The sequence below is a fragment of the Paenibacillus tabacirhizosphaerae genome (assembly GCF_040812395.1).
In the GTDB taxonomy this organism is placed as follows: Bacteria; Bacillota; Bacilli; order Paenibacillales; family NBRC-103111; genus Paenibacillus_E.
Genome location: NZ_JBFNXH010000003.1, coordinates 519044 through 561837, shown reverse-complemented (window position 1 = coordinate 561837; position 42794 = coordinate 519044). Strand labels below are relative to the sequence as shown.

General features: G+C 48.0%; 38 protein-coding genes (1 of these 38 cut by a window edge). 21 read left to right on the top strand and 17 right to left on the bottom strand.

What is annotated here, in order from left to right:
• Positions 1 to 112: 112 nt before the first annotated feature.
• Complete coding sequence (locus ABRS97_RS08495; protein ID WP_367812844.1) at positions 113 to 307, bottom strand: hypothetical protein; 195 nt, start codon at positions 305 to 307, stop codon at positions 113 to 115.
• 230 nt (positions 308 to 537) lie between these two features.
• On the opposite strand from ABRS97_RS08495, the gene ABRS97_RS08490 reads away from it, so the two are divergent.
• Genes ABRS97_RS08490 through ABRS97_RS08470 form a run of 5 tightly spaced genes read left to right on the top strand, consistent with a single transcriptional unit; the run spans position 538 to position 5671 of the window.
• Positions 538 to 2103 carry an ABC transporter substrate-binding protein gene (locus tag ABRS97_RS08490; RefSeq protein ID WP_367812843.1) on the top strand — a complete coding sequence of 522 codons (1566 nt, stop codon included), beginning with the start codon at positions 538 to 540 and terminating at the stop codon, positions 2101 to 2103.
• A gap of 1 nt (position 2104) precedes the next feature.
• Positions 2105 to 3049 carry an ABC transporter permease gene (locus tag ABRS97_RS08485; RefSeq protein WP_367812842.1) on the top strand — a complete coding sequence of 315 codons (945 nt, stop codon included), beginning with the start codon at positions 2105 to 2107 and terminating at the stop codon, positions 3047 to 3049.
• The gene (locus ABRS97_RS08480) at positions 3046 to 3903 is read left to right on the top strand and encodes an ABC transporter permease (protein WP_367812841.1); all 858 of its coding nucleotides are present in this window, start codon (positions 3046 to 3048) and stop codon (positions 3901 to 3903) included. The genes ABRS97_RS08485 and ABRS97_RS08480 overlap by 4 nt, the downstream gene beginning before the upstream one ends.
• Entirely contained in the window at positions 3878 to 4714 is an 837-nt protein-coding gene (locus ABRS97_RS08475) for an ABC transporter ATP-binding protein (protein ID WP_367812840.1), read from the top strand. Before ABRS97_RS08480 ends, ABRS97_RS08475 begins: the two co-directional genes overlap by 26 nt.
• A complete protein-coding gene (locus ABRS97_RS08470; protein WP_367812839.1) occupies positions 4715 to 5671 on the top strand; it encodes an oligopeptide/dipeptide ABC transporter ATP-binding protein in 957 nt (318 codons plus the stop codon).
• A 59-nt stretch (positions 5672 to 5730) separates the two neighbouring features.
• On the opposite strand, the gene ABRS97_RS08465 is transcribed toward ABRS97_RS08470, so the two are convergent.
• A complete protein-coding gene (locus ABRS97_RS08465; protein ID WP_367812838.1) occupies positions 5731 to 6708 on the bottom strand; it encodes a D-2-hydroxyacid dehydrogenase in 978 nt (325 codons plus the stop codon).
• A gap of 19 nt (positions 6709 to 6727) precedes the next feature.
• Positions 6728 to 7933 (bottom strand): aspartate aminotransferase family protein, encoded by a 1206-nt coding sequence (locus tag ABRS97_RS08460; protein WP_367812837.1) that lies wholly within the window; start codon positions 7931 to 7933, stop codon positions 6728 to 6730.
• Positions 7934 to 8093: 160 nt separating this feature from the next.
• Between ABRS97_RS08460 and ABRS97_RS08455 the strand changes: the two genes are divergently transcribed.
• From ABRS97_RS08455 to metX, 7 genes are read left to right on the top strand one after another with little or no spacing between them, the layout of a single operon-like run.
• Positions 8094 to 9128, top strand: coding sequence for a hypothetical protein (locus tag ABRS97_RS08455; protein WP_367812836.1), 1035 nt, complete (start codon positions 8094 to 8096; stop codon positions 9126 to 9128).
• Positions 9125 to 10357 (top strand): trans-sulfuration enzyme family protein, encoded by a 1233-nt coding sequence (locus ABRS97_RS08450; protein ID WP_367812835.1) that lies wholly within the window; start codon positions 9125 to 9127, stop codon positions 10355 to 10357. Before ABRS97_RS08455 ends, ABRS97_RS08450 begins: the two co-directional genes overlap by 4 nt.
• A 30-nt stretch (positions 10358 to 10387) precedes the next feature.
• Positions 10388 to 10843: a DUF6917 domain-containing protein gene (locus ABRS97_RS08445; RefSeq protein ID WP_367812834.1), complete on the top strand. Its 456-nt coding sequence runs from the start codon at positions 10388 to 10390 to the stop codon at positions 10841 to 10843.
• On the top strand, positions 10830 to 11081 hold the full coding sequence (locus tag ABRS97_RS08440; protein ID WP_367812833.1) for a hypothetical protein: 252 nt from the start codon (positions 10830 to 10832) through the stop codon (positions 11079 to 11081). The genes ABRS97_RS08445 and ABRS97_RS08440 overlap by 14 nt, the downstream gene beginning before the upstream one ends.
• Positions 11078 to 12916 (top strand): cobalamin B12-binding domain-containing protein, encoded by a 1839-nt coding sequence (locus tag ABRS97_RS08435; protein WP_367812832.1) that lies wholly within the window; start codon positions 11078 to 11080, stop codon positions 12914 to 12916. Before ABRS97_RS08440 ends, ABRS97_RS08435 begins: the two co-directional genes overlap by 4 nt.
• A complete protein-coding gene (locus ABRS97_RS08430; protein ID WP_367812831.1) occupies positions 12913 to 14112 on the top strand; it encodes an MFS transporter in 1200 nt (399 codons plus the stop codon). The genes ABRS97_RS08435 and ABRS97_RS08430 overlap by 4 nt, the downstream gene beginning before the upstream one ends.
• A gap of 4 nt (positions 14113 to 14116) precedes the next feature.
• Positions 14117 to 15217 (top strand): homoserine O-acetyltransferase MetX, encoded by a 1101-nt coding sequence (gene metX, locus ABRS97_RS08425; protein ID WP_367812830.1) that lies wholly within the window; start codon positions 14117 to 14119, stop codon positions 15215 to 15217.
• 747 nt (positions 15218 to 15964) lie between these two features.
• Here metX and ABRS97_RS08420 read toward each other — a convergent pair.
• A complete protein-coding gene (locus tag ABRS97_RS08420; RefSeq protein WP_367812829.1) occupies positions 15965 to 17389 on the bottom strand; it encodes an MBOAT family O-acyltransferase in 1425 nt (474 codons plus the stop codon).
• A 56-nt stretch (positions 17390 to 17445) separates the two neighbouring features.
• Positions 17446 to 18537, bottom strand: a complete 1092-nt coding sequence (locus tag ABRS97_RS08415; RefSeq protein WP_367812828.1) for an SGNH/GDSL hydrolase family protein — start codon at positions 18535 to 18537, stop codon at positions 17446 to 17448.
• Between the two features lie 193 nt (positions 18538 to 18730).
• Between ABRS97_RS08415 and ABRS97_RS08410 the strand changes: the two genes are divergently transcribed.
• Positions 18731 to 20920, top strand: coding sequence for an alpha-galactosidase (locus tag ABRS97_RS08410; protein WP_367812826.1), 2190 nt, complete (start codon positions 18731 to 18733; stop codon positions 20918 to 20920).
• Positions 20921 to 21008: 88 nt separating this feature from the next.
• The gene (locus tag ABRS97_RS08405) at positions 21009 to 21521 is read left to right on the top strand and encodes a DinB family protein (RefSeq protein ID WP_367812824.1); all 513 of its coding nucleotides are present in this window, start codon (positions 21009 to 21011) and stop codon (positions 21519 to 21521) included.
• Between the two features lie 54 nt (positions 21522 to 21575).
• Here the strand turns inward: ABRS97_RS08405 and ABRS97_RS08400 are convergent, their stop codons facing one another.
• From ABRS97_RS08400 to ABRS97_RS08385, 4 genes are all read right to left on the bottom strand, one after another.
• Positions 21576 to 21803, bottom strand: a complete 228-nt coding sequence (locus ABRS97_RS08400) for a 3-dehydroquinate dehydratase (RefSeq protein ID WP_367812823.1) — start codon at positions 21801 to 21803, stop codon at positions 21576 to 21578.
• Positions 21804 to 21994: 191 nt separating this feature from the next.
• On the bottom strand, positions 21995 to 23059 hold the full coding sequence (locus ABRS97_RS08395) for a Ger(x)C family spore germination protein (protein ID WP_367812822.1): 1065 nt from the start codon (positions 23057 to 23059) through the stop codon (positions 21995 to 21997).
• Positions 23056 to 24150, bottom strand: coding sequence for a GerAB/ArcD/ProY family transporter (locus tag ABRS97_RS08390; protein WP_367812820.1), 1095 nt, complete (start codon positions 24148 to 24150; stop codon positions 23056 to 23058). Before ABRS97_RS08390 ends, ABRS97_RS08395 begins: the two co-directional genes overlap by 4 nt.
• The gene (locus ABRS97_RS08385) at positions 24150 to 25658 is read right to left on the bottom strand and encodes a spore germination protein (RefSeq protein WP_367812818.1); all 1509 of its coding nucleotides are present in this window, start codon (positions 25656 to 25658) and stop codon (positions 24150 to 24152) included. The genes ABRS97_RS08390 and ABRS97_RS08385 overlap by 1 nt, the downstream gene beginning before the upstream one ends.
• A gap of 147 nt (positions 25659 to 25805) precedes the next feature.
• On the opposite strand from ABRS97_RS08385, the gene ABRS97_RS08380 reads away from it, so the two are divergent.
• Positions 25806 to 26195: a tautomerase family protein gene (locus tag ABRS97_RS08380; RefSeq protein WP_367812816.1), complete on the top strand. Its 390-nt coding sequence runs from the start codon at positions 25806 to 25808 to the stop codon at positions 26193 to 26195.
• 66 nt (positions 26196 to 26261) lie between these two features.
• Here ABRS97_RS08380 and ABRS97_RS08375 read toward each other — a convergent pair whose 3' ends face one another.
• Entirely contained in the window at positions 26262 to 27062 is an 801-nt protein-coding gene (locus tag ABRS97_RS08375; protein WP_367812814.1) for a helix-turn-helix domain-containing protein, read from the bottom strand.
• A gap of 125 nt (positions 27063 to 27187) precedes the next feature.
• Between ABRS97_RS08375 and ABRS97_RS08370 the strand changes: the two genes are divergently transcribed.
• The 3 genes from ABRS97_RS08370 to ABRS97_RS08360 all read left to right on the top strand — a co-directional run bounded on the left by ABRS97_RS08370 (position 27188) and on the right by ABRS97_RS08360 (position 31256).
• Positions 27188 to 27964 (top strand): sugar phosphate isomerase/epimerase family protein, encoded by a 777-nt coding sequence (locus tag ABRS97_RS08370; RefSeq protein WP_367812812.1) that lies wholly within the window; start codon positions 27188 to 27190, stop codon positions 27962 to 27964.
• A 19-nt stretch (positions 27965 to 27983) separates the two neighbouring features.
• Positions 27984 to 29003 (top strand): Gfo/Idh/MocA family protein, encoded by a 1020-nt coding sequence (locus tag ABRS97_RS08365; RefSeq protein ID WP_367812811.1) that lies wholly within the window; start codon positions 27984 to 27986, stop codon positions 29001 to 29003.
• A gap of 879 nt (positions 29004 to 29882) precedes the next feature.
• Positions 29883 to 31256 (top strand): MFS transporter, encoded by a 1374-nt coding sequence (locus ABRS97_RS08360; RefSeq protein ID WP_367812809.1) that lies wholly within the window; start codon positions 29883 to 29885, stop codon positions 31254 to 31256.
• Between the two features lie 57 nt (positions 31257 to 31313).
• Here the strand turns inward: ABRS97_RS08360 and ABRS97_RS08355 are convergent, their stop codons facing one another.
• On the bottom strand, positions 31314 to 33416 hold the full coding sequence (locus tag ABRS97_RS08355; protein WP_367812807.1) for an LTA synthase family protein: 2103 nt from the start codon (positions 33414 to 33416) through the stop codon (positions 31314 to 31316).
• Between the two features lie 256 nt (positions 33417 to 33672).
• Here ABRS97_RS08355 and ABRS97_RS08350 point away from each other — a divergent pair, with 256 nt between their 5' ends.
• Positions 33673 to 34518, top strand: a complete 846-nt coding sequence (locus tag ABRS97_RS08350; RefSeq protein ID WP_367812892.1) for a YitT family protein — start codon at positions 33673 to 33675, stop codon at positions 34516 to 34518.
• On the opposite strand, the gene ABRS97_RS08345 is transcribed toward ABRS97_RS08350, so the two are convergent.
• Together ABRS97_RS08345 and ABRS97_RS08340 are read right to left on the bottom strand one after the other, a co-directional pair.
• Complete coding sequence (locus tag ABRS97_RS08345) at positions 34515 to 35213, bottom strand: response regulator transcription factor (protein ID WP_367812805.1); 699 nt, start codon at positions 35211 to 35213, stop codon at positions 34515 to 34517. The two genes, ABRS97_RS08350 and ABRS97_RS08345, sit on opposite strands and share 4 nt — an antisense overlap.
• A 12-nt stretch (positions 35214 to 35225) precedes the next feature.
• Positions 35226 to 36584, bottom strand: a complete 1359-nt coding sequence (locus ABRS97_RS08340) for an ATP-binding protein (protein WP_367812803.1) — start codon at positions 36582 to 36584, stop codon at positions 35226 to 35228.
• A 144-nt stretch (positions 36585 to 36728) separates the two neighbouring features.
• Between ABRS97_RS08340 and ABRS97_RS08335 the strand changes: the two genes are divergently transcribed.
• Together ABRS97_RS08335 and ABRS97_RS08330 are read left to right on the top strand one after the other, a co-directional pair.
• Positions 36729 to 37634 (top strand): CPBP family intramembrane glutamic endopeptidase, encoded by a 906-nt coding sequence (locus ABRS97_RS08335; protein ID WP_367812801.1) that lies wholly within the window; start codon positions 36729 to 36731, stop codon positions 37632 to 37634.
• A 25-nt stretch (positions 37635 to 37659) separates the two neighbouring features.
• Positions 37660 to 38640 (top strand): aldose 1-epimerase, encoded by a 981-nt coding sequence (locus ABRS97_RS08330; protein WP_367812800.1) that lies wholly within the window; start codon positions 37660 to 37662, stop codon positions 38638 to 38640.
• An 810-nt stretch (positions 38641 to 39450) separates the two neighbouring features.
• Here ABRS97_RS08330 and ABRS97_RS08325 read toward each other — a convergent pair.
• The 4 genes in view from ABRS97_RS08325 to ABRS97_RS08310 are tightly spaced (at most 10 nt apart) and all read right to left on the bottom strand, a layout consistent with a single transcriptional unit that may run on beyond the window.
• Complete coding sequence (locus ABRS97_RS08325) at positions 39451 to 39672, bottom strand: hypothetical protein (protein ID WP_367812799.1); 222 nt, start codon at positions 39670 to 39672, stop codon at positions 39451 to 39453.
• The gene (locus ABRS97_RS08320; protein WP_367812798.1) at positions 39669 to 40871 is read right to left on the bottom strand and encodes a Ger(x)C family spore germination protein; all 1203 of its coding nucleotides are present in this window, start codon (positions 40869 to 40871) and stop codon (positions 39669 to 39671) included. Before ABRS97_RS08320 ends, ABRS97_RS08325 begins: the two co-directional genes overlap by 4 nt.
• Entirely contained in the window at positions 40868 to 41971 is a 1104-nt protein-coding gene (locus tag ABRS97_RS08315; RefSeq protein WP_367812796.1) for a GerAB/ArcD/ProY family transporter, read from the bottom strand. The genes ABRS97_RS08320 and ABRS97_RS08315 overlap by 4 nt, the downstream gene beginning before the upstream one ends.
• A 10-nt stretch (positions 41972 to 41981) precedes the next feature.
• A protein-coding gene (locus tag ABRS97_RS08310) for a GerAB/ArcD/ProY family transporter (RefSeq protein WP_367812795.1) crosses the window boundary here: on the bottom strand, positions 41982 to 42794 show its 3' portion. Its footprint extends 306 nt past the window's final position; 813 of the gene's 1119 nt are visible here — the last part of the coding sequence; the start codon falls outside the window, past its right edge; its stop codon occupies positions 41982 to 41984.

The following is a 42794-nucleotide window of genomic DNA, read 5'->3' as shown; positions in this document are numbered from 1 at the left end:
GTACAGCCTCCTCCATTTTCTTGAAGGACTGTACCTTTTTCGTATGAAAGGACTTTTTCAGTGGCCTCCTAAAAAGGCTGCTGCTCCTTTTCTATGTGCCAAGTAAACGTGATTAAGCGTGATAGCTGCCCATCGGTTCATTGAGCACCCATTCGAGCATGTCGATCATATCCGTTAGACGTTCATTTTGAACGTTGAGTGCTTCACGTTCTGCGGGAGCCCCCGCAAGCGCTATCCGCGTTTCCAGAGCTTGTTGTTGCTGACGCAGCTCATTTTGTTTCCGTTTAATTTGGCTTTCGGTTCTCACTGTAAGGCACCTCGACGTGTTTTTAATCTATCATACTCGTAATGCGAGCGGAATTTCAAATACGAAAGCGAGGGCACCACTCATTGAAAATTATTCTCAATAGCATTGACAGTCCAGTATTTACAGGGTATATTTGGAAATATAACAATAATGATAATCATTATCATAAGATGTGAAAGGTTGCTTTCTTCAGGAGAGCGACAAAAAGAATCGGGAGGTCAAATGTTCTTATGAATGGTAGAAGCAATAGAAGCAAGAAACAGATTTGGTTTTCAGCTTGGCTTGTTTTCATTTTTTTACTAACGGCATGTTCGAGTCAACCTGCCGCACAAACGACGGAAAAGCCGAAAGATGGGGTAGAAAGCAAAGCGAAAGATAAAGAATCGCTTGTTATTGCGCAATCTTCGGAAACACGTGATTTAACCATTATCGATCCGTTGCAAAAAGATATCTCTTTGCCTAGAAGCATGGTATTTGACACATTGATCGAGCGCAAGGCTGACGGCAAGCTGGTGCCCGCTTTAGCAGACTCGTTCGAGACCAAAGACAATATCCTTCACCTGAAAATCAGGAAAAATGTTGCGTTTCATAATGGAGATCCGCTGACAGCCGAATCCGTGAAGGCAACACTCGATAAAATCTTAAGCAAAGATGTCACAACTTCCTATAAATCGGGGTTTGCAGGCGTCGAAGAAATTAAAGTTATTGATGAGTTCGCTGTGGATATTATTAGCAAGCAGCCCAATTATGTGCTGCCGAATTTCTTGGCGGAAGTGCCCGTTCTTTCCGCAAAACAACTAAGTTCGGGAGATGCCTATAAAACGCAGTTGAACGGAACGGGTCCCTACCTGCTGGACGAATGGAAACGCGGGGAACAGGTAACGTTAAAGCTCAATACTAAATATTGGAGAGAGAAGCCGGCCTTTGGGCAGGTTGTCATTAAAAATGTAGCGGATGAGTCAACTCGCATCGCGGAGCTGCTCAGCGGGAAAGCGGATATTGCTTCTGATATCCCGGCGGCATCCGTTGAACGGATTAAAGGCCAAAAGGATTATCACGCAGTGTCTGAGCCTGGAGTTCGGGTAACATGGCTTAGCTATAATTTTAAAGCGCCTTTCGATAATCAGAAAGTGCGTCAGGCGATTTACTATGCCATTGACCGGAAGGGATTGGCGAAAAATTTATATGGAGATTTCGCATCTCCTGCGACAGCACCCGTGATTAAAGGCGGCGCAGGGTATGTGGAGGCGTATCCGCTATCCGATTTCAATGTGGATAAAGCGAAAAAACTGATCGCAGAATCTGGTGTTCAGACGCCGCTTGCGATTGATCTCGATGCACGTAAAGTGGATCTGGATATTGCCCAAATTACACAGGCGCAACTCAAGCAAATCGGCATTGAGGCGAAGATTAATACGATTGATGCGGGCACATTCTTTGATCCAGCTCGTTTTGAGCAAAGAAAAACCGGCTCCATCCTGCTCTCCACCAGCTTCGATAATCCGGAGAAAGAGTCATACCGATTGTTCGGCACCGCTTATTCCGGGGAATCCTTCTTCAAAAGATACGGTTATAAACCTCTGCCCGCTGCGGATGCGCTGATCAAAGCTTATATAGCGGAACCGAAAGCGGAAGCCCGAGTGGAAGATGCCAAGCAAGTATTGGCGCTATCCAAAGAGGACGCTTCTGTGCTATGGCTTATGCATCCGTCCAATATTTATGGCTTGTCAAACGCCATCAATTGGACACCCGATGGCACAGGAAGAATCGATATCCATCAAATTAAGGTGAAATAAGATGATACATGGGTTACAAAAGGCCGTCCAACGTTTCGTTGGCGGTCTCTCCGTCATTATAGCGGTCTCGATTTTGCTTTTCTTTGCCAATGAAACGCTGGGAGATCCGATATATGCCCTTCTTCCTATGGACGCCACGGATCAGCAGCGGGATGCGCTGAGAGACTCGTTAGGGCTAACCGATACTTTGCGTTCACGGTTGGCAACCTACCTTTCACTTACGCTGAGAGGCGAGTTCGGGATTTCTTATAAGCTGCAGGAACCGGTGTTAACGGTGCTTCTTCCCTATTTGTGGGGGACGGTTAAGCTGATTGGATTAACTTTGCCACTTGGGATTGTCGGCGGCATATTCCTTGGTTTTCTTAGCCTGCTGCTTTCTTCGAGACTGGATCGTTACCTCAATAAGTTTCTTCTCATCTTGCATGCATTGCCCGGATTTGTTCCTGCTATTTTGGCGATTGAGCTGTTTGCCGTCCAGTTGAAGTGGTTCCCGCCTTCCGGCAGCCAAGGGTTGGCTTCGCTTGTCCTCCCTGTGCTATTGCTTGCTGGGGCGGAAGCGCTCAAAATCGGCATATTGCTTCGTACCAAGTTCGCAGAGATTCTGAATGAGAAGTTCATTCTCACCGCCAGGGCGAAAGGTATTGGAAACATCCGCTTTCATATCCACTATTTGTTGCGTCCTGCATTATCCTTGATTTTTTCCTTCGCAACGATCCAGATCGGCGTCCTCTTGAGCAGCGTTGTCGTAGTGGAAAGCGTATTTTCTTATCCGGGAATCGGCAGTCTGGCGATTCAGGCTTTAACGAACAGGGATTTCCCGCTCTTGCAAGCATGCATTGTGATGACCACCTTGTTTTTTATAGGGTCCAGATTTTTGCTGGATTTGTTTCATCCATGGCTCGATCCGCGCTTACAGCAATCCGCTGCTTGGGAGAGATCGTTATGAGAACATTCAATTTGAAAAAGATCGCATATATCCTTGTAATTCTTGCATGTATGATCGTGTTAGCTGTTGCTTTTAAAGGACATTTGTACGATCCGACAGCCCCTTTTGTCGGTGCCAAATTGACGAAGCCGTCTGTATCATTCGTGATGGGGACGGATCATCTGGGACGTGATGTGTTTAGCCGATTGCTTTATGCTTCGGGAATCACGATCGGCTTGTCTTGTATAGCGGTTTTGCTCGCTATGCTCATTGGGACCATCATGGGGATGCTGGCTGGCTTCCATGTTTTTCCCGTTCTCACACCGATTATTTTATTTATCGGACAAATATCTGTCGTGTTTCCGATTCGGTGGCTCCCCATGATTGTGGTCGCTTTGTTTGGCAACGGAAGCACGGGGATGGTGCTCTCCATGTTTTTTGCTCTTTGGGGCCAGTTTTTATGGATCGTTTATGATGAAGCCAGAGGAATTCGGGGACGCGGTTTCATCAAAGCCGCATACGTCTTGGGCGGAACCAAACGGGCCATACTCCGCATGCATGTGCTGCCTCATATGATACCGGTTGCGCTCATTCTGAGCACCTTCTCCTTTCGCACGGCGATTGGCATTCTGTCTACGTTAAGCTTCTTGGGCATTGGCTTACAGCCGCCAATTCCGACTTGGGGCTTGATGATCGCTGAGGGTCACCCGTATTTTCTGCAAGCATGGTGGACGGTGTTCTTCCCAACACTCACTTTGGCTTGCTCGGTGCTGGCCGTGAATGCATGTGGCAACTGGTTGGAGCGAAGATGGAAACGCCCGGATTCTAACGAAAGGCAGGAGATATTCCATGAACAAACGCAGGCCGTTCTTTGAGATTAATGAACTGCGAACCTCTTATGCTGCTAGTCATACGGACCTATTTCCAGTAAATGGAATTAGTTTCCAATTGGAGAAGGGAGAAACATTAGCGATCGTAGGGGAAAGCGGCTGTGGGAAAAGTACGCTGGCCCATGCTATTCTCCGTCTGATTCAAAAACCGGGAAACATTCATAGCGGTGAAATTTGGCTGGAGGACCGAGACCTCCTGAAGCTATCGGAGCGGGAGATGAGAACCTTGCGCGGGCGCGACACCGCCATGGTATTCCAGGATCCGATGAGCGCATTCCATCCGCTGATGCGGCTCGGCGATCAATTAACGGAATCCATCAAGGAAGGCTCTGCCCATTCGAAAAAGCAAATGGCGATAGAAATGCTGGAGTGGGTCGGGCTCCCGGACCCGGTAAGACAAATGAAAAGTTACTCTTATGAACTCAGCGGAGGCATGCTGCAGCGCGTAATGATTGCGATGGCGCTTCTGAACCGTCCCAAATTGCTTATTGCGGATGAACCGACTACCGCCTTGGATGTTACCGTTCAGGCCCATGTTCTGAATCTGTTCCGGAAGATGAAAGCCTCATTCGGCATGGGGATGCTATTTATTTCTCACGACTTAGCCGTTGTGGCGGAAGTGGCTGATCGTGTAGCGGTCATGCATCAAGGAAAGATTGTGGAATGTGGAAAAGTACAGCAGTTGTTCCGGAATCCGCAGCATGCTTATACGCGCCATTTGTTAGAAATGGCTCCTGTTCTGCAGGATGCGCGGGAAGAGAAGCAGGAGAAAAAGAGACAGAAAGTGGCGTTGTAAATGCTGGCTTGTCAACATATACATAAAAACTTCATCAAGCATAAAGGGCTTTGGTCAAATACCGCTGTCCATGCCGTAAGCGGCGTTTCTCTGGAGATCAAGCGTGGAGAGACGCTAGGGTTAGTGGGAGAGAGCGGCAGCGGAAAAAGTACGCTGGGCAGGTGCTTGGCTTTTCTTGAACCATTGACGGAAGGAAAGATATTTTGGGGCGAACAAGAGATTCATAAGCTTTCTCGTGAGCAAAAAAGAGAGCTTAGGAAAAAAGTTCAGGTTATTTTTCAAGATCCCCTTGATTCCTTAAACCCTCATCTTACAATTGAACGCATCGTGATGGAACCTCTTATCTATTTTGGCATCGGCAGCCTGCCAGAGAGACAAGAAAAGGTTCGAAGAATGGTCGAGAAGGTCGGCTTGCTGCCAGAACTGCTTGCTCGCTACCCGGGGCAACTGAGCCGAGGCCAATGCCAGCGGGTAAATATTGCCCGAGCGCTCATTCTGGAACCGGAGATCGTCATTTGCGATGAGATTATTTCTGCGCTGGACGTTTCGGTCGGAGGGCAGATCGTCAATTTGCTCGCTCAATTGCAGAAGGAACAAGGGTATGGTTACTTGTTTATTTCGCATGATTTGGCCAGAGTCGCACAGATCTCTCACAGGATTGCCGTCATGTACATGGGGAAAATTGTGGAGGTTGTGAAGGGGCCCCAGTTTCATCTGGAAGCATGCCATCCTTATTCTCAAACCTTGCTGGCTGCCATGCCGAGGTTATGGTCGGATGGTCAGATGAACAGGCCGATGCCCGAGGTCGCCCAGCACCTCGCTGACCCCGTTCAGCCTCCTTCCGGATGCCGTTATCATCCGAGATGCCCTTATGCGACAGAGCTTTGCCTTGCCAAAGAGCCGGAATTAGCCATTCGCAACGACAATCATCTGGTTGCCTGTCATTATCTGTTATAAGACGAAAAAGCCGACTACTCATTGGAAAGCGGAATGAATGAGTAGTCGGCTTTTGTATGCTAATAGCCAATGTGCTTGTTTACGACGTTCTGTAAAGGAAGCCCGTAGGAGAGTCGATCCAGATTATCTGCAAAAATGCGCATGGCTCGCTCCATCGTCTGGCGGGAAGAAGCAGAAATGTAGGGAGTTATCAGGACATTCGGCATATCCCATAGCGGACTGGTATCCGGCAACGGATGCACGCTAAATACATCTAATCCAGCTCCTGCAATCCAGTTTTTCTGCAAAGCCTTTATTAACGCCCCTTCCTCAATGACCTGCCCCCGGGAAATATTCAAAACGTAGGCGGTGGGTTTCATCATCATGAATTGTTCTTCCCCGATTATTCCTTTCGTTTCTTCCGTTAATGGAAGGCAAATAACGACAAAATCAGACTTCTCTAATACATATTGGAGCTGTTCCATAGGGTACAGACGTATATGTTCTGCTAAAGCATCTGGCAATACGCCCGATGAGGCACGTCGCAAAGCCATAATATTCATTCCCAAATGGTGCGCTTTGATCGCGAGTTCCTGCCCAATGGCTCCAAGTCCGACTATGCCCAGCGTGAGCCCTTCGATTTCGAATCCGCTGCGCAGGCTCTCGCGCTGCCAGTTCTTTTGAACCTGGGCTCGTACAGATCGATGAATATTCCGCGAAAGACCCAGCAGGAGCGCCAACGCATGCTCAGCAACTGGTTTCGCATTGGCTCCTTTGGAATTGGTCACGATGACATTGCTGGCCAGAATATCCGGACCGAGCAGCGGCTCCATGCCGACGCTTATGGCATGCAGAAGTTCCAACTGGGGACAGGCGGCGAAGATGTTTTTCGGGAAAAACATGCCCGTACAGCAAAGCACTTGGCTATCTGACACTGCTTGAATAGCCTCATCTTCATTGGTGCATGGCAGCACGTGAATATGAGCAGGGAGAGGAGGCAGCTTCTCGTAATATTCCCTTGCGTTATCTGCGTATAATACGGCCTTGATGTGGCGCATTAGGTAAGTTCCTCCTCCATCATACACCTACAGTTGTTTTAGCAAGTGCCTGGTCAAGGATCGAAACGGCTTCATCAACATCACTTTTCGAAATAATGAAAGGAGGAAGAAGACGGAGTGTCTGGTTTACACCCGCTCCAAGCAGCAGACCCCGATCGCTTGCTAATTGCGCAACCTGTTTGTTGTTTGCAGAGAGCTCGACTGCTATGAGCATGCCGCGTCCGCGGATATCGACGATTGACGAATGGATAGACTTCAAGCTCTGCAACTGGCCCATGAGATAGCTTCCGATCTGCCGGACATGCTCGAGCAAGTTTTCGCGCAAAATGGTTTCGATTGTGGCTACGCCGGCTGCGCAAACAACAGGATTGGCTCCAAATGTAGCCCCATGGTCACCGGGACGGAAGGCGGAAGCCACCTGGGAGGAAGCTGCGAATGCCGCATTCGGCAAGCCGCCGGACATCCCTTTGGCCATCGTGAGGATATCAGGCGTTACACTTTCGTGCTGATACGCGAAAAAGGCGCCTGTCCGTCCGAGACCAGTTTGAATCTCGTCCCAAATCAGCAGTGCTCCATATCGATCGCAGAGCGCTCTAGCCCCTTTTAGAAAAGAAGCCGTACCGACATGCGCTCCGGCCTCCCCCTGTACCGGTTCGAGAATAACAGCGCAAACCGTTTCATCCATCGCTTGTTCCAAAGCATTCAAATCGTTGAACGGGATATAGCTGAATCCGTCCAGAAGGGGGCCGAACCCTTCCTGCATCTCAGGTTTACCGCTTGCCGTCAGCGCGCCAAAGGTGCGTCCGTGGTAGGAACGAAGCGCGGTAATAAATCGCGTTTTGTGAGAATTCCCTTGCCGATAGGCATATTTCCGGGCAAGCTTCATCGCGCCTTCCACGGCTTCCGAGCCGCTGGGGCAAAAAAATAATTGATCGCCAGCACCTTGTTCAACCAGCAGTTTTGCCAGACGCACGGCAGGTTCGTTGTAAAACAAGTTGGACGAATGGATGAGATGATTCATTTGCTCGGATGCTGCTTTTACGACATTTGGATGACAGTGCCCAAGCGTATTCACCGCAAAGCCGCCGAGAAAATCGAGATATGGCTTTCCTTCCATATCCCAAACGCGTGCCCCTTCACCGTGAGACAGAATGAGGGGACTGCGGTTGAATGTTGGCATGAGATAACGTTCACCTTGTTGGTGAAGTTCATGCGAGGCAGACATAAGATCAGCTCCTTAATCGAGTAGGCATTTGGAACTTAATGTAAAAAAATGAATTGACAAATGATATTGATAATCGTTATCATTTATTATGATAATCGTTATCACTATCAAAATCAATCCTAATTTTTACAATTTTTGTAGATCGTGAGGAGGTGAAAGGTTGGAGGAAGATACCGTCCTTTATCTGACGATGGAAGATGTTCGAGCCTGCAATGGAGAGGATGCCAGTGCAGCACGCGCAGATGTTTCCAAGGCGCTTGCTATTCATGCAGGCGGAGAAACGGCGCTTCCGCCCAAAATAACGTTGTCTCCCCCTTTCGGAGAGCAAGAGCATTCCTCCCATTACGTGGTGATGCCGGCCTACGTTGGCGGAGACGTCCAAATGGCGGGCGTCAAGTGGGTCAGCGTCGGACAGGAATGCGATTCCTCATCCATTCCGGCAATTCCTTCGCTTATTCTACTGGTCAACCATGGTAACGGTCGGCCCATCGCCATTATGGATGGAACGCTGCTTACCGGAATCCGCACTGCCGCTGTCACTGCCGTTGCTGCCAAAGCTCTGGCTAATCCGCAAGCAGAAGTGCTTGGCCTGATTGGGGCGGGATTTCAAAGCAGGATGCATCTGCAGTCGCTCATGGAGGTTCTGCCCTGCTTGAAGGAGATTCGCATCTATAACCGGACGCATCTTAAAGCGCAAGAGCTGGCTGCTTGTTACAGCACGCAGTTCCATGGCAGTATCCGTGCTGTCAGACAAGCGGAAGCGGCTGTGCAGGGTGCAGATGTGGTCGTCTCCGCGACCTCATCTTTAACGCCGATCATTCAACAAGCATGGCTCAAGGAAGGTGTTTTTTATGCCCAAGTAGGGACGCATGAATGTACGTTCGAAGCTGTTCATGATTTTAACAAAATCTATGTAGACGATTGGGAACAAATATTGCGAAGAGGCGTTCAGACGTTAGCCATGATGGCCAGTCATGGGCAATGGGACGGGAGCCGTCTGCACGGAACCCTAGGAGACTATTTGAATGGGCAAATTTCAGGCAGAGAGTCGGCAAGTGAAAAGATCATGTTCTCCGGAATCGGACTCGGTGTGACTGACATTTGCATGGCAGAACGAATATATCGAACAGCCGTTGCGAAAGGGATTGGAAATAAACTGCCCTTATGGGGCAAAGGAGAGATCATCCGTACATGACGAGACAAATTCAAGAAAAAGGCGCCGTGAGGAAACCGTTAACGGAAATCGTGCACGCCGGGGAAGAGATTCGGAATCCTTACGGCAGCATTACGACACCTATCGTACAAACCGTTAACTTTTATTTCCACAGTACTACAGAATTAGCTGAGTACTATCAGGAGAAAAAGGGACTCAGCAATGCGGAAAAGGAGCGTTACCCCCGTTTTAAATACGGACGAACCGGTAACCCCACGCAACAAACGGTGGAAAAGAAGCTGGCCGCTCTGGAAGGAGGCGAAGCCGCACTGCTCACCGCAAGCGGCATGAGCGCAGTGTCAGTGGCTCTGCTCGATTTGCTGTCCGCAGGCGATCACCTTGTTATCGTAGGCGACCCTTATTTCCATATCAAAGAATTCGCAGATAAGTATTTGACCAAATGGGGAATCGGAACGACCTATGTGCAAATCAATGATTTTGCCGCGTTGGAAGATGCGGTCGGGCCGAACACAAAAGTGATTTTTGCCGAAACCCCAACTAACCCGCATTTAAGGGTTATCGATCTGGATAGAACCGTAGCCTTCTGCAAGGAAAGAAATTTGTATTTTATCGTTGACAGCACGTTTGCCACCCCCTACAATCTGCGCCCGCTTGATTACGGAGCGGATCTGGTGATTCATAGCGCGACTAAATTTATGAGCGGGCATAACGATGTGATTGCCGGTGCGCTGGTGGGCCGAGCGGATGATATCGTGCGCATGCGGGAAAGCCTGGAAATCATGGGCGGCACGATTCAGCCGACTATTGCCTATTGGGTCGCCAGAGGGCTCAAGACGATGGGGCTGCGGATGGATCGACATAACGACACGGCACAGCGTGTCGCGGAATTTTTGGAACAGCATCCGAAGGTGCAACGTGTCTATTTTCCAGGGCTAACCTCTCATCCGGATCATGAAATCGCTACTTTGCAAATGAAAGGTTTTGGCGGCGTTGTTACATTTGAAGTGGGGACCTTGAAGCAGGCAAGGGATCTGGTTGACGCAATGACTATTCCCAAAATCGCCAGCTCTCTAGGCGGTGTAGAAAGTCTGATTAGTGTAACGGCTATGAGTGCGATGGCCTATTATTTCATGACACCGGAGGAGAGGGCGGAACGCGCGATTCCGGAGGGTATGATCCGTTTTTCGATCGGGATCGAGGATCCCGACGATCTCATAGACGATTTGGCGCAAGCGCTGGCGCGTATATAGCCTTTTTAAGGATAATAAGAGGAGGTAATTATGGGAAAAGATCCGTATGCGGGAGGATTATTAACGTTTAATCCTTTTGCCGAACGAAGATTATTGACGGGGGAGATTGTGACGGTTTTGGATGGCAGGCTATTGAATCGCGGCATAGAGCTGCTTCATGCCCGGTCTCGAGTCCTGAAGAAGTATGAAATACATGAGCTGATTTTGACGCTGGAACCCGGTGCCGAACCTGGCACACAGGTGAACCGGGTCTGTTATCTTGGTTTTTTTGAAGTACAGCAAGGCGCCGTTATTGTCGCAGGAGATGAGGTCCGCATCGGTGAGAAATGGCAGGGTAAAGTCGTCGGATACGATGAAACCCATGTCCCGAATCATATTAATATTGTTGTCACCGGAGAAGAGGAGAAAACAGGTCTGGAATTACGGCTCCAAGTTGGAGACAGGATACAGTTTATTCCAACAGGTGAACGCAATGATAAGAAATGAGGAGACGTTCGCTAAGATCATGGATGCCATTGACCTTGAAACCTTCTTCGTATGCCGGGACGAGTCCGAGGCCAAAAGCTTAATGCTTTCCCTGTTCTCACAAATTGGCTTTGCGGCGGCGGATGTTGTTTTTATCCAGCATGAGGGTCTCGGAGCTCGCGTGAGAGGGCGCGCTTACATACACGAAGCGGACTTAGGCGTACCTCCTTATTTTCTCGCGAATGGGGGAGAAAGATGAAAAATAGCGGGCGACGGGTACTGCTGGCTCCTCTTGATCCTGTCCATGATGTGGGAATTAAAATGATTCGGCGAGCCTTGGATAAAGCAGGCCACCAGACGGTGCTGCTGCAGCCGGATTTGACGGTGGAAGAGATTGTTGATCGGGCCATGGAGGAACCCTTTGATTGTTTGCTCATCAGCCGAACGATCGGTTATGGCGTGGAAGATTTACTGGTCCATCTGATGAATGTCATACAGGAAGCTGGACTGCGTGACAAGGTGAAAGTAGGCATAGGGGGCATGGGCATACGCCCGGAGCTCGCCATGGAGCTTGGCTTCGATCAAATCTTTGGTCCAGGAGCAACAGCCGAGGATGCGCTTGCTTTTGTAGAAAATAGGCCTGTCGAAGCGGTTAATCAACGTGTGCAACGAATAAAATCTGACATGACACAGGGATATTCCTACCAAATGAAGCATGATCGGATTGGCAAGCTTCTAAATGAAATTGCTTGTGAAGCGATCGCCTGGACCCTAGAGCGGACGACTGCTGCCGTAGAGAGGGCCCAGATTCGGCAATTGGCCTTCCTTCAAGGTGGTGCCAAAGAAGGATTTTCTTTGAAGCATGCACTCCGGAAGGAGTACGCTTCCTTATGTGATCCACTTGTCCGTGACTACTATTTGCAGCAGGTGTACCCCTCTATCGTGCAGCCGATTGAACCCGAGCAGTTGGAGGCTGTCACTGATTTTTGCCATATGGCGGATGAGCGTGCGAAAGGTTTCCATGTTCGCCATACAAGAGAAAAACCGACGGTATTTATTCAATACGGGACGGGCTCCTTGTTTATGGACGTTTCTCATATGAAAGTTTCGGAAGCCTGGGGAGCGGAGGGCGTCATTCATTTCGATCCGGCCTGGGGAGCGCGTGCTGAGGGACTGCTTGAAGGATACGTGAATTATAAAGGCGACGGTACCGTCATTACGCCTCATAACCTATTCTTGCTTCGTTCGTCGCTCGATCCCGGCACGCTGTTCCAGGTCAGGGCGCACCGAGGACTCAACTCGCCCGAAACCGTACTTCTCGCAGGCGAGGCTGGAGCTGATTTAACGAAAATTAATATCGCGTATGGATCGCTCGGAGCAGGGACAGACCCTGCTCGTCTCACCGTGGATGGCATTACCGCTATGAAATATGCAGCTGTCTACAAGCTGCCATTCGACATTGTAACGAATGAAGAATTATGCGGCGTGCCAGCTTATAAAGCTTTTGCAGGCATGTTGATTAATTGCCAAATCGGTGTTTTGCTCGGGGGCAGGCCAATCCTCCAGCCTTTGTTTTGCCATTCGCCCGATGCCATGATTACGGGGAAAATGAAGGATAACTACATCGATTTCAACGCCGCCAAAGTGAAGGCTTTGCGAGCCATCATCGATGCCCCGATTTGGCCTGGCGCCCCGATCGGCTTCATGACGCATACGGAGGATCGCGTGCAATCCGCGATCACAACATCGCTCCACGCTGCGCTTGGAGCATCCTTGCAGGTCGACGGCATCACCATCGCCTCTTCGGACGAAGCTTATTCTGGTGGCCCCATAACGGCCCAAGCCAGAATTGATACGCTTCGGGGAGTCCGGGAAACATTCCGGTTTCTCGGACGGGGAGAGATCACGGCAACGCCTGAGGCGGGCAGATTGGCGGAAGATTTGGTCATGCAGATTGAACAGGTGCTTGAGCAGGTCAAAGAAGCTGGCTTTGTAGAAGCTCTCTATCGCGGCATCCTTGGCAGTCCAGCAGATGGAGCCTATCCTGGACGGGCTGGCAGGGGGACAGTCAAGGAGTCGGTGTACAAACGATGAGCGGCATCAGTTTACCGGCACGATTATGGGTCATCTTATCCGGATTCTTTTTTGTCAATTGCGGAGCGAATATGGTGATCCCCTTTTTTGGCATTTATTTGACCCAATATATGAATTTGAATGCGGCGCAAGCGGGATTCGTGTTAACCGTAACAGTAGGAACGCCTAGAGCGTTAGCTTTGTTCGGAGGCTCATTCTCAGATCGGTTCGGAATTCGCCGTTCCATGCTTCTTGGGCTTTCCATACTGATTGTGTCCTCCATCGGATACGCATTTTCTCATTCTCTTTGGTTATTTGTTCTGTATGCATTCATTTCAGGCATCGGTTATTCCCTGTTCACGCCCGCAGGCAAAGCGGCGGTTTCCGCCTATGCGACGGAACAAACAAGGGTCATGGCGTTTTCTTTCCGCAATATGGCCGTTAATCTGGGAGTCGCCGTCGGGCCGATTGTCGGGATGCTTATTACGATACAGGCCATGTCGATCACCTTTTTACTTACCTCAGCGGTATACCTGGTTTTTATGATCTTGCTTTTAAGGTTTTTACCACAAAATCCGAAGGAGTCTTCTGCTGCTTCCACAAGCAAATCTCTGTATAAAAATCTCCTTTTTGTTTTTCGTGATCAGAGATTGCTCCTCTTTTCATTACTCATCATTACATTCTATATCATGCTTGCTCAATTTACGCTTGTGCTCCCTTTGTATGCGGTGGATCGATTTCAGGCGCAGGATCATGTCGGCTTGATTTTCACAGGAAATGCCCTCCTGATGATTGGACTTCAGTTTCCTGCGTTAGCATTCATATCGCGCTATTTGTCATCGGTGCAAACGGCATTTCTTGGGGTCGTCGTAACGATTATCGGGATTGGGAGCGCGGGATTTGCCGACCATTTCGTTTTCCTGGTTTGCGTGACATTGGTGATATTTACGCTGGGGCAGCTTCTCATTATGCCGTCTATCGATGCGGTTGTTGCCGAATATGCGCCAGCCGGTTTCGGTGCAAGTTATCAAGGTTTTTCCGGTTTGGCCGGTGCTGTAGGGGGGATCATCGGCAATATGTCAGGTGGAATCCTATACAGTTGGGCTCGCAATCATGACGGGCTGACACAGGTATGGCATATGTATTTTATACTTGGGATCATGATTTGTGGGCTGTATCTTATCTTTCATCGTATGGTTCATAAAGGAGTTGAATAAATCTTTGTTTTCATCCGTACAAATTGCATCCTTTCCTAAAGTAAATCTGGAATCAGGCAAGCAGCTCGAACATGTGCGGGTTGCCTATGAAACCTATGGAACATTGAATGAAAGTCGGGACAACTGCATTTGGATATGCCATGCTTTGACAGGTGACGCACATGCCGCTGGAGGCACGGAAAGCCGGGGTTGGTGGGAAGGGTTCATAGGTCCAGGCAAGGCGATAGATACCGATTACTTTTATGTCGTATCTTCGAATGTCCTGGGAGGCTGCATGGGGACGACAGGGCCATCTTCACTCAACCCGGAGACGGGCGAACCGTATGGACTATCCTTTCCAGTGGTGACGATTCGGGATATGGTAGAAGTTCAAAAAATGCTGTTAGGCAAATTACAGGTAACGGATCTTGCGGCTGTTGTTGGCGGCTCGATGGGCGGTATGCAAGCTTTGGAATGGGCGATCATGTTTCCTGAAATTGTGCATCAGTGCATCTTGATCGCAACCACCCTTCAATTCTCGGCAATGGGCATCGCCTATAATGATATCGCACGTCAAGCGATTATCTCCGATCCGGAATGGCGGGAAGGCAATTACTATCGCAGTGCGGGTCCAGTTAAGGGACTTTCAATCGCCCGGATGTTGGGCATGGTGAAATATGGGACCCGAGAGATTTATAATCAAAGATTCAGTCGAGCGTTGGCTGGCGAGCAGGATGAATTGGATTTCTGGAGCACCTATCAGGTGGAAAGCTATTTACGGCATCAGGGAGAGAAACTGGTGCAGCGTTTTGATGCGAACAGCTATTTATATTTGCTCAAAGCCATGGATACGCATGATATTTGCCGCGGAAGGGGGACTCTTGATGAGGTTTTGAGGAAAACCCAATCTTCATTTATCGTCATAAGCATTAATACGGACAGCTTCTATCCATCGAGAGAACATCAGGAGCTTGTTCAGAGGCTACATTTATTGCAGAAAAGTGCGGAATATTTCGAGCTGGAATCCGCCTTTGGTCATGATGCCTTTCTCATCGAGACGGTGAAATTAAGTCAATTCATTCGTCCGCTGCTTTTGAATCAACCGATTGCGCCAAATGTCTGCTGAAGAATGAACATACGAAGGGGCTTGCCTGAAATGCTCAGGCAGCCCCTTTTTCTCTAGAATGTTATTAGGACACCCATTCTAACAGACGAGCATATGTCGTCAGGTATGTGTGTGTGACGAACTCGCAGAGCGGAGAGATTCCGCACGCATCTTGGGGTGCAAGCATTTGACAGGATGGAGGTAGAAGATCCGGGAGTTCCGCAGCGCTTGGATCTTCCCATACCGCCCGCCTTGATCTGCGAGAGATCGTCTGTTTGCACGTGTGAGCGGAACGTGGGTGCGTTATGCGGCGGTATTTTTGGTTGTAGGGACGTTTCGCGGAACTACCGTGCGTTATGACCAGGAAATGCTGGGTTTTCGGCAGAGTTTCGCTCATTTAACGCATCCTAGTTCCGCTTCAGGGGGAGAAAAGGGGCGTTGCCGTGGAATAAGGCATCGTAGTTCCGTCGATATCGCTGTGTATAGGGAATGGGCGGTCCGACAGTACCTCCTCCGTTTTCTTGCGAAGCTTGCGGAGGCGAAATGCACCCGGAATCTTACTCTTACAGGGGGTGTTCATGGATATGAATACTGGATGGAAGACCGGTTAGAGGAAAAAAGAAGAAGAAGGCAGCTCAAAGTCGAATAGAGGGGATGGGTGTGGGGTGGAGAAGCGTTAACGGTCGTAACCCCATTCCCAATCCACTCCCTATGCTCAACCGTATGGGTTTAGTCAAGGACCTGCTGCACAGCATCAGGCAAATCATATCAAAATTGAAAATAGATAAAGCTACTGTCGCCACTTCGCAGCATGATGATAAGTACAACAATGAGAATGGTATAGCAGGCCGCCCGCACAGGCGCCGGGAAGAATCGATGCCATAGCTCGGAGATGCGCAATCGATGTGCAAGCAGCCAGTGTTCAAGAAGATGCAATCCGAACAGCAAGATGGCCGCCAACAAGTAAACGAGCATGTAGGAGGGGACGTGAAGCGCATCTCGCGATAGCATTCGTCTCAGCAATATGATCACCATATGGCGATCGTGAATACGGAACATGACCCAGCCTATGCAGGTCAAATGGAAAAATATGAGGATCGTGAACCAACGATAGACCACGGATTGATCCCATTTTTGCAACCCAAGTTTATTCTTGCTTAGGCGGTAAAGATTGTGGGCAATAAGCAGAACCCCGTGATACATCCCCCAAAGGATGAACGTCCACAGCGCTCCATGCCAAAAGCCTGAAGCTGTCATGGCGATGAACAGAAACAAATATTTCCGGAACGCGCCATGACGCGAGCCTCCCAGAGGAATATAAATGTAATCGCGAATCCAGTTGGAAAGCGTAATATGCCATCTCCGCCAAAACTCTGTAGCGTTGCCGCTTAGATAGGGTGTCAAGAAATTTTGCGGCAGCTCTAGCCCGAATAAGTAGCCGATTCCGATCGCCATATCGCTATAAGCGGAGAAATCGAAATAGATTTGAAACGCAAACAAATAGGTTGTAATCCAAGCGGCGGAGCCTGTCAAAGAGCTGGGGTCAGCGAACAATACGTTTACTCTGTCGGCGATGGGATCGGCCAGCATCATTTTCTTCATCAAGCCTAACGTTAAATAAAAGCAGCCCAGCCTGATGTGTTCAGCCTTCCAACGCAAGGTGGCCAGCTTCTCCACTTGAGGCAGAAACTCATTTCCCCGCATGATCGGCCCAGCAATCAGATGCGCAAAAAACGAAATGAACATCCAAAATTCAAGCAGCGAACGCGCAGGTTTGATTTTACGTTTATAGATGTCGACAGCATAGGAGATGAATTCAAAGGTATAGAAGGAGATCCCGACAGGCAGAACAATGGCGAGCCAGAAGGAATCTTCGGTTAGCAACTTGACGGACAGCACTTTTTCGATGTTGCGGATCATAAAGACGGAGTATTTAAAGAAGCATAAATTGCCCAAATTCACAAGGAGGATGCCCAGCAGCACCCATTTCCGGTAAGCTCCATCAAGATAGCGGGCGCTATAAAACGTGAGCACAGTCATGATAGCAAAAAGCACAAGCATGCCGACGCCGCTCACGCTATAAAACAAAATGTTCGCAGCCGTTAGCACGTACAGACGCTTTGCGGGAAACGCGTAGTACAGCGCCACAGTAAGCAGAAGAAGTATCATAAACTCAGGGGTATGAAAAAGCATGCAGGCTATCCTCCGTTGCGTTTAGCATGAGTAAAACGTTCGCCGTTAGAAGATGGTTAATCCCCATCATCTTTCAGCAGCTTATCAGCCAGCTGCCGATAGCCTTCAGGCGTTAAATGTAAATAATCCGTAAACAAGGAATCAGGAATCTGTTTCTCCAAGTTGATGTAGGTTAACGAGCTGTTTCGCATGAAGGCATCCAGCGCTTGCGCATTCGCAATGAATGCGGGGTCTTCCACGTATTTCTGCATGAGTGTATGGTTGGTGCCGGTCATGACGGCCGTTGTTTTCTTGCCTTGTTGATGCAGCATGATTTTATGCAGAAAAAAGATATCCGGGTTTGATTCTGTCAAATTAAACGGTTTGAGATCAAAGGCGGCCTTGACATTGGGATCATCAATTCTTCCATAAGCATCTTCCTTTTCCGTCCAAGGTCTCGGATCGCCGCCTTCCAAGGTGTCGTCGGGGGGAGGTTTCTTTACCAATTTCAGAGCAAGCTGCACCGCCCATTTGTCCCAATAATCTTTGTATAAATACGGTACGAAAAAAGGCAGGACGTGCTTGTTTAGATTCTTTTTCGTGGACGTATAAAAGGTAGATGGGCCTGCATGCTCTTCAACATCCGGCAAGGAAAGCATATGGCGATAGGCTTCCGGGTCTAATTCGCGCAGATCATCTTGGAACCAGGAGAGAACAGGCTGCCAGTAGTTCCTTTTGACAAAGCTGGAGTAGCGGATATTGAACATGAGATGGTCGCTGGAAATGCCGAGCTTATCCATAAGCAGCAGCATCGTATACAAATCACCGATCTGAGAACCGGGAAATGATAAATTGTAGATCGGCAGCCCGTAGGAAGAAGCCATATAGGCGTTCACATTCTGATTGGAATTGCCCGGACTTCCATACATGACGGAATCGCCAAGTAGAATGAGATATTGCGTCAAATGCTTGCTCTCAATGTCTCTATGAACAGCATCCAGTGTGATTAGAAAATCTTGATGATTATCTTTGGCCCGCGAATAATCGATGCGATTATGATAGAACACATCAGTTGTAAACAAAGCTGGGAATGAAAACTGAATGATGCTTACATAGATAAGCACAAAAATGACTGTTTTTCCTGGAGATTTCCAGATGCGCTGCTTCATCGTTCGATCCCCTTTTCGCTGGTATAAGGTTAAAATATGGCGATAATTGTGTGATTCTACTAAATATTCTATCTCATCTCATGGAAATCCTTTCCACCAATTCGTAGAAAAACTACAATCATCCATATGTTCGTCTATTTTCTCCATAGTTTTGCAGTGAAACGCGTAAGATAATGGGATGAGGAGGGATATCATGAATATTTCGTATGAACCGTTACAAGGGTTGTTTCACTTGCACAATAATAAAATGAGTTATGTCATTCAGCTCGTCAAATCAGCTTACCCCGCGCACGTTTACTGGGGGCGGCCGATTCGGGACGGACAGCTTGGCTCCATCATACAATTTCAAGAAAGGTGCTCATTCTCGCCAAATCCGGTTCCAGAGGATCGCAGCATTTCTCTGGATACGTTGCCGCAGGAATATCCGGCATATGGAACGAGCGATTACCGTGAACCAGCCTATCAAGTGTCGCTGCCAAATGGTTCAACCATTTCGGAGCTGCTGTACGATAAGCATCGTATTTACAAGGGGAAGCCAGCGCTTGAGGGGCTTCCGGCTACGTATGTTGAAGATGAGAACGAAGCTCAAACGCTTGAACTTGAATTGGTTGACCGTGTGGCACAGCTTCGGGTTGTGCTTAGTTATACTCTATTCGAACAGCATGCGGCGATAACGAGATCAGTTCGTTTCGTGAACGAAGGGAGCGAATCGCTCAGATTGCTGAGAGCGCTCAGCATGAGTGTCGATTATCGGCACAGCCATTATGATCTGCTTCAGTTGTCCGGCACCTGGGCAAGTGAGCGAAATATGCAGCGCAGTCCGCTTGCGCCAGGAAAGCTGACCGTCGAAAGCCGGCGTGGCGCCAGCAGTCACCAACATAATCCATTCATAGCCCTGCTGACGAAAGATGCGACGGAGGATCATGGGGATGCTTATGGGTTCAGCCTTGTATATAGCGGCAATTTTGCCGCTCACGCGGAAGTAGAGCCGTATGGCGCGACGCGCATATCAATGGGGATTAATCCCTTTGATTTCAGTTGGTTGATGGAACCGGGTGAACAGTTTCAAACCCCGGAAGTGGTGATGGTTTATTCGAATGGCGGTCTCGGGGATATGTCCAGGACTTATCATAAATTGTACCGGACCAGACTTTGCCGCGGCGAGTTTAGAGATCGCACAAGACCCGTGTTGGTCAACAATTGGGAAGCAACCTATTTCCAATTTAACGCGGATAAAATCGAAAGCATCGCTCAGGCCGGCAAAGAGCTCGGCGTCGAATTATTCGTCCTTGACGATGGCTGGTTCGGCAAGAGGGACAGCGATAACAGCTCGCTGGGGGACTGGTTCGTAGACAGGGCTAAGCTTCCTCAAGGACTCGAGGATCTTGTAAGCCGGGTCAATGGCATGGGGCTTCAGTTTGGTCTATGGTTCGAGCCTGAGATGGTTTCGCCAGACAGCGAGCTATACCGCAAGCATCCTGATTGGTGTTTGCATGTGCCGAACCGCAGGAGAACAGAAGGGCGTCAGCAGTTGATACTGGACTTCTCGCGCCAAGAGGTTGGGGAAGCCATCACCCAAATGCTTCGCGATATTCTGAGCAGTGCGCCAATCACCTATGTCAAATGGGACATGAACCGCAATATGACGGAAATCGGCTCGGCCGCCTTGCCTCCGGAGCGTCAAAGAGAAACCGCTCACCGCTATATGCTAGGGCTGTATCGCGTGCTGGAAACGCTGACTTCCGAGTTTCCGCACATTTTGTTCGAAAGCTGCTCCGGCGGCGGCGGCCGCTTCGACCCCGGCATGCTGTTCTACATGCCTCAGACCTGGACCAGTGATAATACGGACGCAGTATCCCGTTTGAAAATACAGTACGGCACAAGCCTCGTCTATCCGGTCAGCTCGATGGGCTCCCACGTATCGGCGGTGCCTAATCATCAAGTTCATCGCTACACTTCGTTGGAAACGCGAGGCAATGTTGCGATGTCCGGTAATTTCGGCTATGAGTTGGATCTAACGAAATTTACCGATGAAGAGAAGGAAATCGTCAAGCAGCAAATCCAGACTTACAAACAAATTCGCCCTCTCGTTCAGTTCGGAGATATGTATCGGTTGCTCAGTCCCTTCGAAGGCAATGAGACTGCTTGGATGATAGTCTCCGAAGATCGCACTGAGGCGATGGTCGTCTACGTCCGTGTCCTTGCCATACCGAACGGGCCTCTAAGCTGGCTTCAGCTTAAGGGGCTAGACCCTGCCTTTGATTATGAGGTTGCGGGCATGGATGGAAGCTATCCCGGCGATCACCTGATGTACGCGGGGCTGCCTGTGAATGGCCTGCATGGCGACTATCAAAGCAAACTATGGATACTGAAGCGTAAGTAAGCTAGCTCTGAATATGAAATTCTTTCGCATTCCCCTCCGTTAGGATATGATAGAATGGATGAAACGACAGAGGGGAGAATGAATCGATATGCCGAAGCGGCCTGAAAGTCATGAATATGCGCCATACTTTTCAACGTACATTGATGTTGTTCCAAATGAAGATTACAGCCCGTTTCTTCGGAACCAGCTCACTGCAATCACAGCATTGTTTACAGGGCTGACAGAAGATCAAGGCGAGGGACGCTATGCCCCGGGGAAGTGGAGCTTGAAGGAAGTTCTGGGACATATGACGGATACGGAGCGTGTGATGAGCTACCGGATGATGCGTATTGCACGCGGTGATACGACGATTCTCCCAGGATTTGATCAAGATGTTCTGATCGAAAATGGGAACTTCGAGCAATTTTCGCTTCAAACGCTGCTTGCAGATTTTGCTGCTGTTCGACAGGCGACATTCTCATTACTTGCGACAATTCCGGAATCAGCGTGGCTGCGAAGCGGGAATGTGAGTGGCAGGGATGTAACGGCCCGATCTCTCGCATACATCATTGCCGGGCATGCACAACATCATCTGAACATTATCCAAGATAAATATCTATGAAAAAAGGAACGCTACCCCTTAGGGCAGCGTTCCTTCTTTTTAACTATACATCGTTTAGTAGAGTGACAAGGCGAGCGAGTCACGTTCATTCAGGGAATGCAGAATGGCTTCGCAGCCGACGATTTCTATGGAGATGATCGAATCCAAACATTTCTTGATTGCGTTTCTTCCTTTGGTTACTTTTGCTTCCAACGCAGACTTCAATAAGTTGAATTTCTTTTTATTTTTCTCATCGGAGTAAACAGGTACGCTTTTGTTGTGAATCGTAATAAACATTTTCATAGATTTCACCATCCTAAGATTTGGATATATGAGTAGCATATATGATAAATATTAATCTAACATTAAAATAGTTTTACAATTTTGAAACAATCCAGTTAAGATAGATTTTCGTAGATTCCCTCCTTTTTTAGTCTATTTGCTGCCTAGATCTTCCTTCTCTTTTCTTATACGAGTAAAAGAGTAGAAATGTTTCAGTCTTTAAGCGCTTCTCCGTCAAGAATTCGCAGGTTGACGCGAATGTCGATGGGGAGGTCTTTAATTCGCTGCTGCCAGTTGGACGTATCCCAGCCACGCTGACGAAATTTTTCGCCGATCCCGAGGATATCGATGCCTTCATTCGTGTTTTTCTTCAGCAAGTCGGTTATCTTTTTCGCCAGGCTATCGGATCCGTTTTTTTCAAGCTGCTGCACTTTTGCCATCGGGTTTTCGATGGTGCTCTCCACGATGTTACCTGAAATGGTGTAGGTCAGCGTGACGTGATTAGGCGCATAGTGATCTTTGCGTTGCACACGCTTAATAAGGAAAGAGGTATCCTCAGCATCGTTAATAAAAAGGAGAATATTTTTCCATTTTTTATCCAACAAAATGTTGACGCCTCTGGTCTCCTTATAGTTCAAACTAACTTTCAGTTTATCCATTTTCATAAAGGCTTCGCCTTCAATAGCGAGCGTATCATCCCCTAAACGGACACGATTAAGGAAGGTGCTCTCTAGAGGCGTTTCCATTCGGGAAAGCAGTTGCCATAAGTACGATGGTATGAACGTGGGCAGGTACTTGTATCCCTTTGTTGTGAATTCCAGGAGTTTTCCGCGATCGGCTTCAAAGAGATCCTTGACCCGGGCTTCGGATACGAATAGCTGGGTAGAGAGGTCGAGCTCATTGGATCGAACCAGGAAATCTTTATAGGGGATAAGTCCTTTTTTGGCGAGCTTATCGCTGAAGACGATATAGGAAACCTTATTCAATGTCAGTTTCTTGAATTGTTCGGTGCGCAGAATGCGAATGCACTCCGATATATTTTTACCTGTTGCCGATTTGACAATTAAAGGCGTGGATTTATCTGGCGACGCTTGTTCGGCTCCGCCATTTTGAATGTTAATTTCCGCTAAACTGACTTCAATCTGATTGTTTTCTGCTAGATCAATGCCCAGACCCACTATAAAAGATTGTTCACGAAGCTCGACAATATCCATGCAGCCTGAACACCATAATAGCGTGCAAATGACGATACAAATGAGCCATCCTTTCCGAATCAATGTGCTGCACCAACCTTTCTTCGAAAAAAGCCGGCTATCCACATGTAGATAGGAGGGATTATGAAAATAAAGAGATAACCATACGTCCAGTATGGGTAAACTTTCAATATTTGCGGTAGTGAGACTGGCCAAACCAATATTGCAATCGCGACTAGCGTGATGGACACATAAATGAGCCTCTCATTTTTGATTCCCATCCAAGTACGTATGCTTTGGGCGCAGCAGTAAAAGGAGATCACCATCATGATAACCAGCAGGAAGAGAAAAAACATCGGTGCCATGAAGCTGATTTTCTCAATAGGCAATAAGTATAAAGGAACGGTTTCCATGGATTCTGCATATGGAAATGAGAATTGAGCTGCCGTGCGGGCGCCGAAGACTGCTATTGGCAGTATGAATGTGGGCAGCACTTGTATAAAGGCGAGAAGGAGGGCAAAGAGGGAGATTCGGTATATCCGTCCGTTATCTTCCACGTGAGGCCTTAGAAAGTAAACCGCTAAAACACCTTTAAACATAAGCATCCCGTGAATGCTCAGTGTGCTATTAAGTTTGCTCACATCCAGATCTGTCAACGGCAGCAGACGGGCGAAATCAGCATTGCTCAGTTGAGGCAGATTCAACAGTGGAATAGAAGCCAGCATGAAGAAGCCCAGCAATTGCACCAGTCTTGACCATCCCTCTAAGCCACTCAGCAGCAGATATGTAATTACAAGCATAAAGAAGATCGCGATTATGCTTACGGGAGTGCTTTTGAGCTGCACGTAGGAAACAAAGGACCAGTTTTCCCAGAACATTAAGATCCCCAGTAGGAACGATTCCGCACTGACGAAAAGCGCGTAAAGGCCTCCTATCCACCTGCCCAAATATCTTCTTGAAATCTCGATTAAATTTTCATTGGGATGACGTTTCAACAATTGAAGTGCAACGATGAGATTGAACATGGCGATGAAAAAAGCAATTACAACGATCATCCAGGCGTGCTGATCCATGGTCTGAATCGCATGTGCCGGAAAGCGGAGCGAGATCATGTCGATGGACGCCAGACTTTGAATGAAAAAAAACTGCAAATGAGAAATTCGTTGATATTTCATTAGTGATCCGGGTCTCCTCGCTGTCTGATTTTATTTTGGGGATGAAAAGTTTCATCCCGTTCGTTCTGATTGCTCATATCGGGCTCGAACAGTGAGCTTCGCACGGCCTTGTAAAGGAACGGCGCGAGCGGAGACATGTAAGGAACGCCCAGCGATTTCTTGCTGCATAGGTGTCCTAGCATGACGAGAGTCATTAGTGAGATTCCGTAAAATCCGAATAGCCCAGCCGATATCATCATGGGGTACTTCCACAAGCGCACCGCGTAGGACACTTGGTAGGAGGCGATAAATGCGCCAATGGACGAAAGGGCCGCTATGATAATCATAAATTTGCTGACTAAGCCAGCTTTGGCGGCAGCGTCACCGATGATTAAGCTTCCTACGACATTCAAAGCAGATCCGACATTGCCAGGTACAAAGGCCATTGCTTCATTGAGAATGTCCATGACCAGCATCATGACGAAGGTTTCGAAAAAGCTCAGATAAGGAATGCCTTCCTGATCTTTGGCGATCGAAATGGAAAAGGATGTTGGCATAATGGATGAGTTGACGGACACGAGAGCCAAATAAATAGCAGGAGCATATAGGGCAATCACAAAAGCCAGCATCCGAATGAAGCGCACAAAGGTTGGAATAAGGGTACCTTGGTAAACGAATTCAGAGCCGACAAAGCTGGTTAACAGCGTAGTTGGCAGGAAAGCGACAAATGGCGAACCTTCCACAAGGATGCCAATTCGTCCTCTTGTCAAATTAATGGCTGATCGAATGGGGAGTTCTGTGAGCTCGTAGATAGGAAATACAGAGTTGTTCTTGCCGATGATAAGCTCCATGACTTCCTTATGCGTGGATACTCGGTCGATATTGATTTTTCTAAGATTCGTTTCGATTTCTTCGACCCACTCCGGTTTGGCGATATCTTTAATGTAGACGACCGAGACTTTCGTGCGGGAACGTTCTCCAATAGAGAAGAAATGGAACACTAAATTAGGGTCTTTGATTCTTTTCCGCAGTAAGGAGGCATTGGTATCGAAATCTTCTACGAACGATTCCTGCGGGCCGAGCAGCACCTTCTCTAATTGCGGCGGTTCGATAGAACGACCTTTGTCTATTCGTTTGGGAGAAGCGATGGCTTTCCCTGGCAATCCGTCATGGAAAAGAATGACGCACCCAAGCAGAATACTGTTAATCGTCTCGGCAAGGGAGTCGATAATCATAGCCTGCGGAAAGAAAATGCTCCATTCCTCAGGCGGTTTCTCTAGCCAGAGCCGAATGCGTGGAACAATATCTTGTTGCAGCCGTTCTGAATCCACAAGTGTGTTCAGGAAGAGCATGCCGGCGCCTGGGTTTGCGAAGTGGGCGCTCGTCAAATCATCAGTCACCAAGATCTGTTTGATTTGATCAATCATCATGACGCTGTCTTCGGCTAGTGGATCTGTCATTTCATCTAAAGAAACGGTATTTGTATCGGGTTTTTTCCGTGTTTTCCAGCGCTGCTTAATAAACGCCATGTGATCACCTCATTTCGACAAGAGTTACGGCTTTACCTAAGAGTATGCAGCATTTTCCATAAACTTATGTATGGCAGCTTGCTTACATAATCTACCACTGTGTGATATCTTAGTAGGGATAATTCCATGAGGAAAGAAGGTTGCCAGATGGCGCAAATTAAAATTTATGGCATCAATGAAAAATTAAATCCGATAAAAGGGCAATTGTCAGAGGTGATTCATGCCTGTGTGGTGGAAGCTTTTCAATATCCTCCTGACAAAAGATTTCATCGGTTTTTTCCGATGAACGAGGAAGACTTTATTTATGCCAACGGTCGTACGGAAGCCTACACGATTATCGAAATCAGTATCTTCGAAGGCAGAACAGTGGAAGCGAAGAAATTACTGATCAAGCTCTTATTCCAAAACATTCACGAGACCTTTCATATTTCTACGGATGATCTTGAAATCACGATATTCGAAACGCCAAAGCATAATTGGGGAATTAGAGGCGTACCGGGTGACGAGCTTCTCTTGAATTACAAAGTTGATGTTTAACTGAAGCGGGGAATCCGCCTGTAAGCAAAAATGTCGCCTTCCTTCAAAGAAGAAAGGGCGACATTTTTAGTTTTGCGAAGCCTGCTGGCGAAACAGCTTGGGCGAGATGCCGAATTTAACCTTAAAGACTCGATGGAAGTAAGGGTAGCTCCCGAAGCCGCAGCTTAGGGCGATTTGCTCCAGCGACATGGAGCTGTCGTGCATGCGTTCCACGGCGCTTGACAGGCGCACTTCGAGTGCGTATTGCACCATGGTCTTGCCGAAGCATTCCTTGAATAAGTGCACAGCCCTCGATACGCTTAGCTCAACATGATCAGCGACGTCCTCGATCTTAAAGGTCGCAGTCGCATGAGCCTCAATAAATCGCTTCATTCGCGTTCCGGTGAAGGGGCGTCCCTGCAGAGTTACCGTTTCTGTTGCCGCGCGCTCCACGTACAAGCAAAGCGCTTGCAGCAAGTAGCCGCTAAGCTCGCGGTTCTCCTCTTCCATGCGCCGTTTCTCGAGAATGAGCTGCCGCCATAAGGAAATGAGCCGCGCATCCAAATCGATATGGCTGCAGGCCGGTTTCGTGCTGCGGTTCCACCAGTCGTCGATCCAGGGCCCCTTGCAGAACAAATAATAGTCGCCGCTGGCGATTTTGCCATTATGGTCGCCCGATTGGCTTTCAATTCGCAGCTCATAAGGCTCGCCGGGCCGGTACAGAAGCAAGTCGCCCGCTTCGATTTTACGCAAGCGACCTTGAACCAAAGCTTCGCATGTGCCTTCTGTTTGCAAACGAAAAAGATAAGAATTGAGTCCGCTTTTGGCGCTGACATCAAACCTTTCCATATGGAAAGAATAACCACAGGTCAAGATTTCCGAATGCATAATTTACACCTTTCGTAGCCAAATAGGAGATGTTTTGATTATATCGTGAATGGTCTTATTAATTCAATATCCGTTATAATGAACCCATCAACTCAAAATTGCTTTCATGAAACGGAGAGAACAGAATGGCACGAATTCAAATTGGTTTGCAATTGTACACCCTAAGAGACAATATGGCTCAGGATATGGAGGGCACGCTTCGCCATGTAGCGAAGTTAGGATATGAGGGAGTCGAATTCGCGGGTTACTACGATATGCCTGCAGCGCAATTAAAGCAGCTCTTGGACGAGATCGGCTTGAAAGCGATCGGAAGTCACGTGAGTTTGGATAATTTGAGAAATAACCTTCAGGGTGAAATTGACTATCTCCGCACGCTTGGAGCAAAATACATCATCTGCCCATTCGTTGTTGAAGAGCAGCGCCAAACAGCTGAACAATGGCAGCAAATCATTACGGATTGTGAAGGTTTTGCGGCGGAAGCGAAGAAACAAGGTCTGCAATTCCTATATCACAATCATGATTTCGAATTCCATGTCCAAATCGACGGTCAATTCGTATTTGACGCGATGTATGCGAATGCAGGAGATCAGGCGATTGGCGTAGAAATGGATGTATGCTGGGTTCAATTCGCCGGTCAAGATCCGCTCGTGTACATTGCCAAGTATGCGGAACGTCTGCCGCTCGTTCACTTCAAAGATTTTGCCAAAGACGCCGAAGGCAAAATTATTACGTTGGAACTCGGTCTTGGCAACGTAGATCTGGAAAAAGTAATTGCAGCAGCCGAGCAAGCTGACGTGGAATGGCTTATCGTGGAACAAGACCACTGCCAGAAGCCACCGATTACGAGCATTGAGAACAGCTTGAATTGGGTTAAAGAACATTACACGAGCGTGAAGAACTAATAAAAGGAGATTATCACACATGAGTAAAATTAAAGTTGCCGTTGTAGGATGCGGCTCAATTTCCAAACACAGACATATCCCGGAGTATGGCTGGAATCCAAATGTTGAGTTAGTTGCTTTCGTAGATCCAGTGATCGAAAGAGCGGAGCACTACGCTCAAATCCACGGCGGTAAAGTTTACAGCAGCTACACGGAAATGTTAAAGCAAGAAAAAGTGGATGCAGTCAGCGTATGTACACCGAACTATCTGCACGCGGAGGTTACCATCGCAGCAGCTAATGCTGGCGCACATGTGTTAGTTGAGAAACCGATGGCATCCACTGCTGAAGAAGCGGAAGCGATGATTGCAGCAGCGAAGAAAAACGGCGTATTCTTGATGGTTGGACATAATCAAAGGCTGATGCCTCCGCACGTGAAAGCCAAAGAAATTTTGGACTCCGGCAAACTTGGTAAAGTATTGACGTTCCGTACGTCTTTCGGCCATCCGGGACCTGAAGGTTGGAGCGTTGACGGTAAGGAAAGCTGGTTCTTCCGCAAAGAAGAAGCAGTTATGGGCGCTATGGGCGACCTTGGCGTGCATAAGTCGGATTTGATTCGTTACTTGTTGAGCGATGAAGTCTCAGAAGTGGCTGCTTTCGTCGGAACGATCCACAAAGAAGGAACACAAGTAGACGACAACGCGACCTGCGTACTGCGCATGAAGAGCGGAGCCATTGGTTCTCTCGTAGCGAGCTGGACGTACTACAAAGGTGAAGACAACTCCACAGTGCTTTGGTGCGAGAACGGCGTGATGAAAATTGGCACGCATCCTGAGGATCAAGTGATTGTCGAGCTGCGCGACGGTTCAGTCGAGCGCTATAAAGTAGGCGAGATTGCGACGAACGAGAAGCAAACGACGAGCGGCGTTATCGACGAGTTCGTTGCAAGCATTCAAGCAGGGCAAGCGCCGCGCATCTCTGGCGAAGAAGGCTTGCGTTCGTTGAACGTAATTCTTGCTGCATTTGAGTCGCAGGCTACTGGCAAAATCGTATCGTTATAATTAGCCGAAAATAAGTAAGAGAAGCCCATCCGTCATAGGATGCGGCTTCTTTTTTGGTTAAATCCTTTACAGAACCAAAGCGTTAGGGATACCCATTCTAACAGATAAGGCATATGTCGTCAGGCATGTGTGTGACGAGCTCGCAGAGCGAGGAGATTCCGCACGCATCGTATGGTGCGAGCATTTGACAGGGTCGACGTGGATGATCCGGAAGTGCCACAGCAGTTCCGATCATCGGAAAACCACTTCGATCTGCGATAGATCGTCTTTCTGCATGAGTGAGCGGAACATGGGTGCGTTATGCGGCGGTATTTTTGGTTGCAGGGACGTTTCGGGGAACTACCGTGCGTTATGGGCAGGGAAAGCTGGGTTTCAGGCACGTTATCGCTCATTTAACGCACCAGAGTTCCGCTTCAGGGGGAGAAAAAGGACGTTACCGTGGAATAAGGCATCGTAGTTCCGTCAATATCGCCGTGCATGGGGAATTGGCGGTCCGCCAGCACCTTCTCCGTTTTCTTGCGAAGCTTGCGGAGAAACGCGCGGCAGTTATTCGCGCGCATTGGGAAGCGAAATGTACCCGGAATCTTACAGGGGTGCTCATAGATAGGGATACAGGATGGAAGACAGGTTAGAGAAAAGAGAAATTGAAGGCAGCACAAAGTAGTACAGAAAAAGGAATGGGTGTGGGGTGGAGAAGCGCATGCCTGGACGCATGGGTTCAGACAAGAACCTGAGGCGCAGCCTCAAGTTTGCTTGCGTCGCTGAATAGAAGTTCTTTATTAAGCTTTCGTGTTTTCCTTGAATATGGGAAAAGGTTGTGATAAATTTTAATAATTCGATATTCTTAGAATTATAAAATGAAGGAGGTTGGCTATCGAAATGACAACCCAAACTGTTGAAACACCTGCTGCCGTTCAAACCGATACAGCTGTTTTGAAAGAAAGGCTGGTACTCGGACTATGGAGTGTGGCTGTGATGCTGATCGTCATGAACACGACGATGTTTAATGTAGCTTTGCCGCAAATTATGAAAGATTTCGCGTTGTCTTCAACAACAGCCTCTTGGATCGTAACCGGTTATTCGATCACATTTGCGATTTCGTCTATCACATACAGCCGTTTATCTGATTATTTGCCGATTCGCAGGTTGTTTATGATTGGGGTTCTATGTCTCGGTGCGGGCTCTCTGCTCGGGGTGTTCAGCCATCACTTTGTGATGTTGTTGTCCGCGCGCTTACTCCAAGCTTCTGGCGCTGGTTCGGGCGTTGCGCTAGGCATCGTGCTTATAACCCGATTTATTCCTCTCAGCAGAAGAGGGAGGTCGATGTCGGCGATTATCTCCACCGCTACGTTTGGCATGGGGCTTGGCCCTGTGGCAGGTGGCGCCATTACGCAATATGTAGGTTGGAACGGATTATTTGTTATCACGGGCTTGATTCTCTTCTTACTGCCAATCTTATTCAAGCTGCTGCCGAAGGAAGAAGCCATTCATGTGCGTTTCGATTTTGCGGGAGCCTGCTTTATCGGAATTGGAGTTACCGGCTTATTGCTGTTCATGACAACAAGCTCCATCTATGCGCTTGCAGCCGGCATCATATTTTTGCTCGCGTTTTGGATTCGCATCAAGCGAAACGATCTCCCCTTCGTCCAACCGGAACTGTTGGGTAATGTGCCCTACATGCTGCTCACCTTCATGGGTTTTGCCGCATACGCCGCTCACTTCGCCACTTTGTTTCTCATGCCGCTCTTGCTTAGGGATCTTTTCGGGCAAAGCGCGGCGATGACGGGATTAATGATATTCCCGGGAGCGATTTTATCGGCCTTTCTATCCAATCCAATTGGCAGATTGATTGATCGCTATGGCAATCATCTTTTTCTAAGCGGAGGCAGTTTTCTTATGCTGATCGGGGCTGTTCTGTTCGCGTTCTTTAACAGCATTTCGCCATATGCCATTCTGTGCATCTATGTGCCATTAAGCCTTGGTGTGACGATGCTGTCAACGTGTTTATCCAATGAAATGTCACGGATACTGCCGAAGGGGCAGATTGGCGCAGGGATGGGCCTTTCACAGTTGATCCAATTCGTTGGAGGCGCCTTCGGCGTGGCGTTGACCGGCAAAAGCATCGCTTGGCAGAAGTCGCTTCCGCTTCCTGACGTTTTTGCAAATATTTATTGGGGAGCAGCGGTCCTCCTTTTGTTATCCGTTATTAGTTATTATGTATATCGAGCACTCAAACTTACAGCGAAAAGCTAAGCATAAATCAAAAATCCCCACGCCGAATGTTGCTGGCAAGGGGATTTTGACTAGTTATTATCGGCCGCCTATGTCGATTGGCAGCGTGTTGGATTTGCCGATTACTGTTTCTTTGGAATCTTTGACATTCACTTGTATGTCCCAAATCCCCGGTTTGAGTGCATCGCCTTCAACTTTGGCTGTCAAAGACTGTTCATTCAACCAAGTAGTGGGCAGCGGCTTGCCATTAAGCGAAACATAACCTAGTGGCGGGAAGTTCTTACCGCTTACTGTTAGGGTCATGCTCGTTAGGCCTGAAATATCCTGCGTTTCAGGTACTGCCTTTTCCAAGGTAATCGGTCCAAACCCCAGCATGTATGTCGAATCTTTAATCGGAGTCGTATAGTCCTTGTAAGCATGCCGGTCTCCGAACAGGATATCATACTGGAGCGTTTCGTAGTCTTTCAAATCGTCCTCTTTAATATGCATGGACGCATAATAGTCCCTTGGCGGAATGACAGGAATCTTTTTCGAAAGCTCTTCCAAAAAGTCCGTATAATAGCTGCCTTGCTGTTTGGATAGTTCGATTAGGTAAGGTCCCAGGAAGGAAGGGCTGATGTTAAGCTTATCCTTACGATCCGTATCAAAATTGTTCCACACCACGAGCGGTACGCTGTACATTTTTTTCAGGAAATCCGGGTCATCCTTGCCGCTGATATATTTGGTATCCACGTAGGTGGCGTAATCATCGCCCAGTGAGGGAAGATGATCTCCCCAAAATGCGATAATCGTAGGTTCGCCGCTTTTCTCATAATGCTCAACGAGCTCCTTAAGCATATTGTCTGCGCCGCTAATGCCTTGCGCCAACGTCTCCAGCATGCCTTGGGAGGAAGGGGCGATATCACCTTTCACATCAATCGTGTTTTTCGGAAATTTGCCGGGATAGTAATGGAAATGATTTTCCATCGTGTTCGCAAAAATAAAATCAGGGCCTTGGCTTTGATTGGTTGCATGAATAATATTAGCGGCAACTTCGCTATCGGCGATATAAGGACCGGAATAGTTCGGTTTAAAGTATTCAATCGGAATATATTTGGAGAAACCAAAGTCTTCATAAATTTTATTGCTGTTGAAATACCAGTTATGAAAAGGAGAAATCGCTGTCGATGTATAGCCTTGTCTAGCATAAATACTGGCTAAAGAGTCAACCTCGTTCGTAATATACTGGTTATAGGCGATGGAGCCTTGCGGCAGGAATCGCATCGAATTCCCGGTAAGAACTTCGAATTCTACGTTAGCCGTACCGCCGCCGTATTGCGGAGACAGCATCCAACCGCTCGTCCCGCTCGCCTGCAGCTTGTGGAAGAATGGAATGGGGTCACGGCTGAATTCAACGCCTTTGATTACTGTAGGATCCCAGAATGATTCGCTCAATACGACAATTACATTCGGTTTAACCGTGCTTCCAGCTTTGTTCGGCTTCGGTGTCTGATTGACGATCGCCGCGACGGCTTTGTCATCATAACCTTCCCGATGGTCATTGAAGAGCGTCCGGGTATTAAGAACTGTAGCTAGCGCGAAACCATTGGTTTTGGTATTTTCGGCCTGGTCCCAGGTTGCCGCCTTAATGCCGAGCCATTTCTGGACTGGCATCGGTTTATCCGTATACACAGCAGCAAGCATGAAGACGGCTAGTGCCGCCAGAACGCTGCGTTCTTTCCATGCCACCTTTTTGACAAAAAGCTGTGTACGATAGAGTAGCATATAACTGACACCTAGGAATAACAGGAGCCCGATGAGTGTACGTACGTTTAACACATTTGTAACGTATTTCACCATATCGGACGTTTCGCCCGTTAATACAACGTCCCAAGGAAGCAAAGGCACACCTAATATTTTGAGCTTCACCCCGCTGATTAACGCTAGAATGAGCAGAATGCCGGATAGCACCCAGTAGGCGATGCGAGTACGCCCTATTGCCGCAATAAACAGAAGCATAAGGCCAAGAACGATCCAGGCGTTTAGCAGAAATTCGGCGATGTGTCTCGAGCCCCAGGTCACCATTTCAAAGTAATGGCCGCGGCTCAGGATTTCCATGATCAGCACTGGTATCAAGGCAGCTGCGAGAAGAGGCCAACGCGTTTTCACGATTCGCCAAATGTGACGCAAAAGTAGTTTCATAGTTTCTCCCATGATTAAGAAATTGTAAAGGAACTATGACATTATACCATGAGAGCAGCATGAATTCGATGACAGAGCTTCTAACAATTATTGTGCCGATTTCCATCCGGACGCAACACGCTTTTTGCAGGAAAAAGGTGGGTGGAACGAGAAATAATAGAGACATACATACGAGAGAAAGAAGGAGGAGATCCCTTTGGCAATTCCCCAGGTGAGAACTGAAACCAATACTGCCAATCATTTGCAACATAAGAAAATGACCAAAAGCACCCTGATGCGACGAAGCGTATTTCTGTTCTTCGGTGCTGTGTTAATGTCGGTAGGACTAGAAATATTTCTGGTTCCCAATAAAATTATTGACGGCGGCATTACAGGGATTTCAATTATTTTGTCCTACTTGACGAATACGCAAGTTGGTATTTTCTTAACCCTTCTAAACCTGCCCTTTCTGTATATTGGGTATAAAATGATAGGTAAAACCTTTGCCTTATCGACACTCTTTTCCATCCTCGTCATGTCGGCCGGGACGGTACTGCTCCATCCGGTTCCGCCGCTAACTATTGATCCCTTGCTTTCGGCTGTATTCGGGGGCATTATTCTCGGGATTGGCGTAGGGCTTGTGATACGATTCGGGGGTTCGCTTGACGGCACGGAAATTATCGCAATCCTCGTTTCGAAAAAAATACCTTTCTCCGTCGGCGAAATCGTGATGTTTTTCAACTTGTTTATTCTGGGAAGCGCAGGATTTGTGTACAGCTGGGATCGCGCGATGTACTCCTTAATTGCCTATTTCATCGCTTACAAAATGATTGATATTACGATAGAAGGGTTTGATGAGTCCAAATCGGTTTGGATCATTAGCGATCGTTTCCGGTCTATCGGCGAAGCGATTCTGGACCGTCTTGGCCGTGGCGTTACGTACTTGGAAGGGGAAGGCGGATTTTCCGGCGACAACAAAAAAGTTATTTTTTGCGTTATCACCCGTTTGGAAGAAGCGAAGCTGAAATCGATCGTAGAGGAACTGGATCCTTCCGCGTTTCTCGCCGTCGGCAATATCCATGACGTGAAAGGCGGAAGGTTCAAGAAGCGGGATATTCACTAATGTTCTTTATCATCTTTGTCCGGCTGATGGCCGCGCTCGAAGAGCCCCAGTTCGCGGATTTTTTGGGCGGCTTCCTTGCTGCTTGAACTGCCCAGTTTTTTCAGGATGTGGCCGACGTGGATTTTGACCGTGCGCAGCGAGATGAAGAAGCGAGAGGCAATCTCGGTTTGCGTATGCCCCTGATCGATCATTTGAAGCACTTGAAGCTCGGTAGGCGTCATTAAATCGCTGACTTCTTTCACTTTGAACTCATGCTCAAGCCGCTTAAGCCGGCGGAATTCTTCACGCATCTGCTCGGCGACAGCGGCATTGATGGATGATTGGCGAGCATGCGCCGCGCGGATGACGGCGGGCAGTTCTTCAAATTTGGATTTTATTTGATAATCAATTGCGCCTGCTTGAAACGAACGAAAAATGAACTCCTTCTCCTCCATGGAGGTCAGCATGATGACCTTCACTCCCCAAGCAAGATTAGCTTGCTCCGCGAGACGTATGCCGGCAGGTTCATCGTGCAGCATGATGTCCATAAGCGCGATATCCGCCAGAGATTCTGAACCGCGAAAAAGTTCAAGCGCTTCATGCACGGTCGATGCCGTAGCTGTGACTGTCAAATGGGGCTGTTGATTTAAGTAAGCGGTCAATCCGCGCAGCCAATCCAGGTCATCCTCAACGATAACGATTTTGATTTGATCCATGTTCGTATCCCCTTATGTCAATAATCGTGTACCCGGGAAAATAAGAAATACGCTAGTTCCTTTGCCAGGGCTGCTAGTAAGCTCTAAGGATCCCCCGTGCTTCTTCATCACGTTGTAGCAATAAGGAAGCCCTAGGCCAAAGTTGTTGCGGCTCCCGCTTTTTGTCGTATAGAATGGCTCCAGTATCTGCTTAAGGACAGATTTGTCCATGCCTATCCCAGTGTCGCGGACTTCGATGACGATCTTTTTCTTAGTAACAAAGACTTTGATGGCAAGCTCGCCGCCTCGAGGCATCGCATCAATCGCGTTCATCAATACGTTAGTGAGCGTTTCGGCGGTTTGCATGCGATCCAATTGGAGCATCATTTCCTCGGGGACGGCTTTGGTAAGCTTAATGTTAGTAAAGTTGGGCGCAAGTGAAGCAAGCACGTTATCAATAAGATCATTCAGCAAGACAGGCCCAATTCGAAGTGGAATCTCCTGCGTTTGTTCATGTACACGGGAGATCATATCGCGAATATGTATCGAAGCGCCCAAGACAACATCGAGATCCTGCAAGAGCTCCTTTTGATTCGTTTCTTCGGCATGCTGCTTCATTTTTTCCAGAAATAAGCGCATTTTGCCAACGTCGTTCTTAATCGCATGATTCATAATGGCGGTACCAGAGGTAATCGCACGCAGCGTAGAATTGAGCTCGCGCCGTTCAACGAACAGCCTGACGCCTAAGAGGCCATATTTAAAAAAGGTGAAAGCTAAAGTAGGCACAACAAACGCAAGTGTCCATGTGTGATAAACCCACATCCGGTAAAAACCGAAGCTGGGCATAACGTAATTGAGCACAGCAAAGCATAGGATTGGCGGCAGCAGCGCCAGGCAGTTGAACAAGTGTGTTCGCTGCATGGCAGGAAGACGTTCCTTTTTGAAGGCGATGAGGGCCGAGCCGCATAGAATATAAGGGATAACCCAGCAGGATACGATGGGATATGATATGGGCATAACTTCGGTATAGCCAGGCGTAAAAAGCAAACAGGCGACTGGAGGCAAAAGGAGCAAATACGGCAGAAGCCGCCTTACTTCACGCTTGAGCCAGTACGGATTATATTGCAGGGCAAGCATGGCAAACGAATAAGGCAATCCGTAGTAAGAAAGCAATGAGCTTCCGGCCTGAATGCGATACAGGAGTGCGATAATAGAAGGATTAGGTATGGTAATTCGTAAGTTCGGAATGACACTCTCCGACAGGACGGCTGCGAGCGCACCAATGCCGCCAGTGAAAGCAACGGCGCTTAACCAGCGCATCGTGCTCGATCTTGGATCGATCAATAGAAGCAGCAGTGCGATGATCCATAAGGCAAATAAAACGAAAAGCATAGTTCCTCCATGAGGGCAAGTTTTCTCTATTGTGTCATGAGGACATCATTTGCACAAGAGTGAACTTCCACTTCTGGAAATGATCAGGAGGATAAAAGCCTTTTTTCTCGAATAAGGTTAGATGAGTGGATAAGGAGGCGAATAATGAACGAAAAAAAGGGAGTGGGGAAGTCGATCCTGACGATCATCGGCAAAGTCTTGCTTTGTGTCGTCTTTATCGCTGTCATTACAATTGTATTGTCGATCATAGCGGCAGTAATTACAATTGCAGGACAACCATCGCTGATGTCAGATCCCATGGCAATAGCGAAGGATGCTGCATTCGTCCAAATGGCGCAGTGGTCGCAAATTATCGGATTTATTGGCGGAGTTTTTATTTCCTATGCCATCTTCGAGCGCCGAAAAGGTTGGCCGTTAGGGTTGAACACGAAGCGATTATGGTCAAGGTTTGGCGAAGGCTTCCTGGCTGGCGTCATACTCATCACAGCGAGCTGCGGGTTGATTTGGTTATTTGGCGGTGTTAAGCTAATATCCGTGCATGGGTCGGCGGCGATTAGCCTTGATATGCTCTTGGGTTTCCTGCTTTTCATTGGCGTAGGGATGAATGAGGAGCTGTTCTCTCGCGGATATTTGCAGGGGCTTGTACAGGTAAGATTCGGTACAGTGATTGCCGTTGCCGTGTCCACGATTCTATTCGCTTTCCTGCATTCGAACAATCCCGGTATGTGGGATTCACCTCTGCCGATTATAAATTTGTTATTGGCGGGTCTTTTATTCGGCGTAAGCAGGGTAAGCACTGGCGGTCTCTGGATGCCGATTGGCATGCATCTATCCTGGAATTTCTTTCAGGGCAATGTGTACGGTTTTGATGTATCCGGAACGCGTACGGTCTCTATTTTTCAGATGGAAAAAAGTGGGAGTACAGTGATTTCCGGCGGCTCCTTCGGTGCCGAAGGGAGCTTGGTAACCACGGTTATCCTGCTCGTGGGCATTGCGCTAATTTACATGTACTATCAAAGGGCTAATGTGAGAAATCAACTTAGTGCTTAGGAAATAAGGAGGTTTCATCTTAATCATGCGTACATATGAAATAATTGCTAGCGAATGGGATGGCATTCCAACATTCCGTTTGATCGACCACACTGCCGAGGCTGTGGCTGAAATAATTCCAGCCATCGGCTTTCACCTGTTCCGCTTCGATGTGCGGAACCAATCTTACATCGCGAAGCCGGACAGCGCGGATGAGCTTCGCGCTAAATCTTCGCGCTACGGCGTGCCCATTCTGTTCCCGCCGGGGCGCGTCAAGCAGGCGGCCTTCACCTTCGAAGGCCTCGAATATCGGCTCCCTGCGAATCGGGAGCCGCATCATGCCCACGGCGAGCTGCGCGAGCGGCCGTGGAAGGTCGTTGCCAGCGGCGCAGATGCCGCTGGCGGGGCTTACGTCACCGCGGAGATCGACTTCGCGGAGCATCCGGACATGCTGGCGTACTTTCCGCACGCCGCATGTTTCCGGTTTACGTACCGGCTGAAAGACGGTACGCTGTCTTTGGAAGGCGAGATTGCGAATCGCAGCTCGCTGTCTATGCCGCTCTCGCTAGGCTTCCATCCCTACTTCGCATTTGCGAAGGAGGAAGCCAGCCGCGTGCGGGTGGTCATTCCCGCGGCGGCTGAGTGGCCGCTAAGCGACGACGGTTACGCCGCAGGCGAACCGGCGCCATCGCCGCTGACGGCAGCGCTTAAGCAAGGCGCCGTCGTAACGACGCTGCCGGAATACCCGGGCGGTTCGCAAATGCTCACCGTCGAGCCGGGGCCTCAGTCCTGCGAGATTCATTATGAGGCGAGAGGCACGAAGCTCATCTTCGATATGGGGGACCGCTTCCCCATTCATGTGCTTTTCACTGCGCCATGGGCGGATGCCGTTTCGCTGGAACCGTACACATCCATTATGAATGTGTTTAATGAGCCTTTGCCAGCGGAATTGTCGGGCGCTCAAGGGATTGAGGCTGGAGGTACGTTCGCTTTTCAATGGTCGATTCGCGTAGAGGATTCGAAGTAGTCCATGCAATGGAGTCAAGGGATAGGCTGTAAGCCATCTGCCCTTGGCTCTTTTTCAACACGCCAGAATGTTTAGATTCTTTACAGAACTAAAGCTATCGATAAGAAAGCATATGTCGTCAGGTATGTGTGGGTGACGAACTCGTAGAGCGAAGAGACTCCACACGCATCGTGTGGTACGGGCATTGACATGGGGAGGTAGAAGATCCGGAAGTGCCACAGCAGTTTGGATCACCCCATACCGCCATGAATCTGCGACAGATCGTCTTTTCGCATGGGTGAGCGGAACGTAGAGGCGTTAAGAGGCGGTATTTTCGGTTGTAGGGACATTTCGCGGAACTACAGTGCTTTATGAGTAGGAAATGCTGGGTTTTCGGCAGAGTTTCGCACATTTAACGCACCCTAGTTCCGCTTCAGGGGGAGAAAAGGGACATTACCGTGGAATAAGGCATCGTAGTTCCGTTGATATCGCTGTGCATAGGGAATAGGCGGTCCGGCAGTACCACTCCGTTTTCTTGGGAAGCTTGCCGAGGCGAAATGTGCCCGGAATCTTACAGGGGTTCTCATGTATAGGAATACCGGATGGAAGACAGGTTAGGAAAAAGAGAAGAAGGCAGCACAAAGTAGAACAGAAGGCCAACCAGATATTTCTGGCTAACCTGATAATACGAAAACGGAATGGGTATGGGGTGGAAAAGCGATAGTTGTTGGAATCCCATACCCATCCTCCCCATGCCTAACGTATGGGTTTAGGCATGGACCTGAGGCTGTGCCGGCACAGCCTCAGGTTTGGCTCTTTTATATCGTAACGCTACTGTTCCAGCAGCCCCTTAAAAGGTTTGAAAATGGTTTGCAACACGGTTGTTGGACCAGGTGTATGCGTTAAATCAAACATGGACAATACCCATACGAACAAAAGCAGAGACACAAAGATGACCCGTTCCCGCTTCGGTTTTTGTTTAAGTTTCGGCCATTCGAACCAAGCGACTAACAGGGATGCGATTGTGATGCAAATGAAAAATGTCCAATTCATTTCTGCTGCGTCTCCTCTTTAGGCATACCGCCTGGAGAATTAATCAGCCCGGGTCTTAATATATGGGCATCCACCACAATATTCACTTCAACTTGGGGGAATAATGCGTCCCAATTCTCTTTTTTGCTTTCCCATTGTTTCGGATATTTTCTGTGGAATTCCTTGGCAAAGTCCAAAATGTCTACCTTTAAGTTTTGCTGAGCCTCGTTTAGCACTAATTGAATCCGTTCTTTCACATCATTTGCGAAAGCTTCGTCCATGATACTTAAGAAATCCGGCTTCATTGGGTTCAAGAGAGTACTGTTTTGTACGATATCTCCTTGCGTCTTTACTTTAATGGTCATCATCCAAGTGGAGCCGACAATCTTGGGGATCAACTTCACATTGGCGATGACAGGGCTTAAGGAGACGAAATGATCGGGATCTTTAACAGCGAAGGTAATCGTGTATTCTTTAATATCGTTTTTGATCCACATGAGGCCGCGAGTGACCTTTTCAGAAATTTCTCCGATCATTTTGTCCTCTTGAAACACGGCCGTTCCGAAGATATAAGGAATCGTTTGAAAAGGATCCGTCTTTTTCGTCGATCGATTTGCTGGAAGGATATAGACATAGGGCAGAGTAGCTGATCGGGATTCTTCTTTTAGCATAATACTTAATTGTTCCAACGTGACACGTATGCCGATGTTCATATCGGATAGCTTTCGAAGCGCTTCAGCGGAGGAACGTTCTATCGGCGGAAACAAGTCGAGGGCTTCCGCTGCGCTCCCGTTGCTGACGAACACATAAGCTCTTTCCCTGGGCTGGGGATGGCGAACGAGAAAATCGAGCTGATTCCGAATGCCTGATTTTGCTAAAGTTTCGCTGAAAATAAATATTTTACATTGGCCCCAGAATAATTTTCGCGGAATTTTACGTTGAAGCTTGGATAGCGCGGCTGCCGTATCGATTCCTTTTTCGGCTCGTACGACTGTTCGCCTAGAGGAACTGCCACCACCGGTCCCACCGCTTACCAAACCTCCATTAATGTTCTGGGGGATGATTATTTGCACAGAAATTTGAATTTGATTGTCCTCGGTCTTGTCGAAAGCTAATGCGGTAATGAGCGCTAAATCGTTGAGCTCCGTGCGATCCCAGCAGCCCTCCATCAGAAGCAGAGGCAATAGAAGGAAAGAAAGCTTTACGATTCTTTTCATCATGCTGCTTCTCCTTCGCCTGCTTTTTTTCGTTTACGAATAATAGAGATCAGTAATAAAAATAAAGGGATTAGCAGCATCGCAGTCGTTAGATGGAAAGGAGTGATATAGCGTATAAAGTTGGCCAAACTTGGGAAGTTTGGAATGTCCCAAAAGCTTAATACGATAATCAGCATGCCTAGAGGAAAAATAACTGGGCGGTAGTCGCTTAGGTTCAAAACCTGTGCAAATGAAATAACGGATACATAAAAGAAAATACATATCTTAACGAAATTTCCGACGACCCACATGGCTAATAACAAAGCTTCCATATTTTCAAACAAATTACCGAGACGGATATAACGGAAAGCGACTAGAATGGGATAGTTTTTATCTCCTGTGTCGGGTCCCAACAAGAAAAGGATGATCAAGTAGACATAGATTAAGCTTAAAGAAACGGCGGTCAACGAGATCATGCTCCATTTCATACTTTTTTTCAGATCGACTAGAGACGGCAGGAGAAAGTTGATTAAAAAGAATTCGCTTATCCAACCTTGCGGTGTAGAGGAACCTTTAAGGACAGGGATGATGCCATTGCTGAGGACGGGGAAGATATTTTTGACATCCAAATCAGGAATTAGCAGTAAAAGGATGAAGAGTGGGAGAATAAAAATAGGCGTAAAAATAATGGCACATCTTGCCAGTACCTCAATCCCGCCGCGGACGGCAAATGCGCATAACAGAATCATGGTGCCAACAACTAATAAAATAGGGGTTTTAAACAGAAAATTACCCGTGACAAATTCAGCATATAGACGCGTTACAATGCCTGAGATAGATACAATATACAAAAAATAAATGCAACCAAGGGTTTTTCCCAAGAAGTTCCCAAGAATGAGCGTGCTGTATTGAATGAAGTTCATTTTAGGATACAAATCATGCAGTTTAATCGCAATGAATACAGACAATACACCGGCAATCGAAGCAAATACGCCCGTTAGCCAAAGATCGTTTTTGGCAAATTGGGCTGTAATGGTCGGCAGCGCCAGAAACGCTGTTCCCAGTACTTCCGAATACATCATAATTCCCATTTGAAAGGATGAGATCTGTCCTTTCTCTAGCATGAACGCTCACCTACTCTTTGGTGGATGACTCCTTGCCGGGCATTCCTGCCACTTTTCGTTTGCGAATCGTCGCGACAAGCAGTAAAAATAGCGGGATGAGTATAAACACCGCTGGGATTTCAAAAGGAAGTACTGTGCTAATGTACGAACCCATTCGTGAGAAGTTCGGCAAATCCCAAAAACTGGATATGATCGTAAGAAGCCCTACCGGAAAGACAAGAGGACGAATATCGGTCATCTTCAACCAAGCGCCAAGCGAATGTGTGGCTGCGTAGTAAAAACCTCCAATTTTAATGAAATTTCCAACAACCCACATGGCGAGCAGCAAGGACTCCGTGTTTTCGAAAAAATGTCCGAAGCTGATATAACGGTAACTGTTTAAAACCGGGTACATTTTAATACCTGTGTCGGGGCCAAGCAAGAACAGGGTGATGAGATTCACATAGGTCAAACTTAATACAACAGCGCATAGAGAAATTACGCTCCATTTCTTTCCTTTGTGTGGATCTGACAGACTGGGCAGGAAGAAGGAAATGAGATAAAATTCGCTAAACCAGGCCTGTGGCGTAGCAGCTCCTTTGAACACAGGAATCCATCCATGATCAAGAACGGGAAATAGGTTTGTTACGTCTAGATCTGGGATGAGAAGCAGAAGAACGATAATAGGCAAGATAAAAATGGGTGTAAAAATCAAAGCGCTTCTCGCCAGCAATTCCACGCCTCCACGTACGGCAAAGGCCGCAAGTAAAATAATGGAGGAGACGACCATCAGGGTTGGCGTTTTGACCAGAAAACATCCTGTCACAAAATCCGCATATTCGCG

Excerpts from the sequence above, each read along its gene's own strand:
- ABRS97_RS08430 (WP_367812831.1), top strand. The coding sequence starts at position 12,913 with ATGAGCGGCATCAGTTTACCGGCACGATTATGGGTCATCTTATCCGGA.
- ABRS97_RS08480 (WP_367812841.1), top strand. The coding sequence starts at position 3,046 with ATGAGAACATTCAATTTGAAAAAGATCGCATATATCCTTGTAATTCTT.
- ABRS97_RS08475 (WP_367812840.1), top strand. The coding sequence starts at position 3,878 with ATGAACAAACGCAGGCCGTTCTTTGAGATTAATGAACTGCGAACCTCT.
- ABRS97_RS08345 (WP_367812805.1), bottom strand. The coding sequence starts at position 35,213 with ATGGATCAAATCAAAATCGTTATCGTTGAGGATGACCTGGATTGGCTG.
- ABRS97_RS08355 (WP_367812807.1), bottom strand. The coding sequence starts at position 33,416 with ATGAAACTACTTTTGCGTCACATTTGGCGAATCGTGAAAACGCGTTGG.
- ABRS97_RS08400 (WP_367812823.1), bottom strand. The coding sequence starts at position 21,803 with ATGAAAATGTTTATTACGATTCACAACAAAAGCGTACCTGTTTACTCC.
- ABRS97_RS08340 (WP_367812803.1), bottom strand. The coding sequence starts at position 36,584 with ATGCTTTTCGTTTTATTTGCCTTATGGATCATCGCACTGCTGCTTCTA.
- ABRS97_RS08470 (WP_367812839.1), top strand. The coding sequence starts at position 4,715 with ATGCTGGCTTGTCAACATATACATAAAAACTTCATCAAGCATAAAGGG.
- ABRS97_RS08485 (WP_367812842.1), top strand. The coding sequence starts at position 2,105 with ATGATACATGGGTTACAAAAGGCCGTCCAACGTTTCGTTGGCGGTCTC.
- ABRS97_RS08415 (WP_367812828.1), bottom strand. The coding sequence starts at position 18,537 with ATGAAGCAGCGCATCTGGAAATCTCCAGGAAAAACAGTCATTTTTGTG.
- ABRS97_RS08450 (WP_367812835.1), top strand. The coding sequence starts at position 9,125 with ATGACGAGACAAATTCAAGAAAAAGGCGCCGTGAGGAAACCGTTAACG.
- ABRS97_RS08420 (WP_367812829.1), bottom strand. The coding sequence starts at position 17,389 with ATGCTTTTTCATACCCCTGAGTTTATGATACTTCTTCTGCTTACTGTG.
- ABRS97_RS08370 (WP_367812812.1), top strand. The coding sequence starts at position 27,188 with ATGGCACGAATTCAAATTGGTTTGCAATTGTACACCCTAAGAGACAAT.
- ABRS97_RS08405 (WP_367812824.1), top strand. The coding sequence starts at position 21,009 with ATGCCGAAGCGGCCTGAAAGTCATGAATATGCGCCATACTTTTCAACG.
- ABRS97_RS08465 (WP_367812838.1), bottom strand. The coding sequence starts at position 6,708 with ATGCGCCACATCAAGGCCGTATTATACGCAGATAACGCAAGGGAATAT.
- ABRS97_RS08410 (WP_367812826.1), top strand. The coding sequence starts at position 18,731 with ATGAATATTTCGTATGAACCGTTACAAGGGTTGTTTCACTTGCACAAT.
- ABRS97_RS08350 (WP_367812892.1), top strand. The coding sequence starts at position 33,673 with ATGACCAAAAGCACCCTGATGCGACGAAGCGTATTTCTGTTCTTCGGT.
- ABRS97_RS08380 (WP_367812816.1), top strand. The coding sequence starts at position 25,806 with ATGGCGCAAATTAAAATTTATGGCATCAATGAAAAATTAAATCCGATA.
- ABRS97_RS08435 (WP_367812832.1), top strand. The coding sequence starts at position 11,078 with ATGAAAAATAGCGGGCGACGGGTACTGCTGGCTCCTCTTGATCCTGTC.
- ABRS97_RS08365 (WP_367812811.1), top strand. The coding sequence starts at position 27,984 with ATGAGTAAAATTAAAGTTGCCGTTGTAGGATGCGGCTCAATTTCCAAA.
- ABRS97_RS08330 (WP_367812800.1), top strand. The coding sequence starts at position 37,660 with ATGCGTACATATGAAATAATTGCTAGCGAATGGGATGGCATTCCAACA.
- ABRS97_RS08490 (WP_367812843.1), top strand. The coding sequence starts at position 538 with ATGAATGGTAGAAGCAATAGAAGCAAGAAACAGATTTGGTTTTCAGCT.
- ABRS97_RS08360 (WP_367812809.1), top strand. The coding sequence starts at position 29,883 with ATGACAACCCAAACTGTTGAAACACCTGCTGCCGTTCAAACCGATACA.
- ABRS97_RS08390 (WP_367812820.1), bottom strand. The coding sequence starts at position 24,150 with ATGAAATATCAACGAATTTCTCATTTGCAGTTTTTTTTCATTCAAAGT.
- ABRS97_RS08385 (WP_367812818.1), bottom strand. The coding sequence starts at position 25,658 with ATGGCGTTTATTAAGCAGCGCTGGAAAACACGGAAAAAACCCGATACA.
- ABRS97_RS08445 (WP_367812834.1), top strand. The coding sequence starts at position 10,388 with ATGGGAAAAGATCCGTATGCGGGAGGATTATTAACGTTTAATCCTTTT.
- ABRS97_RS08315 (WP_367812796.1), bottom strand. The coding sequence starts at position 41,971 with ATGCTAGAGAAAGGACAGATCTCATCCTTTCAAATGGGAATTATGATG.
- ABRS97_RS08460 (WP_367812837.1), bottom strand. The coding sequence starts at position 7,933 with ATGTCTGCCTCGCATGAACTTCACCAACAAGGTGAACGTTATCTCATG.
- ABRS97_RS08325 (WP_367812799.1), bottom strand. The coding sequence starts at position 39,672 with ATGAATTGGACATTTTTCATTTGCATCACAATCGCATCCCTGTTAGTC.
- ABRS97_RS08440 (WP_367812833.1), top strand. The coding sequence starts at position 10,830 with ATGATAAGAAATGAGGAGACGTTCGCTAAGATCATGGATGCCATTGAC.
- ABRS97_RS08320 (WP_367812798.1), bottom strand. The coding sequence starts at position 40,871 with ATGATGAAAAGAATCGTAAAGCTTTCTTTCCTTCTATTGCCTCTGCTT.
- ABRS97_RS08335 (WP_367812801.1), top strand. The coding sequence starts at position 36,729 with ATGAACGAAAAAAAGGGAGTGGGGAAGTCGATCCTGACGATCATCGGC.
- ABRS97_RS08375 (WP_367812814.1), bottom strand. The coding sequence starts at position 27,062 with ATGCATTCGGAAATCTTGACCTGTGGTTATTCTTTCCATATGGAAAGG.